Raw genomic sequence first — 55636 nt, forward strand, 5'->3', positions numbered from 1 at the left:
CGGGCATAAGCAAGCGGGCGATAAGGGTGGTATGGGCGACGCACGGCGAATGAGGACGGCCCAGACGCAGGCCGTGATCCGATTGTAGACGCTGCGCCGCGAGCAGGCCACGAAAACAACGATGCCTTCGTTGGGCGCGGATGCTGGTGCCGCTGCGCTTTTAATAAGCGCTGGTCTTTGGACGTCGTGCTTGACCAGTTCACGGATGGACCTGGCTTCCGCACCCTCACGTTTGGCGACGACTGCACGTGCGAATGCCTGACACTGATCGCGGACGCACATCGCGGTCGAGCACGCGGATTGTCTGCGATCTGGATGGGCTCTTGTTGCAGGGAGGGTACGACTAAGGATGATCGTCAGCGCCGATGGCAGCAAGTTCACCTCACGCGCCAACTTCGCTCCTCCCGATCAGAAATGCGTCGAGGAGCGTACCATCGTGCTCGGCAAGCCGATGCAGAATGGGTTCGGTCTGCTGCGCAACGAACTTCTCAAACTAGGCCTTGATCACCTCGCTTGGGACCACGTGGAAACCGACCTTTGGTGCGCCAACTTTGGCACCGACCGGCCGCATCCCCAGATCGCCCGTCAGACGCTGAACGAGTTTGCCGGCACCTTCACCCGCGATGGCGGCTCGCATTGCGCTATTCCAGAACTTCCATGCAGGCGCACGCAGCTTCACCCACCCAGCAGGACAAGACCTATGACGGGAAATTCTGCAAATCTGGAAAGAACCCCGGGGAAACGTCATTCGCAGGGGATGTATGAGCGTTCGTCCTGGATGGCCGGCCAAGACCTCTCATACTTGGCCGTCTCTTGCGGACGCTCTCAGCGACCGGAGCGGTGTCTTACCGGTACACCAGATGGAATCGCGGTCGCTGTGGCGGCCAGTTGCCCTTACCGAGGGGCTTGACCATTTGTCGAATCGCTGCCGCGTGTTGTCACACCCGGGGTGAAGCATGCCCATACTGGAAAGAGGCATGGCGTTTTCGAAGCTCAGCTTAAACGCCATCACCCCACAGTGGGGCACATGAGGCTCGTATGCAGAGAGCCGGGACGACACGGCTCCCCAGGGTCGATTACATGCCGATCGAACGGATCGACGGTAGCAGGGTCAGTTCGGCAGGCTCGCATTGCACGTCTGCATCGCGCCGACCTTCACCCGCTGTTCCCAATGGGGCCCGAGAATATCGCGCGCCGGTACGGCATTCTTGTACCCGGGCTCGCCCTTGCGGAACATGCGTATCGAGAATGTCGTGTCGTAGGTGCCGGTATAGATGGTCGTTCCAGGATAGTAGGTGGACTGGGCTGTGTTGCCATACAGGCTGGTCTGGACCGTGCCCCCGGTCTGATAGGTCGAGATGTTGTTCTGCGAACCGGCGCCGTCGATGATGTAACCGTCGAAGCCGGCTTTCAGTGTTTCGATAGCGGCGTTCATTTCCGCGACACGCGCAGATCCGATCGAACCGCATTCCGGGGCCGCAGCCGTGCGGATCAGCATGCTGTTCGCAGAAGTCCGAGTCGCGCCGGACTGAACGCAGCCGGACAGAGAAAGACAAGACAAGGCAATCACAAGAAGTTGGCGCATCACGAATCCATAAGCGTTTGACGCCTGCAGGTTCCGCGCGGGAGCGCGTCGTGTCCATAAACCTAGGGTTGGAGGGGTGAATGTTCGTGGAAAGCGCCCGGGTCGCGGTGGCCCTCCCATCTGGTCCGGTCTTGTGGACGGCGGGGTGGCCGTTGTTACCGTGACCGAGACAAGCGGGAAAAGCGGACAGCCCGATGGGGCATCAGCTTCCATACTAGTCGCCGGCCCGTTATGAAGGGTGAACGGCCGCTGTGCCGGCGCGTCCTTTCAGGGGAGGTCACCTGTGCGACAGACTTGGCGTTGGTTCGGTCCGAAAGATCTGACCTCCATCGACGATATGAAGCAGGCCGGTGTGGAGGGCGTCGTCAGTGCGCTCCATCAGGAAGCCACCGGAGCGGTCTGGACGCGGGAGGCGATCGCCCAGCGTCAGGCCGAGATCGGGCTCTGCAAGGATGGCAGTCCGTCCGGCCTTGCCTGGGAGGTGGTGGAAAGCCTACCCGTTTCCGAAGACATCAAGAAGCAGCGCGGCGACTGGCGCGCGCATATCGAGAACTACAAGGTCAGCCTCGCCAATCTGAAGGCGCAGGGGCTCGAGACCATCTGCTACAATTTCATGCCCGTCCTGGATTGGACGCGAACAGACCTTACCTTTCGCCTGGGCCATGGCGGCACCTGCATGCGCTTCGATATCGTGGACTTCGCCGCCTTCGATATCCACATTCTGGAGCGTCCCGGCGCAGCGGAGTCCTTCGGACCGGAGCTTGCCGAGGCCGCAGGTGAGCGTTACGCCACAATGAGCGATGCGCGCCGGCGCGAACTTTCCGACAATGTCACGGCCGGTCTGCCGGGCGCCACGGAGCATATGTCGAGGGAGGATGTCCGCCGGCATCTTGCCGAGTACGATGCGATCGACCCGGAAGGGCTGCGCCGCCATTACATCGCCTTTCTGGAGGAGGTGGCGCCCGTTGCCGAAAAGCTCGGCATGCGGCTCTGCTGCCATCCCGACGATCCGCCTTTCCCGCTGCTCGGCCTGCCGCGCATCATGTCGACGGCCGACGATTACGCGTCGATCCTGTCGGCGGTGGACAGCCCCGCCAACGGCATGACCCTGTGCTCGGGTTCGCTCGGGGCACGGCCGGACAACGATCTTCCCGCAATCATGCGACGGTTCGGCCCCCGGGTGCATTTCCTGCATTTGCGCAACGTCACGCTGGAGACGCCCGGCATCCCGGCCTCCTTCCACGAGGCCGAGCACCTGCGTGGCAATACCGACATGGTGGCGCTCATCGCGGAGATCGTGGCGGAAGAAGCGCGGCGCAAGGCGGAAGGCCGGGCCGACCATCAGATCCCCATGCGGCCGGATCACGGGCAGGACATCATCGACGATCTGAAGCGGCGCGGCCAGCCCGGCTACCCGACGATCGGGCGGTTGAAAGGCCTGGCCGAGCTGCGGGGCATCATGACGGCTCTGACCCATCCACGCTATGGCCTGGCGGGGCAGGGGGTGGCTTCCGCCTAGTGCGCGGTGGGAGCTGTCAGGCCTCCTGTTCCCACCGGCGCAGGGAGGTCAGAAGATGGGCGGCGAGTTCGCCGGAGGCACGCAGGCTGTCGCGGGAGCGCAGCGCCTCGACGATGCGGGCATGCTCGTCATAGGCGGCGCGCCAACCCTGGTGACTGTCGAAATGTTCGCGAAACTGGGCGGAGAGGGGGCTGAAGCGGGCTTCGAACAGTTCCCCGACCAGCCGCGTCATGACGGCATTCCCCGACAGGCCGGTGATTTCCATATGGAACAGGCGATCATTGTCCAGCGGGCTGCGCCCTTCGGCGATATCGCGGCTCATGGCGGCCAGGATCGCGTCCAGCCGGGCGATGCCCGCGCTGTCCGAGCGGGCACAGGCGAGCGGAATGGCCGCGGTCTCGATGGCGATCCGCGCTTCCATGATTTCGATCGGCGAGTCCCCATGCGGGCGCGTGCGCGATGCAGCGGCGCCGAGGTAATAGATGCCCGACCCCATCCGGATTTCGACCGTGCCTTCGATCTCGAGCGCGATCAAGGCTTCCCGAAGGGAGGGGCGGGAGACGCCGAGCTGCTGGGCCAAGTCCCGCTCCGGTGGCAGGCGGCCGCCCGTTTCGAGCGCCCGCTCCGCGATCAGGTCGCGGATCTGATCGGCGATCTGCTGGTAAAGGCGCCGCGGTTCGGCGGCCGGACTGTGGATCGACATAAGGCCTCGCTCGGGCGAACCATGGGGTTCGCTGGATGAATGCCGGATCGGCTCTGCGCTGTCCAATGCATTCGGGCATCGCGCGTGGCAACCGCGTTGCCTATGATCCAAAGTTGAGTCGATAGACAGCTTCGTTTATCAGACCTTGATCATCGGACAGTTTCCGGAGCGCGTTTCATGAGGGCAGAGAAGATCGCGGGGCTGCTCAGCGCCTTCGTCGAGACGCGCGATCTGCGGAACCTGACGCAGGAGGAAACGGACGAACTGGGCGGGATGTTCGTCGCGCTCCTGGACGCACGCGTCGAATGCAACGCGGATGCCGAGACGCTTCTGGCCTGGCAGTCGGACCTGTTGCAGGCCCTGGTCATGGCCGTCGAATCCGGGCGGCTCAGCATCGAGCCGCTGGATGTCCTGCGCTACTCCGTCGAGTTGGCCGAGAATGTCATTGCCTTCCTGGGCCGCGGCCCCCTTGCCCTGGAGCATCGCGGCTGATCCTGGAACAGCGTGGAAGCGCCCGTTACGTACGGTCGGGCCAGGCGGCGAAGGGATCGCGCAGGCTGCGCCATGCGGCAGGCGTGAAACTCTCGGCCGGAAGCAGGCAGGCATCGAGATCGCGTCGGATGGCGGCCTCATTCATCGGCTGTGTGCCGATGAAGACGATCTCCTGGCGCCGGTCGCCCCATTCGGGATGCATGATGCCCTCCATCATGCGGCGCCATTCCGGAAAGTCGGGCCGTGCCGCTGCCGGGACGCTGGCCCACCAGCGCCCCAGGCGTGTCGTGCGGACCTGGGCGCCGGCCTGGCTGATCTCTCCCACATGGTCGGGCCGGGTCGCCAGCCAGAATAGTCCCTTGGCCCGCACGACCCCCGGCCAGGACCGGCCGATAAAGTCCTGGAAGGCTGCCGGGTCGAAGGGCCGCCGGGCGCGGTAGACGAAGGAGCCGATGCCGTATTCCTCCGTTTCGGGAACATGATCCCCAAACCCGTTCAACTCCTTGTACCAGAGGGGATGCTCCTGCGCGCGCTCGAGGTCGAAACGGCCGGTTCCGAGCACCTCCTGCAGCGCCACGTTCGCAAAGTCCGTCTCCAGGATGCGGGCGACAGGGTTCAGAGCCTTGACGATCTGCCGCGCAGCGGACAGGTCCGCCGGAGAGGCGTCGCTGACCTTGTTCAGAATGATGACATCGGCGAACTCGATCTGTTCGACGATCAGGTCGATGAGGGTCCGGTCGTCGCCGGCACCGAGGGATTCGCCCCTGTCGCGCAGAAGATCGGCGGAGCCGTAGTCCGACAGGAGGCGCGCGGCATCGACGACGGTTACCATCGTGTCGAGCCGCGCCAGATCGGACAGGCTGGCCCCGTTCTCGTCGCGGAAGTCGAAGGTGGCGGCGACGGGCAGAGGCTCGGCGATGCCTGTCGACTCGATGATCAGGTAGTCGAAGCGGCCTTCCTCCGCCAGCTTGCGCACTTCGATCAAAAGATCGTCCCGCAGGGTGCAGCAGATGCAGCCATTCGTCATTTCGACGAGGCGCTCGTCGGTGCGTGACAGCTCGGCCCCGCCGTCGCGGATCAGTGTGGCATCGATGTTGACTTCGCTCATATCGTTGACGATCACCGCGACACGCATGCCCTCGCGATTGGCGAGAATATGGTTGAGAAGCGTCGTTTTGCCGGATCCGAGAAAGCCGGACAGGACAGTGACGGGAAGACGGGACATGAGCGAACTCCTGCTGATGCAAATTTTGTTACGTTATAACGTTACAAATAAGGCATCGCAAGGCGCTGATCTGTCAGCGGCGGGGACTGAGACTGGCAAGCCCGGCGCCCCCGACGATCAGAAGCGCCGCAAGGCCGATGGCAAGGCTGGCCGGCGCCAGCCCGGTCAGGACCAGAAGAAGCGTCGAGGCGAGCGGCGCCAGATAGGACAGGGCGCCGAGAAGCGGCAGGTTGCCGTGCTTGGTCGCATGATCCCAGGCCAGGAAGGCCAGGCCCACCGGCCCGATGCCCAGAAGGACGATCGCACCCCACTGCAAGGCGTCGGGCCGGACGCTGTCCTCCAGGGCGAAATGCAGGAGCCCGCCGGCCAGCGCGACAGCGCCGCAGACACCGACGAGCATCTCGCTCGGCACCTGTGAGAAACGCCGATTGGCGACGGAATAGCCGGACCAGATGAGGGCGCAGGCGCCCGCCGCCGCGTAGCCCGACAGGCTGCCGGCATCCTGGATCGGGGCGCTTCCATCGGCGAAGATGAGGGCGGTTCCCAGAAGCCCCATGGCGGCGCCCGCCAGGTGCCGGGCGCGCAAAGACTGGCCGCCGGGCAGCCACGCCGCCATCAGGACGATGAGGAGCGGCCACAGATAGGCGATCAAGCTTGCCCGCGCCGGGGGGATGGTGGCCAGCGCATAGAAATACAGCGCATGATACAAGAACAGCGCGCAGAAGGCGGTCAACCAGGGCGCAAGCGGCTGGCGCAGCCGCTCCAGCGCCGCCCGTCCACGCAGGGCCAGGACCAGCATGCCGGCCAGAAAGGCCACGCCGAAGCTCAAGGCCAGGACCTGCAACGGCGGTATGCCCCGGGTGGCCACGGTCAGGAGGGCCAGGACAGCCCAGAAGCCTATGGCGGTAACGCCGACCATCGTTGCTCCGACCATGACCGGCCCTTTTCTGTACTGCATTCGACTGCGAGCCTGTCTGCCCCATCAGGGGGTGCCTGTCTTGGCATATCCTGCCACGTTGCCGGCAGATCCTTCAGGATCGCATCGCTCTGCGTATTGCCGCAGGCGTGGTGCTGCGCGCGCGCCGGAAGATGCGCGTGGCGCTGCTCTGATCACCCAGGCCGCACCGGGCGGCGATCTCGGCGATGGAAAGGGCAGGGTCCCGCAGAAGCGCCTCCGCCTTGTCCAGCCGAAGGGCGGTCAGGGCCTCGTGCGGGGTCGTATCGCGGCGGCTGCGGAATGCCGCATGAAGCCGCGTGACGCTGAGACCAGCGGCACGGGCAATGTCGGTGCTGCGGATCGGCTCACCCAGCCGCTGCGCCATGAAGTGCAGCGCGCGCCGGAGGGCCAGCTCCACCCTGTCCGGGGCTCCGGCGGGCAGGCAGGCCGCCTCCAGCACCAGGGTCGCGAAAGCGTCGATGCCATCGCGCGTCCTGAACGGTGCAGCCCCCGCCGCCCGGTGGCGCATTGCGGCCAACTGCATGAGGGCGCGCAGGTCCGGGCCGATGGGAAAGAAGGGGGGCGCATCTGCTTGCAGCCGGTCGGCGGGCAGGTCCAGCACCAGGAAGGCATTGGCACCGGGCGCGGCGAAGGCATGCTGCGCACCGGCCGGCACGAAGGCGGCCAGATCGCCCGCCACCGCGCCGCCCCGCCGCTCGGTCTCGATCTCCAGGCGGCCGCGCAGCGGCAGGATGATGTGATGATAGGCGTGCCGGTGATGCGCCACCTCGCCGGCATAGCTGCGGATTTCCACCACCGTGCCCATGGATCAGACCTTCCACGCCGCGTTTCCGTGCAGCCGATTAGCACGCCGCCCGCAGGGCCGACAGAAGGATCCGCCGGCCGGACGGTCAGGCCTGACCTTCCAGGGCGGCCTCACGCGTCTTAGACGGAAAGTTGCCGGCGGATGATATCGCTGCGATGGCGAAAGACGCTGTCACGCGTCAGATGGGCGGCCGACGCGCCGGCGGCGCGGATCAGTGCGGCGAGCTGCTGACGGTCGCCCGCCAATGTCTCGACAGCCTGGCCAAGAGCCTGCGTGTCCCCGCGCGGGATCAGCACGCCGGCGCCTTGTTCATTTACCAGTTCGGCGGAATAGGGATCACGGTAGCCGACCAGGGGCGTGGCGGAATGCAGGCTTTCGATCAGATTGCGGGGCGATTCATCGCTGAGGTGGCAGAACAGGAGGAGATGCGCTTGGCGATAGGCTTCGCGCACGCGGGCCGGATCGGTGACGAAACCCTCGAAGACGATGTCGCGCCCGCTTAGCCCCGCCGCCGCCGCAGCCGATTGCATGGCACCGAGCATCTCGCCATCGCCGAGCCAGCGCGCCTCGAAGGCGATACCACGCCCTTTGAGCCAGGCCAGCGTGGCGACCCAGTCGAGCGGACCCTTCATGGGGGCGGCGCGTCCGCAGTAGACGATGCGCAGCGATTCGGTCAGCGCGCCAGCGGCCTTGGCCTGCGTGCCGGCGGCATCGAGGCGGTCTTCCTGCGTGAAATGAATGTCTTCGACCTGATGCGGATTGCGGGCCACCGGCTTGAAATGGCGGTAGACCGTGGCCCCATGCAGAAGGCTGAGTTCGGCGCCGCGCACCGCCCGCTTCTCGTTGCGGGCCATGACCGTGGCGCGGATGGCGGCCTTGAGACGTGTGGAGACGGAATTGCCGACTTCAGCCCGCACCACCTGGGATTCGACACGGTCGAACCAGACCGCGTGGGCGATGCCGTGGCGGCGCGCGACCGATGCTGCGATCTCTCCCGGATCGCCGATCCAGCCGCCATAGGGGAAGGTGTGATACTGCGTGTCGCGCATCAGGGCGAGCAGCCTGTCCGCCACGGCCTTTCGCTCGCGCAGATAGACCTTCAGATCATAGGTGTTGGGCAGGGGAACCAGCGTGATGCCCGGCGCCTCAATGCCATGGGCCCCGGCATCCTCCCACCCCTGCGGCGGCGGTCCGTCATGGCAGATGGAAAAGGCGGCGAGGCGGGCGAAATTCTCTTTCCAGGCGAGGAGCCCCGATATGGTCTGCCGCTCCACGAACAGGCGACCGGCCTGCCGGTACATGGGCGCGCTGAACCCCAGAAGAAGAGAATTGTCGGACATGGCGCAGCAAACATTCCCGAACGAAGGGTTGAGCCCGCGCAGACGGGCGCGGTCGCCGGGCGGGGTGCCCGTGATCCACCAAGGATAGGGGGCGCTCTTGCCGGTGCACAGGCCGTGGCATGCGCAATGGGGATAGGGTCGGCGTGCCAATTGTGGGGGTGGGGATCATCCGACCGGCTCAAGCGGGGCTTGCCACAGATGATCGGCGCGCCCCCATCGACGCGGGCCCGCCCCCGCGCTAGCTCCCGCAATGCCAGGGGCAGACGGAGGCGATCGGCGGCGGTGAAGATCGCGAGCTTCAACATCAACGGAATCAATGGCCGCCTGCCGGTGCTGTTGCGCTGGCTGGAGGAGGCCCGGCCCGACGCCGTCTGCCTGCAGGAGTTGAAAGCGGCGGACGAGCGCTTCCCACACGCTGCCATCGAGGCGGCGGGCTACGGTGCAGTGTGGCATGGCCAGAAGAGCTGGAACGGTGTTGCGATCCTGGCGCGCGATGGCGAGCCGGTGGAAACGCAGCGCGGGCTGGACGATCCGCCGGAGCCTGCCCAGAGCCGCTATATCGAGGCGGCGGTGAACGGCATTCTGATCGGCTGTCTCTATGCGCCCAACGGCAATCCCGCGCCTGGACCCAGATACGATCTGAAGCGGGCCTGGTTCCGGCGCCTGGCAAAGCGCGCAAAGGCCCTGCGCAGCCTGGACGTGCCGGTCGTGCTGGCCGGCGACTACAATGTCATTCCGACCGAGCTGGATGTCTACAAGCCGGAGCGGTGGACCGACGACGCGCTCTTCCGGCCAGAGGTCCGAAAAGCCTATCACGACCTTCTGAAGGCAGGCTGGATCGACGCCTTGCGCAGCCAGCATCCGGACGAGCGGCTCTATACGTTCTGGGATTACCTGCGCAATGCCTGGCCGCGCGACGCCGGGCTGCGGCTCGACCATATGCTCCTGTCACCCGGGCTGGCGCCAAGGCTTTCGGGGAGCGGGGTCGACCGGCATGTGCGCGGCTGGGACAGGACCAGCGATCACGCCCCGGTCTGGATCGCGCTGAACGACTGAGCCGCCACGACCGCGCCGGCGGCCGGGGCTGGGACGGGCGCCGGGAACAGGCAACGCGCCGTCCTGTCCCGCAACCGCTGAGACAACCTGCAATCACCTGCCTTCCGGCGCTCACACATAGGGCAGGCTGCTACGAACCGTGCATATCCCCTGACACGCCGAACGCCACGCTGCCCAAGCCTTGATCGCTCTGCCTGCAAATGGGGCGGATCGGTAAAAATCCTGCGGCGACAAGGGCGGGTTCGCCTGCATCCGCAATCTGGCACGCGGCTTGCTGACCCTTCGGTGCGATGGCTGCAGGTCGCGGCCTCGAACGATTGGAGATGGGGATGAGTTCAGCCTTGGGATGGGCGCGCGGTGCGCTCGGAGCGATGGTGATGTCGGCCTTGGCCGTGACGGGCGTGCAGGCACAGGACGCCGCCGCGCCCTCCGGCGAGCCGATCAAGGTCGGCGTCCTGCATTCGCTGTCCGGGACGATGGCGATTTCGGAGACGACGCTGAAAGACGCGATGCTGATGCTGATCGACGAGCAGAACAAGAAGGGGGGTCTGCTCGGCCGGCCGCTCGAGGCGGTCGTCGTCGATCCGGCGTCGGACTGGCCGCGCTTTGCCGAATTGTCGCGCCAGCTTCTGACGCAGGACAAGGTGGCGGCGGTGTTCGGCGCCTGGACGTCGGTGTCGCGCAAGTCCGCCCTGCCGGTCTTCGAGGAGTTGAACGGTCTTCTCTTCTATCCGGTGCAGTATGAGGGCGAGGAATCGTCCCGCAATATCTTCTATACCGGCGCCGCGCCCAATCAGCAGGCGATCCCCGCTGTCGATTATCTGGCGCAGGAAGAGGGCGTGGAGCGCTGGGTGCTGGCCGGAACGGACTATGTCTATCCGCGCACGACCAACCGCATCCTGGAAACCTACCTGAAGGATCAGCTCGGCGTCGCGCCCGAGGATATCATGATCAACTACACGCCCTTCGGCCAGTCCGACTGGCAGTCGATCGTGTCGGAGATCAAGGCCTTCGGCAGCGCCGGCAAGCGCACCGCGGTGGTGTCGACCATCAACGGCGACGCCAACGTTCCCTTCTATCGCGAGCTCGCCAACCAGGGCGTGAAGGCCGAGGACATCCCGGTCGTCGCCTTCTCGGTCGGCGAGGAAGAGCTGGCCGGCATCGACACCGCGCCGCTCGTCGGCCATCTGGCGGCCTGGAACTACTTCATGAGCGTCGATACGCCGGAAAACGAGCAGTTCATCAAGGACTGGCACGCCTATATCGGCAATGAGGACCGCGTGACCAACGATCCGATGGAGGCCCATTACATCGGCTTCAACATGTGGGTCAAAGCCGTTGAGAAGGCCGGCACGACCGATCCGGACGCCGTGATCGACGCGATGATCGGTGTGAGCGTTCCGAACCTGTCGGGCGGCTATTCCTCCATGATGCCGAACCATCACATCACCAAACCGGTGCTGATCGGCGAGATCCAGGACGACGGCCAGTTCCAGACCGTCTACGAGACGCCCGGCCTCGTCGTGGCGCAGGAGTGGTCTCCGTATCTGGAAGGCTCCAAGGACCTGATCGCCGACTGGCGCAAGCCGATGTCCTGCGGAAACTTCAACGTCGTGACCGGCAAGTGCGGCGGACAGGGCGAAACCGCCACCGGGCAGTAAGCCCGACCCGGCAAGTGTGAGACGAGCGGCGCGCTGCCTTGTCCGGCAGCGCGCCGCCGGCGGGACGGACCATATCCATGCTGTGCAGAACCATCAGCCTCATCCTGTTCTGGCTGGCCTGCCTGTGCTTGTCCGCGCAGGTCCAGGCGCAGGAACAACCCGATCTGGCGAGCCTCGTGCGTGCGCTCGGAGAGGGCAGCTACGGCCAGACCGAAAGCGCCATCGAGGCGCTGGCCGCAAGCGGTAGGCCAGAGGCCGCCTACGTGCTCGAGCAACTGGCCGAGGGGAACCTCGTGAGCCGCAAGGCGGACGGCGCCGTCTTCGTCGGCCGGCGCGACGGGAGCAGCTATGTGCTGGCCGATCCGCTGACCGGCGCAGATGCCGGGCAAGCGCCCCGCGCTGGGGTGGAGGCCATCCGCGTGAACAACCGGATCCGGCGTGCCATTCGGGCAGCCATGGGCTCGCTGACGCTGCAGAGCGAGGATGCCGGGCAGCGCCGCGCTGCCGCCGCAGCCATCTTCACCGCGCGGGACCCGGAGGCGATCGAGGCGCTCGACACCGCCATCGCCGCCGAGCGTGACCCCGCCATCGCCGCGCTGATGCGCCAGGCGCGTGCTGCCTCCGTCCTGAACTCCGACCGTGCGGAGGCGGAGAAGATCGCCGCGCTCGATGTCATCGCCGCCCGCGGCGACCGGGACGCCGCCGTCGTCCTTGCGCCGCTTGCCGAAGGCGAGGGCCCGCTGGCCACCGCGGCCGGCGCGGCGCTGGAGCGCGTGCAGGCGCGGCTCGCCTGGATCGATCTGGCGCAGAACGTCTTTTTCGGCCTGTCGCTTGGCTCCGTCCTCCTGCTGGCCGCCATCGGCCTTGCCGTGACCTTCGGCGTCATGGGCGTCATCAACATGGCGCATGGCGAAATGGTGATGATCGGCGCCTATACGACCTTCATGGTCCAGCAACTGCTGCGCAGCTACGCGCCGGGCCTGTCCGAATATGCGCTTCTCTTCGCCCTGCCGGCAGCCTTCCTTCTGGCCGGGCTGGTGGGCGTCCTCATCGAGCGCGGGGTGATCCGCTTCCTCTACGGGCGGCCGCTGGAAACGCTGCTCGCTACATGGGGCGTGTCCCTGATCCTGCAGCAGGGGGTGCGCAGCCTGTTCGGCGCGTCCAACAAGGAAGTCTCCGCACCGTCCTGGCTGTCGGGAACGGTGGATGTGATGGGCGCCAGCCTGACCGTCAATCGCCTCGCCATCGTGGCCTTCTCCATGGCGGTGCTGGCCGGGCTGATGCTGCTCCTGAAGGCGACGCGCTTCGGCCTGTCCATCCGGGCCGTGACGCAGAACCGGCGCATGGCCGCGTCGATGGGCATCCGCACGCCCTTCATCGACGCCATGACCTTCGGCCTCGGCTCCGGCATTGCCGGCATTGCCGGTGTCGCGCTCAGCCAGATCGACAATGTGAGCCCCAATCTGGGCCAGAGCTACATCATCGATTCCTTCCTGGTGGTCGTGTTCGGTGGCGTCGGCTCGCTCTGGGGCACGCTGACGGCGGCCATGTCGCTGGGCATCGTCAACAAGTTCCTGGAGCCCTATGCGGGCGCCGTCCTCGCCAAGATCGTCATCCTGGTCCTGGTGATCCTGTTCATCCAGAAGCGGCCACGCGGTCTCTTCGCGCAGAAGGGAAGGGCGGTGGAAGCATGATCGCCAAACGCTTGGTCGGCGGCATGGGCGGCGCTGTCTTCCTGTCCGTCCTCATCGCCGTCGCCATCTACGTGCCCCTGGCCAACCTTCTTCTCGGGCCGGACTCCCCGGCCTCACTGCCCACGACATGGGTCGTGCTGCTCGGCCGCTGGCTCGCCTTCGCCATGCTGGCGCTCGCGCTCGACCTCGTCTGGGGCTATTGCGGCATCCTCTCGCTCGGCCACGGCGCCTTCTTCGCCCTGGGCGGCTATGCGATGGGCATGTATCTGATGCGCCAGATCGGGGCCCGCGGCGTCTATGGCAATCCGGAACTGCCGGATTTCATGGTATTCCTGAACTGGAACGAACTGCCCTGGTACTGGTGGGGCATGGACAATTTCGGCTTCGCCATGCTGATGGTGCTCCTGGTGCCCGGGCTCCTGGCCTTCGGCTTCGGCTGGCTCGCCTTCCGGTCCCGGGTTACCGGGGTCTACCTGTCCATCATCACCCAGGCGCTGACCTATGCGCTGATGCTGGCCTTCTTCCGCAACGAAATGGGCTTTGGCGGCAATAACGGCCTGACCGACTTCCGCGATATCCTGGGCTTCGACCTGCGGGCGCGGGAGACGCGCGTGATCCTGTTCTCCATCACGGCGCTGTCGCTGGCGGGGGCCTTCCTGGTGGCGCGCGCCATCGTCACGTCGAAGCTCGGCCTCGTCCTCGTCGCCATCCGCGATGCGGAAAGCCGCAGCCGCTTCCTCGGATACCGGGTCGAGCGCTTCAAGCTCTTCGTCTTCACCGTATCGGCCGTCATGGCCGGCATGGCGGGCGCGCTCTACGTGCCACAGACCGGCATCATCAACCCGAGCGAGTTCGCCCCCGCCAACTCGATCGAGGCCGTCATCTGGGTGGCGGTCGGTGGGCGCGGAACCCTGTGGGGCGCCGCGCTGGGGGGATTGATCGTCAACGCGGCCAAGAGCTGGCTGACGAGCATGGCGCCGGGGCTCTGGCTCTTTGCGCTCGGCGCGATCTTCATCGCCGTCACCATCCTCCTGCCGCGGGGCATCGTGGGGACGGCCCAGCACGGCTGGAAGGCGCTGGGCGAACGGCGCCGCGCGATCCGCGCAGAAAAGGGTGTCATGCCAGAGGGGGCGGCGGAGTAGGACCCATGTCGACACATGTGATCGGGACACCGCCGCAACCCGACAAGGGCGGATCGCTCCTCTATCTGGACAATGTCTCTAAGAGCTTCGACGGGTTCAAGGCGATCAACGCCCTCTCGCTCGTCGTGGGCAAGGGGGAGATGCGCGCCATCATCGGCCCGAATGGCGCGGGCAAGACGACCATGATGGACATCGTCACCGGCAAGACGCGGCCCGATACGGGCGAGGTCTTCTTCCGGGGCGCCATCGACCTGACGCGGCACGACGAGGCGGAGATCGCCAATCTGGGCATCGGCCGCAAGTTCCAGAAGCCGACCGTCTTCGAGAACCTGTCGGTGGCCGACAATCTCAGCCTGGCCATGGCCGGCACGCGGGGCGTGTTCGGAACGCTGTTCTTCCGGGCCTATGCGTCGCAGGCCCAGCGCATCGCGGCAATCCTGGACCTGACGCGGCTGTCGGCCCGCAGGGACGCAATGGCCGCAGACCTGTCGCACGGGCAGAAGCAGTGGCTGGAGATCGGCATGCTCCTGGCCCAGGATCCGGAACTCCTGCTCGTCGACGAGCCGGTGGCTGGCATGACCGATGCCGAAACGGAAGAGACGGCGCGTCTCCTGCGCGATATCGCGCAGACGCGCTCCGTCATCGTGGTGGAGCACGACATGCATTTCGTGCGCGAGCTCGGCGTTAAGGTGACCTGCCTGCATGAGGGGCACGTCCTGGCCGAGGGCTCGCTCGACAGCGTCTCGGCCGATCCACGCGTGATCGAAGTCTATCTCGGGCGGTGACGGCATGTTGAAGGTAACCCACCTCGATCTGTACTACGGGGCCGCGCAGGCGCTGAAGAGCGTTTCCATGGAGGCCGGGCCGGGGCAGATCACCTGCGTGCTCGGGCGCAACGGCGTGGGCAAAACCAGCCTGATGCGCGCCATCGTGGGGCAGCAATCCATCCGCTCGGGCCAGATCGCGCTGGACGGAACCGATATCGGCACGGAGGCGCCCTATCGCAGGGCGCGGCGGGGCATCGGCTTCGTCCCGCAGGGGCGGGAAATCTTTCCGCTCCTGAGCGTGCGGGAAAACCTGATGACGGGCTATGCGCCCTTGCGGCGCGCCGACATGTCCATTCCCGATCACGTCTTCGATCTCTTCCCGGTGCTGCGCACCATGCTCGGGCGGCGGGGCGGCGATCTGTCGGGCGGACAGCAGCAGCAACTGGCCATCGGCCGGGCGCTCGTCGCGCGCCCGCGCCTTCTGGTGCTGGACGAGCCGACGGAGGGCATCCAGCCGTCGATCATCAAGGATATCGGCCGCGCCATCCGCTACCTGAAGGAGGAGGCAGGCCTCGCGATACTCCTGGTGGAACAGTATCTGGATTTCTGCCGCGAGCTCGCGGACCGCGTCTACATCATGGACCGCGGCCGCATCGTCTTTTCCGGCGTCGGCGCCGATCTGGACGATCCGGCCGTGCAGAAATTCCTGACCGTTTAGGCGGCGAGGGCCAGCGGCGGCACGCCGTAGCGTGCGGCGGTCGCCTGCAGGGCGGCGATGACCGCCGGGGACAGGGGGATGCCTTCCTGAGTCCGGCGCTCGGCCGCCAGCGCCTCCAACTCGCCCGGCAGGCGGATCTGCGCACCCGGGACGGGCTCGAGCGCATGGACCCTGTCGGCCACTGCCGCGACGTCCCGCGCGAAAGACTGCGCACCCCCGATTGCCGCCGGCTCCAAAGCCAGCAGGAGATGGCCGGTCCGCGATGGGCCGCCAAGATCGGTGATGTTGCGCACCGCGCCGGTCAGCGCCGTTGCAGACAGGACGCCGGTCAATATGTCGATTACCAGCGACAGGCCGGCGCCCTTGGGCCCGCCCATCGGAGCGACATGGCCATCCAGCGCTGCCTTTGCATCCGTCGTCGGCACCCCGTCCGCATCGACCGCCCAGCCGAGCGGAATGGCATCGCCATTCATGGCTGCCAGCCGGATCTTGCCCCGGGCGACGAGCGAGGTCGACATGTCGAGGACGATTGGCCGCTGCGCCCCGGCGGGGATGCCGAAGGCGATGGGATTGGTCCCGATAAGGGCCGTGCGGGCATTGTAGGGCGCCATGGCCGGCGATGCGTTGGTCAAGGCGATGCCCACCAGGCCCGCACGGGCGGCGCGCTCGACGAAATAGGCCGCGACGCCGAAATGGTTGCTATTGCGCACGCTGACCGCACTGATGCCATGCCGGCGCGCCATAGCGGCGGCGGCATCCATGGCCGTACAGGCAGCGATCTGTCCGAAGCCGTTCTGTGCATCGAGGAGGCGGAAGGCGTCGAAGGAACCGTCGACCGTCATGTCCGGGTCGAGTTCCATGGCCCCCGCCGCCACGCGGTCGAGATAGGAGGGCAGGCGCGCAAGCCCATGCGAGGAGACCCCGCGAAGCTCGGCATAGACCAGCGTGTCGGAAACGATTTGCGCATGGGGTTCCCGCATGCCGGCGGCCACCAGGATGTTGCGGGCAAAGCCCGTCAGTGTATCGGCGGCGATCGTGTCGTTCGTCATGGTGCTGCGTCGTCTCCCATCAGATATCGTCAGTCGATGTCGGCGGACAGGCTCCGCGCGGCGGCGCGCAGTTCCTTCAGCCCGGCTGCCACCTTGTCGTCGGTCAGCCGCGAGCGCAGGGCCGACACGGTGAGGGCCCCGAGGAACTGGCCGCCACGGCCGAAGATCGGAACCGCCACGGCGGCAACGTCCGGGTCACGCTCGCCCAGCGAAACGTAGACCCTCTCCTTGCGGATCGTTTCGTAGGGCTCTCCCTCAGCGCCGGTGAAGGCCAGGAGAACGCGGCCCGAAGCGCCCAGTTCGAGCGGCAGCAGGATGCCTTCGTCCAGGTGATGGCGGATCGGCAGGCGCGAGTTCTCGCGGTAGAGGCAGACGCGCTGCTGCCCGCTGCGCACGTAGAACGCCGCCGTTTCGCCGGTTGCCTCCACGAGCGCCCGCAGGCGCGGGCGTATCGCGTCTTCCAGCCCGAAGGACTGGTTGTAGGCCTGCGCCAGTGCCCAGATGGCCGGGCCGAGGCGGTAAGTCCCGTCCGAGCCGCGCGCCACATAGCCGAAGCGTTCCAGCGAGGCGATGAGCCGGAGGATCGTGCTCTTGTAAAGATGCGTCTTGGCCGCCAACGCCGCCAGCGTCATGCCGCGCGCGCCGGGCTCGAAGGCATTCAGGAGCGTCAGCGCGCGTTCGACGGATTCGACCCTCTGTTCCTCGATGGCCATGCTCAATCTCCAAACGTTCTACCTGATAGAACGGTGTCTTCTTATATCGCAACGTGATTGACTCGTCACCATTCATTCTGTTCAATACAACAACCGTTCCATCCAGAAGAACGGTATTGTGGGAGGAAATCGCGACTGATGGCATGCCTGCTCGACGGGATCCGTGTGCTCGACCTGACGAATGTCCTGGCGGGCCCATTCTGCTGCTACCAGCTTGCCCAGATCGGCGCCGAGGTGGTCAAGATCGAGCAGCCGGGCAAGGGCGATCTCGCCCGCCAGCTCGGTGGCGACCCGGCGATGAACGCGCAGCTCATGGGAACGTCGTTTCTGGCGCAGAATGCGGGCAAGCGGTCCATCACGGTCAACCTGAAATCCCCCGAAGGGCGGGCAGTCTTCGAAAGGCTCGTCGAGACGGCGGATGTCGTGGTGGAGAATTTCCGGCCCGGCGTGATGGAGCGCCTTGGCCTTTCCTACGATGCCCTGCGCGCGATCCATCCGGGTATCGTCTATTGCGCCATTTCAGGTTACGGCAAGAGCGGGCCGATGGCGGGCAATCCCGCCTACGACCAGATCATCCAGGGCCTGTCGGGCGTCATGAGCGTCACAGGAGACGCGGCCAACGCGCCGCTCCGGGTCGGCTATCCGGTCTGTGATACGATCGGCGGTCTGTCGGCTGCCTTCGCCATCGCCGCGGCGCTGTACCGCAAGCGGGTGACGGGCGCGGGCGAGATGATCGACGTCTCCATGCTGGAGGCGACGCTCGGCACGATGGGGTGGACGGTATCCAACTGGCTGATGGCCGGGCACGCGCCACGCCCGATGGGCAACCAGAACATGACCGCCGCGCCATCCGGAACCTTCGCCACGGGCGATGGACTGTTGAACATCGCCGCCAACAAGCAGGACCAGTTCGAACGCCTGTGCGCGCTGATCGAACGGCCGGACCTTGTGTCCGACCCGCGCTTCCAAGAGCGCGAGGCGCGCAAGCGCAACCGGGATGCCTTGACCCTGTCGATCGAGGACGCGCTGTCGACTCGCCGCGCCGCCGACTGGGCGGCGCTTTTCAACGCCGAGGGCATACCGGCCGGGGAGGTGCTCACCGTGCCGCAGATCCTGGCGCATGAGCAGATCGAGGGGCGGAACTTCGTCCACAATTTTGACGATCCGCGCCTTCCCACCGGCAGGGTGGGCGTGGTGCGCGCCGGTTTCCGCCTGGCATCCGGCGATCCGAGGCCATCCTCGCCGCCGCCGGAACTGGGTGCCGATACGGAGGCGCTGCTGGACGAACTCGGCTACGGCGCGGCGGCACGAACCGAATTGCGCGCGGCCGGCGCGGTCTGACGAGGGAGCGGAGATATCAACGCATGAGCATCAGCACCCGGAATACAGGACAGGACTGGTGGTCCACGGCGATCGTCGACATGGCGCCCGGCACCATCCGCTTCCGCGGCTATGCCATCGAGGAGCTGATAGGCACGGTCGATTTCCCCGGCATGATCTGGCTGATGCTGCGTGGCGAACTGCCGAAGGCGGCGGAGGCCGAGCTTCTGGGGACCGCCCTGATGGCCGGTGTCGATCACGGTCCGCAGGCGCCATCCATCGCCATCGCGCGCATGGCATCCACCTGCGGCATCGGCATCAACAACGCCATGGCCTCGGCGACCAACGTCCTGGGCGATGTCCATGGCGGCGCCGGGGAACAGTGCGTCGCGCTGTTCGAGGCAATCGCCGCGCGGCTGGAGGGCGGGGAGGCGCTGTGCGATGCGGTCCCGACTGCGCTGGACCTGCTCGCTGAGGCGGGCATGCGCTATGTTCCGGGCTATGGGCATCGCTTCCATCCCGTGGACCCTCGGGCACCGGCGCTGATGGCGATACTGCGCCGCCACGAGGTTTCCGGCACCGTTCGCGCGCGCTTCGCCGACATTGCCGAAGCGGTGGGGGCCGAGATATCCCGGCGCAAGGGCCGGACGATTCCCTTGAACATCGACGGGGCCACGGGCGCCATCTACGCGGCGCTCGGCTTCCCGGCGCCCCTGTGCCGCGGGCTCTTCGTCCTGTCCCGTTCGGTCGGGGCCATGGCCCATGCCTGGGAAGAGATGCAGCAGCCGCACCGCAACAAGGGTCCGCTGCCCAGACACTGGATTCCCGCCTATACCGGCGTGCCGCCCCGGCCCGTGCCCGGCAACCGGCAGGCTGGATCATGAGCCATGTCCGTTCCCACCACGGCCCGGCTTCCGCCGGCTCAGGTCGGAACGGGCGGCCGGGAATTTCATGTCAGGCGCTGCCAATGGCGGCGTCGTCATTCTGGCGGGGGCGGCAGGACGCATCCTGGCCCCGCACCCTGCATGCGCCGAACGGGAGATGGGCGAGTGCAACGGGAAGGCGGCGGGACGGCTGGCGACAAGGCCTGTTCGCGGCCTGTCGCGCGACAAAAGTGCTCCGTTCGAACGGGGCCGGACAATCATGGGAGGAAAGACAATGTTTGCACAGCGGACCCTGATGGCCGCCATGGCGGTTTTAAGCATCGGGCTGGCCGTGCCCGCGACGGCGCAGGCTTTTCCGGATGGGGATATCCAGTTCGTCGTCCCCTTCTCGCCCGGCGGCGGCACGGATATAGCCTCGCGCGTTCTCACCGAGCGCATCGCGGCGCAGAAGGGGTGGAACTTCGTTATCGAGAACCGGCCGGGGGCCGGCGGCAATATCGGCATTGCGCAGGTGGCACGCGCCAATGCGAAGGGTCAGGTCCTCGGCATGGGTCAGACGTCGAACCTCGCCATCAACCCGACGCTGTACGACGATATTCCCTATGATGCGCTGAAGGATTTCACGCCCATCGCCCTCGTCTCTTCGCAGCCCATGGTGATCGCTGTCGCAGCGGGCGCGCCCTATGAGAGTTTCGGCGACCTGGTCGAGGCGGCCCGGGCGAACCCGGCCACCATCACCATGTCGACGCCCGGCGCGGGCACGGTCAGCCATCTGGCCATGGAGCAATTCTCGCAGATGGCGGATGTGGAGTTCGTGCACATTCCCTATCCGGGCGCGACGCAGGCCATCACCGACGCCATCGGCGGCCATATCGACTTTGCGGCATCGAGCCTGCCGAGCGCCCTGTCGCATATCCGCTCCGGTTCCCTGCGGGCGCTGGCCGTCACGTCGGCGGAGCGCAACTTCGCCCTGCCGGATGTGCCGACCATCGCCGAAGCGGGCTATGCGGGTTTCGACGCGGGCGATTGGAAAGCCGTCGTCGGGCCAGCGGGATTGCCGCAGGCCGTCGTGGCCAGCGTGAACGCAGCCGTCAACGACGCGCTGACCGACGCTCGACTGCAGGACGCCTTCGCCGCCGAAGGAAGCACGACGGGTGGCGGCACGCCGGAGGACCTCGCCGCGCTGATGGAAGCGGAGTTCAACCGCTGGGCGCAGATCGTCTCCGCCTCCGGCGCGACGACCGAGTGATCGCCGCACCGGCGTCTTCATAAACAGCATTGAAGGGCGTCCGGTCAGCGGCCGGACGTGGCAGGGAGGTTGCCACATGGCAAACAAGGATTTCGCGGATGTCTGCTCCGGCGTCGTGGTGTGCCTGTTCGGCGTCGCCGTGGCGCTCTACGCCTATGCGAACTACAATCTGGGGACGCTGCAGCGAATGGGGCCCGGCATGTTCCCCTTCGCCATGGGCGGCGTGGTGTTCATTCTGGGCGCCTTTCTCTGCGTGGATGCGTTTCTGCGTGAGGCGGTGCCGCTTCCCGATGTCAACTGGCGCGCCGCGGCGGCGATCCTGGCGGGAATGCTGGTCTTTTCCTTCACCATCCAGTCGCTCGGCCTGATCCCGGCCATCGTCGCCATCGTGTTCCTGTCGGCCTTGGCCGAGAGCCCGTTCCGGCCCGTCCGCACCATTCTCTTGTCGGCGGCCCTGTGCTTCATCGCCATCGCCCTGTTCCGGTGGGGCCTCGGCATGAGCTTCAACCTCTACAGGTGGCCGTTCCGATGAACATCTTTCAGAACATTTCGCTGGGGTTGGAAACGGCGCTGTCGCTCAACAACCTCTTCTACTGTTTCGTGGGCGTCTTCCTCGGCACGTTCCTGGGCGTCATTCCCGGTATCGGCGTGCTCGCCGCCATCTCCATGCTCTTCCCGCTCACCTTCCATCTGGATCCGACGGCCGCGCTGATCATGCTGGCGGGGATCTGGTACGGCACCTCCTATGGCGGCAATACGGCGTCGATCCTCCTGAATGTGCCGGGAACGCCGGCAAACGCGATCACCTGCCTCGACGGCTATCCCATGACCAAGCAGGGCCGCGGCGGCGTCGCTTTGTTCATGACCACCATCGCGTCCTTCGTGGGCGGCTCCATCGGCATCCTGCTCCTTATGCTCTTCGCCCCGGTGATCGCCCGCTATGCGCTCAGCTTCGGCTCGGCCGAGTATTTCTCGCTCATGGTGCTCGGGCTGGTCGCCGCATCGACCGTGTCCAACGGGTCGGCTCTGAAGGGCCTCATCATGGTGGCGGTCGGCATTCTGGCAGGCACGGTGGGGGCCGACATATACACCGGGACGCCGCGTTTCACCTTCGGCTATCTGGAGCTCATGGACGGGATCAGCCTGGTCGCCCTGGCCATGGGCATCTTCGGCGTGGCGGAGGTCATCTCCAGCATCGGCAAGGTGGATCTGAAGGATCTCGACCAGAAGTCCATCAGCTTTGCCGCCATGAAGCCGACACGCGACGATGTCCGGCGCTCCTGGTTCCCCATGCTGCGCGGCTCGTCCATCGGCGCCTTCTTCGGCACGCTGCCGGGCACCGGGCCCTCGCTCGCGGCCTTCATGGCCTATGCGGTGGAGAAGCGCGCGGCGCGCGAGCCGCAGCGCTTCGGCAAGGGGGCGATCGAAGGGATCATGGCTCCGGAATCGGCCAACAACTCGGCCGACCAGACATCCTTCATCCCCACTCTGGCGCTCGGCATTCCCGGCAGCCCGACCATGGCGCTCATGCTGGGCGCACTGATGATCCACGGGATCGCGCCGGGGCCGGGCCTGATGACCGAACAGCCGAGCCTGTTCTGGGGCCTTGTGATGAGCTTCTGGATCGGCAACGTCCTGCTCGTCATCCTGAACATTCCGCTGATCGGCGTATGGGTGCGCCTCCTGGCGGTGCCCTATCCGATCCTCTTCCCCTCGGTGCTGATGTTCATCGCCATCGGGACCTATTCGGTCAACTACAACGCGTTCGACGTGCTCCTGGTCGCCCTGTTCGGCGCGCTTGGCTATGCTATGCGGGTCATGGCCTTCCCCGCAGCGCCCCTTCTGCTCGGCTTCGTGCTCGGACCCATGATGGAGGAGCATTTCCGCCGCGCCATGCTGCTGTCGCGCGGGGATTTCATGACCTTCCTCAACCGTCCGATCAGCGCCACCGTGCTGGCCATGGCCGCAGCGCTCATCGCGTGGGGGCTCTATGCAGGGCTGCGCGCCCGCCGTGCCGAGCGGGAAGCGATGGAGGTCGGCTGACATGCCTGATCCCGTGGTCGCGCCGCCCGTTTGGATGGTGGCGCGGCCGTGGCGCTTTATTCTCTACCGCAAATCCGTGTAGGTGTTCGCAAGTGACTACGTCGCGTTGCGATTCAAGGCCTCCGGAGCTCATCACATGCCCGACAGTGCAGCCGCAGACAAGATCGTTCCCATCATCATGGTCGGCGGTGCGGGCACGCGGCTTTGGCCCATCTCACGAGAGACGATGCCCAAGCAGTTCATCCCGATCATGGATGACGGCTTCTCGACCTTCCAGGCCACCTTGCAGCGCGTGACGGGCCCGGGCTTTGCCGCGCCCATCGTCGTGACCGCCAACGACTTCCGCTTCGTCGTCGCCGAGCAGATGCAGGAGTTGGGCCTGGAGGGGGAGATCGTCCTCGAACCGGAGCGTCGGGATTCTGCGGCCGCAGTGGCTGTCGGCACGCTGATCGCCCATGCAAGGGACGAGCAGGCCCTCTGCCTGATCCTGGCTGGCGACCATGTCGTCGAGGATGCGCAGGCTTTCGTCAGCGATTGCCAGGCGGCTGCCCGGCAGGCACGCCACGGCTTCATCATGACGCTCGGCATCGTGCCGACCTTTCCGGCATCCGGTTATGGCTATCTCGCCGTCGGCGAAGCCTTACAGGAAACCGGCGCCTTCGCCCTCGACCGCTTCGTGGAAAAGCCCGATACGCAGACGGCCGCCGCTTACGTTGCCGAAGGTCTCTTGTGGAACAGCGGCAACTTCCTGTTCGAAGCGCGGACCATGCTGGACGAGTTGCGGGCGCAATGCCCGGATGTCCTGTCCGCGGCCGACCAGGCGGTGCGCAAAGGCGTGCGTGACCTGGACTTCCTGCGGTTGGATGCGCAGGCCTTTTCGGCCGCACCGCGCATTTCCATCGACTATGCCGTGATGGAAACGACGCGGCGCGCCGGTGTCGTGCGGGCGAGTTTCGGCTGGTCGGACATCGGCTCCTGGGATTCGGTCTACGACGTCAAGCGGCAGGACGCCAAGGGCAATGTCGTCGAGGGTCCGGTATCCCTGATCGACACGACCGGCAGCCTCCTACGGTCGGACGGCCTGTTGACCACGGTGATCGGGCTCGACAACATCGTCGTGGTGACCACGCGCGACGCGGTCCTCGTGGCGTCGAAGGAGCATGTCGCCAAGGTGAAGGACCTTGTCCTGCAGCTGCGCGCCGAAGGCTACGGCGAAGCCACCGATCATCTGAAGATCCACCGCCCCTGGGGTTGGTACCAGCGGATCGATATCGGCGACCGGTTCCAGGTCAAGCATATCTGCGTCAAGCCGGGCGGGACCTTGTCCCTGCAAAGGCACTACCACCGCGCCGAACACTGGGTGGTCGTCAAGGGCACGGCGGAGGTCACGATCGACGACCAGATCCGCCATTACCACGAGAACGAGGCGGCCTACCTGCCCATCGGATGCGTTCACCGCATGCACAATCCAGGCAAGATCGACCTGAAAATCATCGAGGTGCAGGTCGGCAGCTATACGGGCGAGGACGATATCGTCCGTATCGAAGACATCTACGCCAGGAACTAGGGTCCGCCATGTCCAGCCTGAAATTCGGAACGAGCGGTCTGCGCGGCCTCGTCACGGACCTCGCCGGCCAGCCCGCACGCCGCTGGACAGCGGCTTTCCTTGCCGTCGCCGGACAGGCTGAACGGGGCGGGGTCAAGACGGTCCTGATCGGCCGTGACCTGCGGTCCAGCAGCCCCACCATCGCGCAGGACTGCGCGGCGGCGGCTGCGGCGCTGGGCTGGAAGGCCATAGATTGCGGTGCATTGCCGACGCCCGCCCTCGCGCTCGCCGCGATGGAGCGCGGCGTGCCGGCCGTCATGGTGACGGGAAGCCATATTCCGGACGATCGCAACGGGCTGAAGTTCTATCTTGCGTCCGGGGAGATCACCAAGGAGGACGAGGCCGCGATCCGCGCGGCGCTCGATGCACAGCCTGCCGACATTCCCGATGCGCCCCCGGCCGACACGGAGGGCCGGGCGCTCGATGCCTATGTCGCCAGATATCTCGACTTCTTTCCGGGCGATCTCCTGGCCGGACTGCATGTCGGCGTCTACCAGCAAAGCGCGGTTGCCCGGGATTGCCTGGTCGAGATCCTGCAAGGCCTCGGAGCCCGCGTCACACCGCTCGGGCGCAGCACCCACTTCGTTCCGATCGACACCGAAGCACACCACCCGCGCGATCTTGCGCTCTTTGCGCGCTGGGCGGAGCCCGGCGCCTTCGACGCCATCGTTTCGACGGACGGTGATGCGGATCGCCCTCTCGTGACCGATGCTGCCGGTATCGTCGTCCGGGGGGATCTTCTCGGCCTGCTTGCGGCAGCGCATCTCAAGCTTCGATCGATCGCGACGCCGGTCACGTCGAGCGCCGCGGTGGAGCGGTCCGGTGTCGCCACCACCGTCAGGCGCACGCGCGTGGGTTCGCCCTATGTCATCGAGGGCATGGCGGCGATTCTCGATGCGGGTGAGGGGGACGTTATCGGCTTCGAACCGAATGGCGGCGTGCTCCTGGGCTCGCAGGTGTCGCGCGGCGGCCGCCACCTTGCGGCATTGCCGACGCGCGATGCGGTTCTGCCCATCCTGACGGCACTGGCCAGTGCGAAAGCCGCCGCAGGGGGTCTTCGCGCAGCAGCCGAACGGCTGGGCGCAGGGCACGCGCTGGCAGACCGTCTGCCGGATGTGCCGGCGGAGGCCTCGTCATCCTTTCTGGAAAGACTGTCGAAGAATGCCGACTTTGCGGCGGTGCTTCTGCGCCCGGCCGGACGGATCGTGTCCTCCGACCGTATGGATGGGGTGCGGCTGGTGCTGGAAGATGGGGCGATCCTGCATTTCCGTGCGTCGGGCAACGCACCGGAGATGCGCTGCTACGTGGAGGCCGACACGGCGGAGCGGGCGCAGGAACTGCTGCGTTTCGGCCTCGATACGGCACGGACCGTGATCCAGGAAAACCTCTGACGACGCGATCCTGACCGGTCTTTCCGCAACTGCCGTGTGAAGTCCGGGGTCAGCCGCCGCAAGTTCGCGGCTCGCTGCACGTCTGCGGCGGCAGAAAGCTTATCCCGGCAAGAAGCTCCTGCGCATGGCGCAGCGCCGCGCCGGCCGATATGACCATGGTGGGCAGCACCATCCATTCCAGCGTCCAGGCGGCGCCCGAGCGCTCGTTCTCGTGCACCATGGCCTGCTGCAGCGTTCCGGCGCTGCCGGCATTGGCGCGTGCGATCGCCACCAGGACCTCGGCCGCCACCGGGTTGCGCTTGTGCGCCATGGCGGAAGATGCGCCCGCCGCGCCAAGGTGGACGGCCCGACGGTCGCTCTGTGCCAGAAGCGCGATGTCCTGGCCGATCTTGCCGAGCGTGCCCGTCAGAAGCGCCAGCGCATGAGCGATGTCGAGGATCGGCGTGCGGTCGCTGTGCCAGGGCTCCCGCGCCGCAAGGCCGAGAATATCGGACATGACCTCCCGCAGCCGGGGCGCTTCGCCCTGGAAGGCGGAGCCGGTGCCGACCGGCCCGCCAAGCTGCAGCGGAAGCTGGGCTTGCAGGCGCATCAGGCGCTGCGCATGATCGTCGAGCGGGGCGCGCCAGGTGGCGAGCTTGTCCGCCACGCATATGGGCAGGGCGGCCTGCATCCTGGTCTGCGCCATCAACTCGGTCTGGCCCTCTGCGCGGGCCAAGGTGTCGATCTGTGACACGCTCGCCGCCAGGCGTTCGGCCAGAATGCCGAGCGCCACCTTGAGGCGCAGCATTAGGCCGGTGTCGACTGCATCCTGGCTCGTCGCGCCGCGATGGACGGCCGCAGCGTCGAGCAGGCCGACGGCCGCGCGAAGCTGCCGCACAAGCGCCGGAACCGGAACGCCGTCGCGCACGAGGCCGGCGACAATATCCTGCATGTCCGGCCGGAACCGGGCAATGCCCGCGCGGATACGGCCAGCCGCGCCGGGCGCCAGCAAACCAACAGCTTCCTGCGCCCGGGCCAGGGCGGATTGGAACGTCAGGATCGCATCCACTTCCGCCTGTGGCGAAAAGAGTGCGGCAAGCTCGGTATCGCCGGTCAGGCTGTTCAGAAGCGGGGTGCCTTCCTGTCTCGACATGGTCTGTCCTGTTCGTCCGAATGCTACACTTCCCAGATGCGCCAGGGTGGGACAAGCCCATCGTCCGCCACCAGCCGTGCCGCTCTGTCAGCAGCGACCAAGGCGCGCCCATAATTCGAGCAGATGCACCGAAAGACGACACGCGGTGTCGCCCGGACGATAGCGGATACGGGTGGTTGCGACCGGGTTTCATGTCCTGAGTGAATTGGCCTGCGGTTTGCTTGTGATTGTTGCGGGGAACCTGCCTCCGCCGGTCGCGGGGCACAACATGGGGTTGTACATTGATCAGAATGTCGCTTCTCGCAGCCTGCGCCGCCGTCGGTCTGACGGCGCAGCATGCCGATGCCCAGTCCATCAGCTGGCTCAGCCAGTCGCAGCAGCTCAGCGCGCAGTATCCGTCCGAGATCGCCGCAATCGAGGCGATCAATGGCGACGGCTTTTCAGTCCAGCGGCAGGAGTTCCAGATCCTTGGCATAAACCTTGCCGACGCGCTGCGCACGGCCAGCCAGGGCAGCTTCAACGTCGTCTCGGCGCAGATCGGCAGCGTGGCGAAGGACGATGCCTTTCTGGAGGGCATCGACCTGATCGGCGTTGCGACGGATCTTCCCGCGCTTCAGACGGCCGTCAACGCCTATCGCGAAGCTTTCAACGCTCGCCTGAGCGAGCGCTTCGGCGTCAAGGCCGTCGCCATCTGGCCCTTCGGGCCGCAGGTCTTCTTCTGCAACGAGGAGATCGGGGGCCTCGCCGACCTCGAGGGCAAGAAGGTGCGCTCCTTCACGGCCTCCATGTCGAAGCTTCTGACCGAACTCGGCGCCAGCCCGGTCACGCTCAGTTTCCCGGAAGTCTATCCGGCGCTCGAACGCGGCGTCGCCTCGTGCGGCGTGACCTCGCCGACCTCGGCCAATACCGGCAAGTGGCCGGAGGTGACGACGCATGTCCTGCCCATCTCCGTCTCCGGCTCGGTGCAGGCCCATCTCGTCAACCTGGACTGGTGGAACGGCCTGCCGGAAGACCAGCGGACCAAGCTCGAGACGCATTTCGCCAAGCTGGAAAGCGATCTCTGGTCGGTGGCCGGCACCACCAATACGGACGCGCTGGATTGCACCGTCGGCAAGGAATGCGTCGGCGGCATCTACACGCCCTACAAGCTGACGCTCGTCGATGTGTCGGATGCCGATCTTTCCCGCGTCAAGACCATCTCGACGCAGAGCATCCTGCGCGAATGGGCCGATCGTTGCGAGGCGACCTATGAAGGTTGCGCGGCTGCCTGGAACGACAGCATCGGCAAGGCGCTGAACGTTTCCATCCCGGCCAACTGACCGGCGCGTGGCCCGTACCGGAACGCGGTGCGGGCCCTGAGCCCGGAGGATACTTTCCATGGACGAGAAACCGGCCCTCGTCGGGCTCGACAATCCGCTCGCGCGCGCCTTCGCGCACCCCATCCGCTGGATGCAGATCCTGATGGGCTGGTGCCTGCTCGCCCTGTGCATCGCCACGACGGTGGAGGTGCTGGGGCGCAAGTTCTTCGGCTACTCCCTTCAGGGCGTCAACGAGATCGGCGCCTACATGCTCGCCGTCTCCAGCACCTGGGGTTTCTCGATGGCGCTGCTGCAACGGGCCCATTCCCGTGTCGACTTTCTGTTCCCGCGCTTTCCGCGCGGCATGCGGACCGTGTTGAACCTCTCCGCCGCGGTGATCCTTGCCGCCATTGCCGTCTTTGCCGCCATCCAGGGCTGGCATGTGCTTCAGGATACGCTGCGCTGGCAGGCGCATGCCAACACCCCGCTCCAGACGCCCATGTGGATCCCGCAGGGGCTGTGGCTCGTCGGGCTCGTCGTCTTTGCGGCGACGAGCGCCGCCTTCGGCGTCCATGCCGTGATCCTGGCCTTCACCGATCGTGACGCCCTGAACCGCTATTACGGACCGCCATCGCTGCAGGACCAGATCGACCTCGAAACGCAGGGCAACCTTCCGGCCATGCAGGAGCCCGCCCGATGATCAGCATCCTGACCGTCGCCATCGGCTTCGGGCTCATGCTCAGCCTGCTTTTCCTGGGGCTACACGTCGCTTCCGCGCTGTTCGTCACGGCCTTCGTGGCCATCGTCGTGTTCTTCGACGGCGTGCACCTGCGCGTCTTCGGAAGCCAGCTCTGGAGCTCGATGGAGGATTACATCCTGCTCGCCATCCCGCTCTATATCCTTTTGGGAGAGATCCTGGTGCGCAGCGGCATGACGGATCGCATGTATGCGGCCCTGTCACCCTGGCTGAACCGCCTGCCGGGCGGCCTTTTGCACACCAATATCGGCGCCTCGGCGATCTTCTCGGCCGTGTCGGGCTCGTCCGTATCGACGGCCGCGACCATCACCACCGTGGCGCTGCCCTCGTTCCGCAAGCGAGACTATGACGAGCGGCTGGTGCTCAGGTCCATCGCGGCCGGCGCCTCGCTCGGCAACCTCATCCCGCCGGGCATCGCCTTCATCGTCTATGCCTCGCTCACCAACACTTCGGTGGCGCAGCTCTACGCCGCAGCGCTCATTCCCAGCATCGCGCTCGCCTTCATGTTCATGCTGACGATCGCCATACTGTGCATCGCGCGGCCGGAACTTGCCCGCTCCAACGAACCCTATGTGCCCTGGAAGGAGCGCTTCCGCCTGATGGGCGGGCTGCTCGGTCCCACCGTCGTCTTCGTGATTATCATGGGTTCGGTCTATACCGGCTGGGCCACGGTGACGGAGTCGGCGGCGCTGGCGGTGGTCGCGACCATTCTCATCGCCGGTTTCCAAGGCAGGCTCAGCCTCCGGATGCTGCACGAATCCTTCGTGACGACGGCCAGCCTGACGGCCATTTCCATGCTGATCCTGGTCGTCGCCTTCTACCTCAACTACGCGCTCGCCCTCCTCAACGTCACGCAGACGCTCAGCACCTGGGTGGCCGGCCTCGGCGTCTATCCGCTCACGCTCAAATGGGCGCTGGCGATCTTCTACGTCCTGCTCGGCATCTTCTTCGAGACGCTGCCCATGATGGTCGGCACCGTCCCGGTGCTGCTGCCGGTCATCCTGGCGGCGGGGATCGATCCGATCTGGTTCGGCGTCTTCATCGTGCTCATGTGCGAGATGTCTCTTTTGACGCCGCCGGTCGGCATGACGCTCTACGTCATCCAGACGGTGCGCAAGGTCGGCAATATCGGCACCGTCTTTGCCGGCACCATACCCTTCATCGTCACCATGCTGGTGATGATGGTGCTGCTCATCCACCTCCCGCAGATCGCCACCTGGGCCGTTCCCGCCGCCAGATAGGATCATCATGTCAGACGCATCGCCGCAGACGCACTGCATCCGCCGTGCCGCCTGGATCATCGGATGGGACGCAGACAGGGGAGGCCATGTCTACCTGCGCGACGGTGACGTCGCCTGGCAGGGGGATCGCCTCATCCAGGTGGGCGGTTCCTATGACGGCACGGTCGATACAGAGATGGACGGGAGCCGACGGCTCGTCATGCCCGGCCTCATCAATATCCATTGCCATCCCACGCAGACGCCGATCTATCGCGGCTTCGTGGAGGAGTACGGAAACCCGCGCCTCTTCTTCAACGGGCGGCAGGATTTCCGCCAGAGCTTTATCCAGGACGAGGCGGCACTGCGGGCCTCCGCGCGCTATGCGCTGGCCGAGATGGCGACCAACGGCATCACCACCATCTTCGACCTCAGCCACGCCTATCCCGGCTGGCTCGATCTCCTGGACCAAAGCGGCCTGCGCGTCTGGGTGGCGCCGATGTTCCGTTCGGCGCGCTGGTGGGCCTCCGACGGGCAGGAGACGCTCTACGACTGGTCGCCGGACGAGGGCGCGGCGGCCTTTGCCGAGGCACAGGCCGTGATGGACGCCGCCGAGCGGCATGCGAGCGGACGTTTCAGCGCCGTCGTCGCGCCCGCGCAGATCGACACCTGTACGCAAGACCTTCTTCGAGACGCGATCGCCCTGTCACGCGATACGGGCCGTGTCCTTTTCACGCATGGGGCGCAGAGCTACCCCGAATTCAACCAACTCGCGCGGCTGCATGACAAGACGCCCATCGGTTACATGGACTCGATCGGGTTCCTCGGCGAGCGGACGGTCATCGGGCATGCGGTCTTCACCGATCGGCACCCGTGGTTGCTCTGGCCGACGCGCGACGACCTGTCGCTCCTGGCGGAGAGCGGAACGACGGTCGCCCATTGCCCGACCGTCTTCATCCGCGACGGGACGCTGCTGCACCATATCGGCGCCTATATGGATGCGGGCGTGAACGTGGCGATCGGCACCGACACGCACCCGCAGAACATGCTGGAGGAAATCCGCACGGCCGAGCTTCTGGCGCGGGCGGCTGCCGGTGCGCAGCATACGAGCACCACGGCGCGGCTGTTCCACGCCGCGACCGCCGGCGCTGCCAGGCTGCTCGGCCGCGACGATATCGGGCGGCTCGACGTCGGCGCCAAGGCCGACCTCGTCACCTTCGACCTCGATCATCCGCAGATGCACCCGCTGCGCGATCCGCTGCGCGCGATCATCCACCAGGCGGCGGAGCGCGCCATCGATGCCGTCTATGTCGATGGGCGGCGCATCGTGTCGGCCGGTCGCTGCGAAACGATCGACTGGGACGACGCGGCGCGCACGCTCGACCGCGAGCAGAAGCGGATCGCCGCCAAGGCGCCGCGCCTCGACGAGATCGTGCCCCTGATGCTGCCGATGGGGGCTTGAGCGGGAGATGATGGACAGGGCCCTGATCGGCGTTCTGACGCCGTCCTCGAACACCATCCTGGAGCCGGCCACATCCGCGCTGGTCGCCGGGCTGCCGCATGTCTCGGCGCATTTCTCGCGCTTCAACGTCACGCAGATCGCGCTCAGCGACAGCGCCAACGACCAGTTCCGGCTGGACCCCATGCTGGCGGCCAGCCGCCTTTTGGCCGATGCGCATGTGGGCGTGATCGCCTGGAGCGGCACGTCCGCCAGCTGGCTCGGAAACGCCTGGGACCGGCAACTCTGCGAGGCCATCGAGGGGCAGACCGGTATCCCCGCCTGCACGGCGGTGGGCGCGATCAACGATCTGATCGCCCTGCGCCCCGCCACGCGCATCGGCCTCATCTCGCCCTATACGCAGGATGTGCAGAGCCGCATCATCGCCAACTACGCCGCCGCCGGCATTCACACCGTCGCCGAAGCCCATACGGGCCTGTCGGAGAATTTCGCCTTCTCGCAGGTGCCGGACGACACCGTGGCAACCATGTGCCGAACGGTTGCCGCAGCCTCGCCGGAGGCCATCGTCATCATGTGCACGAACATGCGCGGCTGGAGCATCATGGCCGATCTGGAAGCCGAGCTCGGCATCCCGATCATCGATTCGACCGCGGCCGTCGTCTGGAAGGCGCTCGGCATGCTGGGGGTGGACATGGCGCCGCTGCATCAACGCGGATGGATGTTCAGGCAGGGTTTGTAAGGCGGGGCCGCCCCGCTTTACGACGCGGGAGCGTCCGGCAGCGCGCTGCGTGCGATGGCGCCATCCAGTTCTTCATAGGCGAAGTAGTCGAGGAGATCGTACAGATCGGCGCGCGTCAGCATGGACGCGCGCGCGGCGGTGGTCGCGCCGTCGGTCGCGAGCGATCGGTAAAGATCCCGCTGGGCGGCCGCGGCGACCCGCAGCGAGGATACTGGCCAGATCACCATCGCGTAGCCGAGCGCCTCGAAGGCATCGGCCGTCAGGTCCGGCGTGCGCCCGAACTCGGTCATATTGGCCAGGAGGGGGACGTCCGGCATTGCTTTCGCGAAGGCGCGCAGCATGTCGATGCTCGTCAGCGCCTCCGGAAAGATGGCGTCCGCTCCGGCGTCCACGTAGAGGCGCGCCCGCGCAACCGCCGCCTCCAGACCTTCGCTCGCGACAGCATCGGTCCGGGCGATGACCACGAGGTCCCGGCGGGCCCGTGCCGCCGCGGCGATCTTGGCGGCCATGTCCGATGGGCTCGCCAGCCGCTTGTCGGACAGGTGCCCACACTTCTTGGGAAGGATCTGGTCCTCGATGTGGACGGCGGCGGCGCCCTCGGCCTCGAAGCGCTGCACCATCGCCATGACGTTGAGCGCTTCGCCGTAGCCCGTATCGCCATCGACGATGACGGGCAGCTTCGATACCCGCGCAATCTGGCTCAGGAAGAAGCAGACATCCTCGATCGTGATGATGCCAAGATCCGGCAGCCCCATCGAGGCGCTCATGGCGGCGCCGGAGAGGTAAAGCCCCTCGAAGCCGCTTCGGGCCGCTTGAAGGGCGGCGAGGCCATTGTGCGCGCCCGGCAGGCGCAGGATCCGGCGATCCTTCAGCCTGGCGCGCAGACGGGCGCCGGGCGTGCCGACGGGCTGTGCGGAGAAGATCGTCATGGCCTGGCCTCCGGGGCATCCTTCGCCACCACGTCTTCGGGCGTGGGCAGCACGGGCTCGCCGCTCCGTCGCTTCAGGATCTGCGGGACGATCAGCATCAGGGCCGCGGCCGACCAGAGCACGATGGCGATCCAGCTCGACCAGAGGATGTCCACCTCGCCCGCGGAAAGGGACAGAGCGCGGCGCAGATTCTGCTCCAGAAGCTTGCCGAGGACGAAGCCCAGGATCAGCGGCGCCATTGGAACGGACAGCTTGCGCAGCCAGTAGGCGGCCACCCCGATGATGACCATCAGCACGAGGTCGAAGCCGGCGGACTTGCCCGAATAGACGCCGATCGCGCTGACCACGACGATGAACGGAACCAGCGTCCAGGCCGGCACGGACAGCATCCGGGCAAACACCCCGACAAGGGGAATGTTCATCGCCAGAAGCATGATGTTGCCGACGAAGAGCGAGGCGATGAGACCCCAGACGAGGGCTGGCTGGGCGTTGAACAAAACGGGGCCGGGGGTGATGTTGTAGAGGGTGAGCACGCCGAGCATGATCGCCGTCGTGCCGGAGCTCGGAATGCCGAGAGTCAGCATCGGGATGAAGTTGGAGTTCGAAGCGCTGTTGTTGGCGGCCTCGACGCTGGCGAGCCCGCGAAGATCACCGCGTCCGAAGCGGCTTCCGGCCGGATCGCGGCGTTCCACGATGCGCTTCTCCGTGGTGTAGGCGAGTGCCGAGCCGACCGTCCCGCCGGCGCCCGGCAAGAGGCCGATGGCAAAGCCGATGCCCGATCCGCGCAGCGTCGAGAAAAGCGTGCTGCGCATTTCGGCAAGGTTGAAGAGGCTGCGGCCCATGCGCTCGATGCGCACGGAGGCGCCGGAGCGGTGCCCCTCGTAGAGGAGGAGCAGCTCCGAGATCGCGAAGAGACCGATGACGATCGTCGCGAACTGGATCCCATCGATCAGATTCACCATCCCGAACGTGTAGCGATAGACGCCGGAGTTCGGATCGATCCCGACCGTGGAGAGCGCCAGGCCGATGCCGACCGCCAGCAGCGCCTTGATCGGCTTGTCGGCGAGAAGGCCGGTCAGGCAGGCGAAGGCAAAGACCATCAGGGCCACATATTCGACCGGCCCGAAGGCGAGCGCCCAGCGCGAGACGACAGGCGCGGCAATGATGATTCCGAGCGTCGCCAGAAGCGAGCCGAGAAAGGATGACCATGCCGACAGCGACAGGGCGATGCCGGCCTTGCCCTGCCGCGCCAGCGGGTAGCCCTCGATGGCCGTCATGACGGCGGAGGCCTCGCCCGGCACGTTGATCAGGATCGCGGAAATGCGGCCACCATATTCCGATCCGACATAGATCGCCGCCATCAGGATCAGCGAGGATTCCGGCGGAAGCCCGAGCGCGAACACCACCGGCACCAGCATGGCGACCGCGTTGACCGGGCCAAGCCCCGGAAGCACGCCGACCATGGTGCCGACCACGGCGCCGAGCGCGGCAAGACCGAGGTTCGACGGCGTGAGGGCGACGGAGAAGCCCATCATCAGATAGGAAAGCGTGTCCATCAGATCACTCCCGAAAGGAGGCCGGCCGGCAGCACGACGTCGAGGAGCCTGTCGAAAAGGAGGAAGGAGCCAACAGACAGAGCGACCCCCGTGAGCCCCGCCTGCATCCATGTCGCGCCGAAGATACGCGCCACGGCAACGCACATCAGCGCCGTCGACAGGACGAAACCGAGTGGCTGGAAAAAGAACGCATAGGCGAGCAGAACGGCGGAGATCGAAACGATGCCGACATTGACGCCCGGCGCGTTCGGCGCCTCGTCCGGGCCCGGGCGCAGGACGAGCATGAGCCCGCAAATGCCGATGAGGGCGGCGGTCAGGAGCGGGAAGGCGCGCGGGCCGACCGGCTCGTAGGCGAAGGGGGCGACAAGCCCCCAACCGAAGATCAGAAGGCCGAGACTTGCGAGCAACGCCAGCCCGCCGAGTGTCCTGTCGTTGCTCATGCAAATTCGCCCGCTTACTGCGCGACGAGTTCGAAGGAGCGGGCAAGCTCGCGATGCAGTTCGATCTGTTCGCCGACGAAGGTCTGGAGCTCTTCGCCGACAATCGGCAGCGGCAGAAGGTTGCGCGACGTCAGGAGTGCGTCGTAGGTCGGCGCGTTCATCGCGGTCTGGAAGGCGTCGGTCCACCAGGCGTAATCCGCGTCGGAGACGTCCGGCCCGACATAGAAGCCGCGCACGATCGGCCATTCGATATCGTAGCCCTGCTCCTTGGCGGTGGCGATATCGGCGAGCTTGCCGCCGAGGCGCTCGTCCGCGTAGACGGCCAGAAGCTTAAGCGGCGCGCCGCCGTCGATCGCCGCCTGGCTGTCCCCGACATCGTTCATGCAGGCCTGTACGTGGCCGCCCTGCAGCGCGGTGGCGCAATCGCCGCCACCCTCGAAGGCTACGAAGCGCATGGTCTTGTGGTCGATGCCGGCGGCGCGCGCCGTCAGGGCGGCCTTCATCCAGTCCTGGCTGCCGATGGTGCCGCCCGCGCCGAGGATCACCGAAGCCGGGTCGGCTTTGATCGCCTCCATCATTTCCGAAAGGGACGCCCAGGGCGCGTCCTCGGCAACGACGACGGCGCCGTAATCGGTGCCGACGGAGGCGACCCAGCGCACGTCCTTGGCCGCATAATCGCCGAACTTGCCCTGGGCGAGGTTCAGGAGCGAGCCGGCCGAGAAGGCGACGATCGTTCCCGGTTCGGCGCGGCGCTGGCCCACGATGGTGTTGAAGGCGACGGCGCCGATGCCGCCTGGCATGTAGGAAACGCGCAACGGGCTGGCGAGGACGTCGGCGTCCACGAGCGCCTGCTGCGCCAGCTTGCAGGTGATGTCGAAGCCGCCGCCCGGCTGCGCGGGTGCAATGCATTCGGGATTGGCCGGCTGCGCGGCGACCGGCGCGACGGCCGATCCCAGAAGTGCAAGGGCGGTTCCCGCGCCGAGCGCGGCACGGTGGATGATCGTCAAGGACATCGGTGCTTCTCCCACTAGAGCTATCGAGCCTCCCAGCTCTCACCCAGCCTTACGAAATCGAAGCTTTCATTCGCCTTTCATCGCGCGAAGGCCGGGATGGGCAGGTCGATCGTTGCCGCGGCGCCCGTCGGCTCCCGGTTGGCAAGGCGAAGGGAGCCGCCATGCGCCCGGGCGATCGCCTCTGCGATGGCAAGGCCGAGGCCCGAGCCGCCCGATGGCGAAGGGCCCCCAGGCTCGTGAAACCGCTCCCGGGGCAGGGCGATGTCCGCAACCTGAAAGCCCGGACCCTCGTCCAGGACCGTGAGCGCAATGCTGCGCGCGTCCGCAGCCGGCTCGGCCCTCAGGATCACGCGGCCGCCCGGCAGTGAGTGCCGGATCGCATTGTCGACGAGGTTGCTCAGTGCCTCGAAGAGAAGATCGCGCTGGCCCGGCATCGGGCGGTCCGGCCCCGCCATCTCCACCTCGATCGCGATGCGCCTTTGGCGGGCGCGCGAAAGGTGAAGCCGTGCGACGTCCGTCAGCAATGCTTCCGGAGAGGGCACGCCATCGGGCTGGTTCGTCAGCAGCCTTGCGTTCTTGGCGCGCGCCAGCGCCAGGAGCTGCGTCATCGTGCGGCCGGCCCGCTCGACCACCGTGCGCATGGACAGGAGCGCCTCGGTTCTGGCCTCCGGCGCCGTTTCGGCCAGGGCGTAATCGATCTGCGCCCGCAGGACGGCGATGGGCGTCTTCAATTGGTGCGATGCATCGTCGATGAAGCGCCGCTGCGCCTCGCCCTGCTCGCGATAGCGGTCGATAAGGCCGTTCAGCGCCGCGACCAGGGGCACGACCTCGCTTGGAAGGCGCGCCGGCGGCACCAGCCGGGTGCGATCCTGCGGATCCCGTCGCTCGAGCCGCTCCTGCAGGCTTGCCAGCGGACGGATGGCGACATGCGCCCCGAGGGCCAGGAACAGGATCGAGGCGAAGACGACGGCGGCGTCCCGCCACAGCGCACGGCGGAAGATTTCGTCGCGGAAAGCCTGTCGCGAGCCGGTCGTCTCGGCCACTTCGATAATGATGTTCTGGGCGGTCGGCGCGCCATAGAGCGGCGTTTGGAGCGGCCGCTTAAAGACGCCGATCCGCACCTCCCGTCCCAGATATCGGGCATCGGAAAAGACGTAGCTTCCCGGCGAGATGTCGTCCGGTGGTGGCGGAAGGAGCGCGTCGCCGATCTGTACGAGGTTGTCGTCCGTCGAGACGCGGAAAAAGACTTCGCCGTCGGCGGTCGTCTGGAAGCTTTCGAAGAGCGGATAGGGAAGCTCCACGCCGACTCCGCCGCTTTCGGTCGAGATGTTCAGATCGATTGCGCGGATCGCACCCGCCAGCGACCGGTCGTAGGCGCTGTCCGAAAGCTCCTTCATGTTCAGCATGGTCAGCCAGAGGCCGGCTCCCAGCAGAAAGGCGATGGCCGGTATGGTCCAGCTGGCGAGCTTCTGCCACAGCGGGCGGGGCCGCCGCAGGACGCCGGGATCAGCGCCCTGCATCCTGCGCCTCCAGAAGATAGCCGAGGCCTCGCAGGGTCACGATGTGGACGCCGGTCTCCGCCAGCTTGCGCCGCAGACGATGAACGATGACTTCGATCGCCTCGAGCGACAGGTCGGCGTCGGAGGCGACAAGATGATCCAGGAGATCCTGCTTTGCGACGGGTTCGCCGAGGCGGCGCACGAGAACGCGCAGCACGGCATGCTCGCGCGGTGTCAGTGCCAAGGGATGGTCCCCGACGGTGAAACGCTGGGCCCGCTCGTCGAAGGTGAGGGGACCGCAGGTGAAAAGGCCATTGGCGCGGCCGCGGCTGCGACGCACGAGCGCCACCAGCCGCGCCTCCAGCTCCTCGATCGCGAACGGCTTGCCGAGAAAGTCGTCGGCGCCGTCCCGGAGCAGACTGACCCGGTCGGCAAGACCGTCTCGGGCAGTCACGACGATCACCGGCGTCGGATCATCGGCCGATCTGCGCGCCCGCAACACGGCCTCGCCGCCGAGCGAGGGAAGCCCCAGATCGAGCACCACCGCATCGAAGGTGTCGATGCCCAGCCGACGCTTGGCCATATGGCCGTCCTCCTCCCATTCGACGAAGAAGCCGAGCTGTTCCAGGCTCTTCTTGAGCCATCGGGCGAGGTCGGGATCGTCTTCGACCAGAAGAATACGGTGACCGGGCATGATCGGATCGGTCCCTTCCGAGGGTGGGTGAACGTTGGCCGGCCGGCCTGGAACGGCCGTGAATGTGTTCCGGGTCGCAAACCTGCCAGCATGAACCTAACGCCGTGATGCATGGGACGCCACGCGTTCCATGGCGGCGGGGTCAGTCGCCGTCGGTCGCAAAGACGGTGCTGCGACGGTATGACAGGACCGGCGGGGCGCGTGCAGTGCACCAAAGATGACCGGGAAACTGACCAGATTCGCCCTTGTCGGGGCGAACCTAATCGTTTATGCAGTTGCATAATCGTTTAGGGCGCTTTGGGAAGCGTCGGTGCGGAAGGGGAGGTCTGCGCATGAAGAAATCGACGATGCGCGACATCAGCAACGCCACCGGCCTGTCTATGTTCACCGTCTCGCGTGCCCTCAGCGGCGCCGACGGCGTGTCGGACGAGAGCCGCATGCAGGTGCGACGGGTTGCCGATGAGCTCGGATACATCCCGAACCGGGCGGCGCAGGATCTGCGCAAGACGAGCCGCGACTCCGTGACCGTCATTACGGCCAGCACATCCAACAGCTACTATCTCGACCTCATGGCCGGCATTCAGAAGGCTCTGAGGCCTGCCGACTGGACGGTCGTCATGGCCGATGTCGCGGTGGAGGGGGTCTACGACGCCAACCTAGAGGCGCGCACGATCCGTCGCCTGATCGAGACGCGAACGGCCGGTGTCATCTCGACCCTGACGCTGAAGCCGGAAAGCGTGTCCCTGCTGTCGCGCTGGGACATTCCCATCGTCTTCGTCGATTCCGCCCCGCCGGAGGGGAAGGTCGCCTTTCCGAGCGTGACCACCGACAATTACGAAGCCAGCCGCGAGGTAGGGCGCCACCTGGCCGGCCATCACTATGCGGACTGGCTGTTTCTGGCCTATCCCACGCGCTGGTCGACACGCTTCGAGCGCGAGCGCGGCATCCGGGAGGCGGCCGACGCCCATGGCGTGCGCCTCGAGATCCTGGAAAGCGGCAACGATCCCGAATCCGCCTATGCCGTCATGGCCGAGCGCCTTGCAACGCGCCGTCCGCTGCCGCGCGCGCTGATCGCCGGCAACAACCCGCTGCTGCTCGGGGCGCTGCGGCTTCTGCGCGAGAAAGGGCTGCGCGTTCCGCACGACGTCGCGGTGGTCGCCTTCGACGAATTCGCCTGGTCCGGCCTGATCGATCCGCCGCTGACCGTTCTGAACGAGCGAAGCGAGGAGATCGGCCATCGCGCGGCATCGATGCTGGCGCGGATCATCGAAGCGCAGAGCGAGGCGGAGAAGCGCGGACTGCCGGCGCCCCCGGTCTACCGGGACGAGGACGTCCAGCGGGTCGAGCCGCAGCTCGTGATCCGCAAGTCCTGCGGCTGCTGAGGCGGGGAAGGCGGCCACACCGTCGTTCCGCGCACGGTGACATAAACGATTTGGATGCCGCGGAGCGGCATTCGAACACAGGCGGCGGGCCAGCCTCGCAGCCGTTCGGAGGATACGTCGGCGCTGACCGTCGGCGGCAACGGGAGGAGGTTCCCCAATGAAGATTCATGCCATTCTCGCATCCACCATCGCCCTGGCTGCGCTGGCCATGCCTGCCGCGGCGCAGACCGCCGCTCCGAAAAAGATCGAGTCGATTGGCCTGTTGGTGCAGGACATGTCGAACCCGTTCTTCTCGGCGATGGACAAGGGCGCCCAGAAGGCCGCGGCCGAGATCGGCGCTAGCGTGAACACGCAGGACGCGCAGCTCGATCTCGCCAACCAGAACAATCAGATCGACACGTTCATCCAGCAGGGCGTCAACCTGATCGTGGTGTCCGCAGTCAACGAGGTGGGCCTGGAGCCGGCCATCGAGCGCGCCAAGGAGGCCGGCATCATCGTGATCGCCGTCGATACGCCGGCCAAAGGCGCCGAGGCCGTGGTCATGACCAATGCGGTCCAGGCCGGTGAGCGCTCCTGCGAGTACCTCTTCACGCAGATGGGCGGCAAGGGCGAGGTCCTGCTCGTCGACGGCACGCCGATCCAGACCATCATCGACCGTATCCAGGGCTGCCGGAACGTTGCGGCCAAGTTCCCGGACATCAAGATCGTCGGTCAGCAGGCCTCCAAGAACGACCGCGCCTCCGGCCTTGCCGTCACCACGGACATGCTGACGGCCAACCCGGACGTGACGGGCATCTTCGGCATGAACGATCCCTCCGCGCTCGGCGCGGTGCTGGCGGTCGAGCAGGCCGGCAAGAGCGGGCAGATCAAGGTCACGGGCGTCGACGGCAGCCCCGAGGCGGTGGCCGAGCTGAAGCGCGAGGGCTCCCCCTTCATCGGTACGGCGACGCAGAACCCCGGCGGCATGGTTCAGGAGGCGATCCGCATTGCCCAGGAAATGGCGGCCGGCAATGCTCCGGCCGAGCGTACGGTGCTGATCGAAAGCGTTCTCGTCACCCGGGACAATGTCGGCGAATATGCCGGCTGGTAAGCCGCAACGCCCGTTCGACTGAACCCTTGAGACGGGGGAGGCGGCACACCCGCTTCCCCGCGTCCCTTCCAAAAGGCAGGCACAGCCATGAGCAGCATGACGGCGCCCCTCCTGCAGCTCGAGGGCGTAAGCAAGCGCTACGGCGCCACGCTGGCGCTGAACGACGTGCATCTGGACCTGCGCGCCGGCGAGGTCCACGCCCTGATGGGCGAGAACGGCGCCGGCAAATCGACCCTGATGAAGATCCTGGCCGGCAACGTAGAGCGTGACAGCGGCCGGATCCTGGTGGATGGCCGAGAGGTCGATATACGCTCCCCGCGCGATGCGCGGGCCCACGGGATCGCGATCATCCATCAGGAGCTCAACACCGTTCCGGCCATGACGGTGGCCGAAAACCTGTCGCTCGGCGCCGAACCGCGAACCCGGCTGGGCACGCTCGACCGCGCCCGCGTCCTGGCCGATGCGCGCGAGAAGCTGGCCCGTATCGGCGCGGCGATCGATCCGCGCCGTCCGCTCGGCTCCTTGAGCATCGGCATGCAGCAGATGGTGGAAATCGCACGCGCCGTCGCCGAAAACGCCCGGATCCTCGTCCTCGACGAGCCGACGGCGGCGCTGTCACGCGCCGAGGCCCAGGCGCTCTACGCGCTGATCGGGCAGATGCGCGCTGCCGGCGTCGGCATGGTCTATATTTCTCACCGGATGGAGGAGGTCTGGCAACTCGCCGACCGCGTGACGGTGTTCCGCGACGGCACCCATGTCGGCACCGGGACGATGCAGGAGCTGGCGCCCGGCGATGTGGTGCGCATGATGGTGGGCCGGCCGGTCGCCGATCTCTACCGGCATGATCCCCGCAGCCCCGGCAAGCCGGTCCTCGACGTGGAGAACCTGTCCGGGGAGGGTGTCGGCCCGGTAAGCTTCCGCGTCCATGCGGGCGAGGTCGTGTGCATGGCCGGCCTCATCGGATCGGGGCGCACGGAAGTGGCGCGCCTTCTGTTCGGTGCGGACCCGCGCAGCGGCGGCGACGTGCGCGTCTCTGCCCGGCCGAGCCGCCCGGCCGATCCGAACGCGGCCATCGCCGACGGCTTCGGATTCGTGCCAGAGGATCGCAAGGCGCAAGGGCTCTTCCTCGACCATTCCGTGGAGGCGAACATCGCCATCTCCACACTGCCCCGTTTTGCGCCGGGCGGTGTCGTGCGGGCCGGCACGGTCCGGGAGGCCGTCTTGAGCGAGATGCGGCGCTTGCGCCTGCGCCTCAACGCGCTCGGCCTGCCGGTGCGGGCACTGTCGGGCGGCAACCAGCAGAAGGCCGCGCTGGCGCGTTGGCTGCTGCGCGATTCCGCCATCCTGATCCTCGATGAGCCGACGCGCGGCGTCGATATCGGCGCCAAGCGCGAGATCTACGAAGTCATCGACGGGCTCGCCCGGGCCGGCAAGGCCGTTCTCGTCATCTCCTCCGACCTGCCCGAAGCCATCGGCATCAGCGACCGCCTTCTCGTAATGCGGGGCGGGCGGATCGTCCGGGACCTGCGTTCCGCCGACACCACCGAGGAAGAGGTCATGCTGTACGCCACGGGAGCGGCGCCGCACGCCGAACCAGCCATTCAAGGAGCAACGCCGTGATCGCCCCCAACACCCCGGAGCCGGGTCCGGCCACCGAAGCCCTCGCCGCGGAGCCCTTCGACTTCGCCAAATGGTGGGACCGCGTCGGGATTCTGGTCGTGCTCGTCGCCCTTGTCGTGCTGATGGCCGCCATTGCGCCGAACTTCGCGCGGGTCGACAACCTCCTCAACATCGCCCGCTCCATCTCGGTCAACGCGATACTCGCCGCGGGCCTTACCTTCGTTATCCTGACGGGCGGCATCGACCTGTCGGTCGGCTCCATCGTCGCCGTGTCCGGCGTCGTCTCCGTGCTCGCCGCGATGGCCGGCCTGCCGGCGCCCGCGGCGATCGCCGCCGGCATGGCGGCGGGCGGTCTCTGCGGCCTGATCAACGGCGCGCTGACGGCCTATCTGGGCCTGGCGCCCTTCATCGTCACGCTCGGCACGATGACCTTCCTGCGGGGGCTGTCCTACACGATGACGGCCGGCCAGCCGATCGTTGCGAGCGACCTGAGCTTCCGGGATCTCGGCAACGGCTATCTCCTCGGCCTGCCGGTCCCGGTGATCGTCATGGGCCTCGTCTTCGTCGTGGCCTGGTTCCTTCTGGAGCGCACGCTCTATGGACGGCACGTCTATGCCGTCGGCGGCAATCCGGAGGCGGCGCGGCTCGCGGGCGTGCGGGTGAACCGGATCGTCACATCGGTCTATGTGCTGGCCGGAATTGCGGCGGGCCTGGCCGGCGTGATCCTTGCCGCCCGCCTCATCTCGGCCCAGCCGACGGCCGGCACGGGCTACGAGCTCGACGCGATCGCCGCCGTGGTCCTGGGCGGGACGAGCCTTGCCGGCGGGCGCGGTCGCATCGTCGGCACGCTGATCGGTGCCGTGATCCTGGGTGTCCTGTCGACCGGCCTCATCCTGATGAACGTGCCCTTCTTCACCCAGCTCCTCATCAAGGGCGTGGTGATCATCCTGGCGGTCGCGATCGACAGCCTGAAGCAACGCTCCTTCCGCTTCGGCCGCCGCCCCGGCAAGGCCTGAGACGTCGCCCCTGCCGCATGCGCTTCGTGCGGGCCTGGCCGGCCCGCGCCTTCCGACCCCTTATCCCTTGCGAGCCGACATGACCCAGATCATCCGCATCTCCGATCCCCTTGCCGGCCAGCGCCGCAACGAGCCGATCACCTTCAGCGTCGACGCAGATCTCGACGCCCCCCTGTGGTGGGCCCGGACCGAAGCGGGGGAACGCGTCCTGTGCCAGCGCCTGAACGTGCAGGACGAACCCGGCAGGACGCGCTTCATCGCCTGCGTCAGCTTCGAGGGGAGCACGGCCCTGACGCTGGAAACCCCGGTCGAGGCGGAAGACGTCGCCACGCTGGCCGGCATCCGCGAGTTGAAGGGGCGAGAGCCGGACTGTTTCGTGCGGCTCGATACGCAGGCCTTCGATCTCGAAATGTGCTCTGGCACCGCCGGGGGGCTCGGCTCCTCCAAATGGGGCCTGCGCCACTTCCGCTCACTGGGCGACGGGTTCGAGCTTCTACCCTCGGGCAACAATGCCATCGGCGGGTTCTACGGCCCCTTCTTCACGCCGGAGAACGGTCTGATCAATCCGCCGGAGCATACGGTGGTCCGTATCGAGACGATCGAGCATGGCCCGGTCCTGCATCACTACCGCATGCACGGCACCATCCCCGATGGTCTCCTGGACGAGCTGAAGGGCAAGAGTTTCGCCATCGACTGGCGCTTCACCTACGGTACGCCCTTCTTCCAGCGGCGCTACGTGGTCGACGATTTCCAGACCGTCATCAATGGCCGGTCGGTCACCAACAAGATCACCGTGGGGGACGAGTTCGAGGGCGGCGTCGGCGAGCTCGTCTTCGACCGCTTCGCCGCCTATGGCGGCACGCGCTACCGCTCGGGCGATCCCTATGCCGGCGAACTCGTCGCGATGGTGGCCGATACGGTGGCCCATTCGCAGAACCAGAACCCCAAGTTCGACGAGTTCCGCACCCAGCTGTCCGACATCGAATCGGCGCATTGGGACCTGTACTGGCGCCTCTTCTGCGCCTGGGAAAAGGTGCTGGGCGAGGACGAGATCCGCGAACGGCTCGCGCGCGTACGTGCCGCCTCGCACGTTCTGGCCGATCTGCCGGACCAGCGGCCCTGGACACTGACGGACAAGCCCGTCGACGTGTCGGCGGTGCCGCACGAGACGATCTTTCCGGGGCCGGCCTCCAAGACGGTGGAGTACCACGAGGCGTCCGGCCGGGCGATGGTCTGGTGGACCTCCGCGCCCTCCGGCGCCTTCCAGATCGTCCAGCGCCGGCAGTCGGGCTGGGTGAACTGGGGCTCGAACGGCGAGAACGAATGCCCGGAGCTTCCCGTCGGCGTCGACATCAAGACGGCCTATGGCCGCTTCGCCGAGAGCTGGCAGGCGGTCGCCGACCAGTTGGAGACGCCGCCGACCGTCACGCTCGAAACGCGCCCGTGACCGTGCCGCCCTTGCCTCCGAAAGGGGCAGAGGGGGGCGGGAGCCTGGAGTCCGATGGGAGATTGAACAGGCGCGCGCCGGACCGTCAGCGGCGCAGGCGCCGCGACACCGCCCACATGCCGGCCGCCGCAACCAGCGCATAGGCGCCCATGGCGGCGAGCTGGAGGTCGTAATCCACCCCGGCGTCGATGAGGTAGCCGGTCAGGCCGGGGCCCGCCGCGCTGGCGAACACCATGGTCGCCACCACGACGGAGCGGATCGCACCCAGGTGCCGCGTGCCATAGAGCTCCGGCCACATCGCGCCCGACAGGGTGGACGAGAAGCCGTTGCTGACGCCCATCAATGCCATGAAGAAGAAGATTGCAAAGGGCGCGGTCACGAAGGCGGCAATCAGGCTTGCCGCCGCAAGCGGCAGCAGGAACAGGGGCAGGACCCGCAGGGCGGACAGACGATCGATCAGCCATCCCGCAAACAGTGTGAAGGTGACGTTGGCCACCGACATGACGGCAAAGCCGGCTGCGAAAAGCGTCAGCGGCCAGCCGCGCAGCTCCGTCAGATACACCTGATGGAAGAAGATCGTGGTCGCCACGAAGGGCGGCGCCAGCACGCCAGCCGAGATCAGGTAGAAGTTCGGATCACGCAGCACCTGCGCAAGCGTCCAGTCCCGCCCGGCCTCTTGCGCATGCGCGACGGGACGGGTCAGCGGCACGCGATCGCGCCGCAGGAGAATGAGGACGGCGGGGAGCGCGACGAGAAGCAAAACCGCCGTCCCGGTGAACCAGGACTGCCGCCAGCCGATCGCCCCCGCCACCAGCACGAAGAGGAACGGGAACGCTGCTTCCCCCGCCTGCTGCCCTAGATTGACGAGCGATACGGCGCGCCCCCGATTGGCCACGAACCAGCGTCCTGTGGCCGTCAGCGCAGTCTGGGTCATCATGCCCTGACCGAACAGGCGCAGGAGATAGAGCGACAGGACGAGGAAGGGCAGGGATGTCGACAGGCCCATGGCCACCGTCGCGGCCGCCAGCATGAGGATCGTCCCGGCTGCCACGCTCACCGTCGGGTATCGGTCCATGACGCGGCCGAGAAAGGGCAGCGTCAACGCGCTTCCGAGGGTCGCCAGCATATAGAGCCCGCCGAAAGCACCATGCGTCAGGCCATAAGCTTCGCGGATGCCCGGGTTCGACAGCGAGATGAAGAAGGTCTGCCCGAAGGACGAGAACAGCGTGAGCAGGAAGCCGCCCGCCAGCCACCGAGCGTTATCGGCGATGAACCGCCCCATGCGATGTGTTCCGTTCGTTCAATAACCTGGCGTGTGGGTCGATATCGGATATCGACGACTCCCAAACGCGTAACTTGAAAATGACAGCAATTCAACTAATCTGATAGCACTGATGTCACTCTACAGACGGTGCTATCACATGCCTGCCGTAACCATTCGCAACTTGTCCGAAGAGACACACCGAGCCCTCAAGTTGCGCGCGGCACATCATGGCCGCAGCGCCGAGGCGGAAATGCGAGATATTCTGGACGCGGCGGTTCGCCCCGCCAACCGCATACGCATCGGTTCCGCCCTGTCGGCCCTGAGCCGCGATGCCGGCCTGACCAATGCCGATTTCGAGTCGTTGGAACAGGCCCGCGACCGCACGCCCACCAAGCCTATGAGCTTCGAATGATCGTCCTCGACACCAATGTCGTTTCCGAGGCGATGAAACCGGAGCCGGCTCCGGCCGTGCATGACTGGCTGGACGAGCAGGCCGCAGAGACCCTGTATCTTTCCAGCGTGACTGTTGCCGAACTTATGTTCGGCATCGGCGCGCTGCCTGATGGGCAGCGAAGAGAAAAACTCGCCGCCGCACTCGACGGAATGCTCGACCTGTTCGACGGCCGCATCCTCCCCTTCGATACCGAAGCCGCCCGTCATTACGCAGCCTTGGCCGTCACGGCGCGCAAGGCCGGCAAGGGATTACCCACGCCGGACGGCTATATCGCTGCGATCGCCGCCGCGAACGGTTTTGCCGTCGCGACGCGGGACACCATTGCCTTCGAGGCAGCGGGTGTCCCCGTTATCGACCCGTGGGCGAAGGGACACTCGGCTTCGGCATGAACCCGTCCGCTAGGTACGCTCAAAACGCACGGACGCGTCCACACCTACTGGCAGAATGATCTTGCGCTTGCCTTAGCCTGTTCTGCGCCCCAGACCTGAGAGGTCTTTCTCCGATGACACGCTTTCCAGCTGAAAACTGGAGAGATGGATGGCTGCTTTTTAGTAATCGACAGTGTCTGGCGGGCTATGCGGGACCCGGATGAGAACTATACCTACTCCATAGCCCTCCAAGGCCCTCTATAGAACGACAAAAGGCTGATCATCGGGTCCTTAGCTACAGTCGATCCGGGAGACATCATCCTGTTATTGCGCCGCTGCTGGCTCCTGATGATCGTTACTTCGGCTCCGGCGTCAGCTGAGATGATCAGCTCATCTTCGGACCTCTGGCGCGGTATGCAGAGACTGCTTCCGACTCATTGAGCAGAATGGCCATCATACCGAGGTGTCGATAACCATCATCGCGGCAAGCCGGTCTCGTCGTCATAGAGAAAATCCTGGCTGCGGGCGGCTGAGAGACCCGCCGACGCCTTCGCTGCACCGGACTTTCGAAGCGCATCGAGAAGAACCCGGCAATCTTTGACGGATGGAACAGTGTGAACCGGCACGAGCCGCACGGCGGCATGACCATGGCGGGTCAGCACCACGTCCTCGCCAGCTTCGGCACGGCGCACCAGTTCTGCCAGTTGGGCCCTTGCTTTCGTAATAGATACCCTCATGGAGCTTCCTTTCGGATGACCCAATAGACCATCTTCATGCGACACGCGTCCGTATCAATCGCGAACGTGTCGCCGCTTCCCTTCGGCAAGGATACCTGCATCCATCCGCGAGATCGACTTCGGCTTTCCCCCTGTAAGGCAGCGCGCCGAAGACATCTTCCGGCCGCGTTGCAGCAAAGGTCGGCGCGAATTTCTGCACGGCGTCGTCAGCCGTCGCCCCACCTGTCAACGTCATGCCGGGCTTCTGCTCGGTATTGATCATCAGCCCTCCTTCGCGATGCGAGCCAAGCATGGATAACCCAACGCGGGTGATGCTCAAAGGCTGCTACGGGAGCGCGTGGTGGGCATCGGCGAAAGTCCACGCATCCGCCGGAAGAAAGCGGCTTCGGTACATGCTTGCCTTTGGGAAGGGATCGGCGGCTTGCGAAAACCCGTCAATAACACGGTAAATCAGTATATTAGTCGCATTCTGTTGTTTCCATTTCCGGCCGCTCCAGCGATACGCTGCGGATGTCAAAACCTCCGCGTAAATCCCGATCCACCTCGCCCACGAACTCCAACCCTGCAGTCTCCAGCTCCAAGCGCCGCCCGAAACACGACGTGTCCACCTGGATCGTCACGGACGACTGGCCCGATGAGGTGCCGATCACCGAAGCTGAGATCGAGGTGTTCGAGCGCTACTTCGGCGATGTCTTCGATGAGATGTTCGGTTCCATCGATCCGATCGACCGGTCAAAGCCGTGACCGGCGTAGGGAGCAGCGCGGCCCAGCGGGTTGCGCTTTACCTGCGCGTCTCCACGACGCGGCAGGCACAGCACGACGTCTCTATCCCCGATCAGCGTCAGCAAGGCGAAGCCTGGTGCGCCGCGCATAGGCATCAGCTTGTCGACACCTTGGTCGATGCCGGGGTCTCCGCCACCAGCGATCGCCGACCCGAGTTCCAGCGTCTGATCGAAGCGGCAAGCGGACGGCCTGCGCCGTTCGACGTCATCCTCGTCCATTCTTTCAGTCGGTTCTTCCGCGACCATTTCGAGCTGGAGTTTTATATCCGCAAGCTGGCTCGCAATGGGGTGAAGCTGATCTCGATCACCCAGGCGGTAGGCGATGATCCGATGCATGTCATGATGCGCCGGGTGATGACCCTGTTCGACGAATATCAGTCACGCGAGAACGGCAAGCATACGCTCAGGGCCATGAAGGAGAACGCCCGGCAGGGTTTTTGGAACGGAGCGCTGCCGCCGATCGGATACCGCATCGTCGAAGCCGAAAAGCGCGGCGCCAAGGTCAAGAAGACATTGGCCATCGATCCCATGCACGCCGACACAGTGCGTATGATCTACCGGCTGGCGCTGTCGGGTGATGGAACCACCGGGCCAATGGGCGTCAAGGCGATCGTCGGATATCTCAACGACCGGCGAATCTTCACCCGCGACGGAGGACGCTGGGGCGTCGGCCAGATCCACGCGATACTGACCCGAACGACCTATGTGGGCGAGCATCGGTTCAACAGACGCGGTAAGGACAGGGTGCGCAATGCGGATGATGAGGTCATCACCGTCGCTGTGCCGACGTTGATCGATCAGGCAACGTTCGACGCCGTTCAGACGCTGTTGCGCGACCGTAACCCGAAGACACTTGTGCCGCATCTCATCAGCAGCCCGAACATGCTGACCGGCCTGCTGCACTGCGCGCAATGCAGCGGTCTCATGACCATGCGGACCGGTAAGGCCGGGCGCTATCGCTATTATGCCTGTCAGAAGGCGGCGCGCACGGACACCGCCCGGTGCACCGGCATCGCGATCCCGATCGATGCGCTCGACACGCTGGTCGCCCAGCACATGATAGGCCGGCTGCTGGAACGGAAGCGTATCGAGGCTATTTTGACGATGATCCTCCAACGTCGGCAGGCGCAAATAGCGCGGGACGGAGCTGGCCGGCTCGACGAACTGAACCGATGTGCCGAGGAGGCGATGCTTCGCCTACAACGGTTGCGCAAAGCGATTGAAATCGGTGCGCTCGACCTCGAAGACCCATCGTTGCAGGAGCGCTTGGCCTCCCTACGGTCATTACGAGCCCGAACGGCGGAGGAAATCGCGAGCCTTCAGGCCGAGCTCGACCGATCGGGCGCCGTGACGGTGTCAGCATCGATGCTGAGCGCGGTCATCGAGACGGCAGGTCAGCGCCTGCTGGAGCGAGGGGACGGCTTTCGCCGCGGATATGCCTCCGCCTTTGCCGGGCGGATCGTTGCCGAGGCGGACAAGGTGCGGGTTACGTGCACGCAGTCATGAAGGTTCCGCACTTCAGGCAGGTAACGGTAGTTCTGCGCTGGAATCCAATCTCCTGCTGGTGGCACTGAACGCCTGAAAGTCGACTCCCGCTTTGGCTCAATCAGAATGTCCGCAATGTCGGGCGAAATGCTCTTTTCTTTCAACCCATTGTGGCTAAAATAGCTCTAACTCTGGAGGGGCACATGCAGCACATGTCGGCGCGCGACGCTAAGAATGGCTTTGGTCGGCTGATTGATCTGGCTCGGGCAGCCCCTGTCTCCATAGACAAATACGGCAGACCTGTCGTGGTCGTGCTGTCGGTGGAGGAATATGAACGGCTTTCGGGCCAGGCCGAAAAGAACGGAACCAATGCCTGATGGCCACTCATACCAACCTTGCCAACCTGATCTGGGACATCGCCAATTTGCTGCGCGGCCCCTACCGACCGCCGCAGTATGAGCGAGTCATGTTGCCGTTGGTCGTCCTTCGCCGCTTCGATTGCGTCCTAGCGGATACGAAGGCAGCGGTCGTTGCCGAGGCCAAGCGCCGCGAAGGCAGCAAGATTAAAGGCGATGCGCTCGACAGCAAGTTAAACCAAGTGGCTGGCCATCGCTTTCATAATCGCTCAGAGCTCGATTTCAGAAGGCTTCTCGGGGACCCAGACAACCTCAATCGCCATTTGCAGACCTACATCGACAGTTTTTCCGCCAACGTCCGGAAGATCTTCGAGTATTTCGAATTCACGGCAGAGATTGAGCGGATGCACGAGGCAGGCATTCTGTTCCTGATCGTCAAGGAGTTCGCTGCGGTCGACCTCCACCCCAACGCAGTCAAGAATGAGCAGATGGGGCTGCTTTTCGAAAACCTGATCCGGCGCTTCAACGAATTGGCGAATGAAACGGCGGGCGACCATTTTACCCCGCGCGAAGTCATCACGCTGATGGTCGATCTGCTGTTCTACGATGATGACGACCTGTTCGTGAAGGAAGGGGCGGTCCGCACCATCCTTGATCCGGCGTGCGGCACGGGCGGAATGCTGGCCGAAGCGCAGGCCTATATGCGGCGGCACAACTCGCCGGCGAAGCTGTATGTCTATGGCCAGGATTACAACAAGCGCGCCTTCGCTACTGCCGCATCAGACATGCTGATGAAGCAGGTCGATCACAACGGGCACGGTGAAAACGTTCAGTTCGGCGATACGTTCACCGAAGACAAGTTCGCGGAAGAGGGAAAGAACCGTTTCGACTACTTCATCGCCAATCCGCCCTTTGGCGTGGACTGGAAAAAGCAGCAGAAGGAAATCGTGGCCGAGCATGAGCGCGGCAAGTCCGGCCGGTTCCATGCCGGCCTGCCGCGCGTGAACGATGGGTCATTGCTGTTCCTACAGCACATGATTTCGAAGTTCGAAGACTATACGCCAGCCAAGCAGAAGTACGGCTCCCGCGCAGCCATTGTCTTCAGTGGTTCGCCCCTGTTCACCGGCGGCGCCGGGGGCGGGGAAAGCAACATCCGCAAATGGATCATCGAAGCGGATATGCTGGAGGCGATCATCGCCCTGCCGGAACAGATGTTCTACAACACCGGCATTGGCACTTACATCTGGATCGTCACAAACCGGAAGGCGAAGGCTCGCAAAGGCAAGATCCAGCTTGTCGACGCGCGCGACACCTGGATCCCCATGCGCCGCAGTCAGGGCGACAAGAGGCGCAAGATCGGCGAAGGCCCAGCACTCCCCGGCGATGATCGTCCAGACGAACCGGACCAGATTGCCGACATCGTCCGCCGCTATGGCCAGTTTGCCCAAGGCGAGCAGTCCAAGATCTTCGACAACAATGATTTCGGCTATACCCGCGTCACGGTCGAGCGCCCCTTGCGGCTGAGTTATCAGATGACGGTGGAGGACAAGGCGCGCTTCCTCGATGCCGCGCCGCACCTGCTCGACGATATCCAGGCGATCGACAAGGAGCTTGGCCGCGAACCGCTGCTGGACTGGAATGCCGTGTCAAAGGTCATTGAGCGGATTCTGAAGCAGCTTGGATCGAAGTGGCGTGCGGCGGACCAAAAGCTGTTTCGCAGTGTGTTCACCACCAAGGACGCAAGCGCGGAAAAGGTGCGCAAGGGCAAAGGATTCGAACCCGATCCTGATCTGCGCGATTTCGAGAATGTTCCGCTCAAGGTCGATGTCGAAGCCTTCTTCGAACGCGAAGTACTGCCCCATGTGCCCGATGCCTGGATGGACCGGACAAAGGATAAGGTGGGCTATGAAATCAACTTCAACCGCCACTTCTACAAGTTCACCCCGCCTCGGTCGCTGGCGGTGATCGATGCTGAGCTGAAGGAGGCGGAAGAGGAAATCCTGCGCCTGCTTCGGGAGGTGACGGAGTGAGCGCGGTACAAACTCGCTTGAAGTACGTTACCCGCTTCGCATACGGTGAGGCCCTGCCAACTGACGAGGTGCAGGACGGTCCAATCCCAGTTTACGGATCTAATGGTAGATTCGCGAAATTTTCTCGCGCGAATACCGGGAGTCCGGCGATAATTGTTGGGCGGAAAGGCTCTTACGGCAAAGTTAACTGGAGTAATGAGGCTTGTTTCGCCTCGGACACCACCTTTGTTGTGGACGAGCGAACCACTTCGCACCACCTTCGCTGGCTCTACTGGCTGCTTCAGGCGCTCGATTTGGACAAGGGGTCTGACGAAGCTGCGGTGCCCGGTCTGAACCGAGACGACGCCTACGAGCGTGAAGTGCTGCTACCGGATTGTGAGACCCAGGAAGCGGTGGCTTCATTTCTGGACTTCGAAGTTCAAGCCGTCGACTCCCTGATTGAAGCCAAACAGAAGCTGCTGGACCTGCTGACCGAAAAGCGGCGGATGCTGGCGGCAGAGGCGGTCATGCGCGGGCTGGACCGCTCCGCGCCCTTGCGCTCTTCCGGAATCGACTGGCTCGGCGACATTCCGGCACGTTGGGAAATCGAGCGCTCCCGCTGGCTGTTTACCGAGCGCGATGAGCGTTCGGAAACCGGCGAAGAGGAAATGCTGACCGTCTCCCACATAACCGGCGTCACGCCCCGGTCCGAAAAAGACGTCAACATGTTCGAGGCGGAGACAACAGCGGGGTACAAGCTGTGTTTCACCGGCGATCTCGTCATAAACACGCTCTGGGCCTGGATGGGCGCGATGGGCACGGCCTCAGTCGATGGCATCGTCAGCCCGGCCTATAACGTCTACACTCCTTGCCCGCGCCTGCTACCCTCCTACGTCGATGCACTGGTCCGTATCCCTGTCTTCGCGCAGGAAGTGACGCGATATTCCAAGGGCGTCTGGTCATCCCGTCTGCGCCTGTACCCGGAAGGCTTCTTCGAAACTTTCTGGCCAGTGCCGCCGCTTGATGAACAAGAAGAGATCGTCGCCCACATCGCCGAGGAGCGCACCAAAATCGACAAGCTGGCAACCGCCACCGAGCGTTCCATCACCTTGCTGAAAGAACGCCGCAGCGCCCTGATCGCCGCCACCGTCACCGGCCAGATTGACATTCCGGAGGCCGCATGAAGCTTACGGGTCTGGCGCTATTCAACCTGCGGTCGTTCGAATTCGCAGAGTTCAAATTCAACCCTCAGTTCAACCTGATCGCCGGCATTAACGGTGCGGGCAAGAGCACCGTGCTAGACGCAATCCGTACTTGTGCGTCGCACATCCTTCCTGCGCTCAGAAAAGGCCCGTCGCGGCCATTCGGGTTCACGGTCGACGATATTCACGACGACTCACCCATCGCCGACGCTACTTTGCACTTCACGATCGATAACGAGCCTTGTCGCTTTTCTTTGCGCGAATGGCGGGAGCCGAGGGCATTCGACAATGCCGAGAACCTGGAAAAGCTTCGGCGAGAAATCCTGGAATCCGAACGCTTAGGCGATCGGCCTCGAAATCTGATTCGTGATCTGACGGAGACGCTGGATACACCCAGTCCAACGGTCTTCTATCCACCTGAGCAGCAGCTTCAGCGCTTGGCTGCATTGAGCGTTAGTGCTCCCCTCGTAATATATTTCTCTACGGCCCGCACCCAGTTGAGTGGCCGAAAAGAGAGCAGTTCGGCGGCAGCCCAGGGCTCCGGTGCGGCCTACGTGCGCGCATTGGGTGTCCGCGACCTAAGTGTCGTGCAACTCGCGGACTGGCTACGCGCGCAGCAGGCCTTGGCGGTTGAGCGGGACGTATCGCGGCGACTGGTGGCTGTTGTCGAAGAAGCCGTTCGCCGATTTCTGCCCGGCTTTGCGAATTTACGCCCAAGCAAGGTGGGGCCGTCCCAGTTGCTAATCGATCACGAAGGAACGACCCTCCATCTGAGGCAATTGTCCGACGGCGAGCGTAGCGTTCTGGTGCTGATGTTAGACATCGCCAAGCGATTGACACAGGCAAATCCGCGGCTGACCGACCCTCTCCCTGAAGCGGAAGCTGTAATTCTCATCGACGAGATCGATCTCCACCTGCACCCGGAATGGCAGCGGAAGATCGTTGGTGACCTCATGCGGACATTCCCCAACTGCCAGTTCATCGCCACAACGCATTCGCCGCAAGTGATTGGCGAAGTGCCCCACGAGCAAATTCAGATGATCGATGGCGATAACGTGTTCGTGCCGCCGCACTCTTTTGGCGTCGACTCCAGCAGGGTTCTTGAAGAGCTGATGGGCACGAAGCCAAGGAATGCCGGGGTTGATGACAAGCTGGCAACGATTGCCAAGCTCATTGGCGAGGAGAAGAAAGCGGAAGCGCGCAATGTCATCGACGCACTGGCAAAGGAGATTGGCGAGAGCGATCCCGAAATCATCCGCGCGCGCCTCCTGCTCGATTTCCTTGATGAGGGCAGCGAATGAGGGCAATCACGAAGGGCAATGAGCCCGCCTGCCTGACTCAGCATCGTGCAACAGCACACAGTTCTTATCAAAACTATGCGGGCAAAGATGCGCTGCGTGTTTCCCTTGTCACTGATCAGCGCGGCCTGTGCTGCTATTGTATGTCACGCATAGTAGCCGACCGCCAGAAGATGAAAATTGAGCATTGGCAAAGTCAATCGGACCCGGCGACCCAGCATTTGCAATTGACGTTCAGCAATCTGCTTGGTGCCTGCAAAGGCGGTGAGGGAGGAAGCTCTGACCAACAGCATTGCGATACGCGGAAGGGTAACCAATCCCTGATGTGGAACCCTGCGACACCGGCTCATGCTATAGAAGCGCGTATTCGATATCAGAACAACGGCGAAATCCGTTCTGATGACCCGCAGTTCGATAATGAATTGGACACCGTACTTGGTCTCAACATTTCAGTCCTCAAGAACAGTCGAAAG

Annotated in this window: 53 protein-coding genes (1 of these 53 cut by a window edge); 35 read left to right on the forward strand and 18 right to left on the reverse strand. The window is 65.4% G+C overall.

The genetic code is table 11. From position 1 onward, the window contains the following. Positions 1-349: 349 nt before the first annotated feature. Positions 350-910: an integrase core domain-containing protein gene (locus tag AUL30_RS19775; protein ID WP_157070170.1), complete on the forward strand. Its 561-nt coding sequence runs from the start codon at positions 350-352 to the stop codon at positions 908-910. A 201-nt stretch (positions 911-1111) separates the two neighbouring features. Here the strand turns inward: AUL30_RS19775 and AUL30_RS14095 are convergent, their stop codons facing one another. After that, entirely contained in the window at positions 1112-1435 is a 324-nt protein-coding gene (locus AUL30_RS14095) for a hypothetical protein (protein WP_244490841.1), read from the reverse strand. Between the two features lie 433 nt (positions 1436-1868). On the opposite strand from AUL30_RS14095, the gene uxuA reads away from it, so the two are divergent. Then, the gene (uxuA, locus tag AUL30_RS14100) at positions 1869-3104 is read left to right on the forward strand and encodes a mannonate dehydratase (RefSeq protein ID WP_062228547.1); all 1236 of its coding nucleotides are present in this window, start codon (positions 1869-1871) and stop codon (positions 3102-3104) included. A 16-nt stretch (positions 3105-3120) separates the two neighbouring features. Here uxuA and AUL30_RS14105 read toward each other — a convergent pair whose 3' ends face one another. Continuing rightward, positions 3121-3807, reverse strand: coding sequence for a FadR/GntR family transcriptional regulator (locus AUL30_RS14105; RefSeq protein ID WP_062228548.1), 687 nt, complete (start codon positions 3805-3807; stop codon positions 3121-3123). A 177-nt stretch (positions 3808-3984) separates the two neighbouring features. On the opposite strand from AUL30_RS14105, the gene AUL30_RS14110 reads away from it, so the two are divergent. After that, positions 3985-4299 (forward strand): hypothetical protein, encoded by a 315-nt coding sequence (locus tag AUL30_RS14110; protein ID WP_062228549.1) that lies wholly within the window; start codon positions 3985-3987, stop codon positions 4297-4299. Between the two features lie 25 nt (positions 4300-4324). Here the strand turns inward: AUL30_RS14110 and AUL30_RS14115 are convergent, their stop codons facing one another. The 4 genes from AUL30_RS14115 to AUL30_RS14130 form a co-directional block, all read right to left on the reverse strand. After that, a complete protein-coding gene (locus AUL30_RS14115) occupies positions 4325-5524 on the reverse strand; it encodes a GTP-binding protein (protein ID WP_062228550.1) in 1200 nt (399 codons plus the stop codon). A 73-nt stretch (positions 5525-5597) separates the two neighbouring features. Beyond that, a complete protein-coding gene (locus AUL30_RS14120; protein ID WP_062228551.1) occupies positions 5598-6482 on the reverse strand; it encodes a DMT family transporter in 885 nt (294 codons plus the stop codon). Between the two features lie 73 nt (positions 6483-6555). Then, a complete protein-coding gene (locus AUL30_RS14125; protein WP_062228552.1) occupies positions 6556-7287 on the reverse strand; it encodes a helix-turn-helix domain-containing protein in 732 nt (243 codons plus the stop codon). A gap of 119 nt (positions 7288-7406) precedes the next feature. Next, positions 7407-8627 carry a glycosyltransferase gene (locus AUL30_RS14130; RefSeq protein WP_083507944.1) on the reverse strand — a complete coding sequence of 407 codons (1221 nt, stop codon included), beginning with the start codon at positions 8625-8627 and terminating at the stop codon, positions 7407-7409. 282 nt (positions 8628-8909) lie between these two features. Here AUL30_RS14130 and xth point away from each other — a divergent pair, with 282 nt between their 5' ends. The 6 genes from xth (at position 8910) to urtE (ending at position 15665) form a co-directional block, all read left to right on the forward strand. Further along, positions 8910-9683, forward strand: coding sequence for an exodeoxyribonuclease III (gene xth / locus AUL30_RS14135; protein ID WP_062228553.1), 774 nt, complete (start codon positions 8910-8912; stop codon positions 9681-9683). Between the two features lie 329 nt (positions 9684-10012). Then, positions 10013-11344: an urea ABC transporter substrate-binding protein gene (urtA, locus tag AUL30_RS14140; RefSeq protein WP_244490842.1), complete on the forward strand. Its 1332-nt coding sequence runs from the start codon at positions 10013-10015 to the stop codon at positions 11342-11344. Between the two features lie 77 nt (positions 11345-11421). Further along, positions 11422-13038, forward strand: coding sequence for an urea ABC transporter permease subunit UrtB (gene urtB / locus AUL30_RS20000; protein WP_062228554.1), 1617 nt, complete (start codon positions 11422-11424; stop codon positions 13036-13038). Beyond that, positions 13035-14180 carry an urea ABC transporter permease subunit UrtC gene (gene urtC, locus AUL30_RS14150; protein WP_062228555.1) on the forward strand — a complete coding sequence of 382 codons (1146 nt, stop codon included), beginning with the start codon at positions 13035-13037 and terminating at the stop codon, positions 14178-14180. The genes urtB and urtC overlap by 4 nt, the downstream gene beginning before the upstream one ends. A 5-nt stretch (positions 14181-14185) precedes the next feature. Beyond that, positions 14186-14965: an urea ABC transporter ATP-binding protein UrtD gene (gene urtD / locus AUL30_RS14155; RefSeq protein ID WP_062228556.1), complete on the forward strand. Its 780-nt coding sequence runs from the start codon at positions 14186-14188 to the stop codon at positions 14963-14965. A 4-nt stretch (positions 14966-14969) separates the two neighbouring features. Then, entirely contained in the window at positions 14970-15665 is a 696-nt protein-coding gene (gene urtE / locus AUL30_RS14160) for an urea ABC transporter ATP-binding subunit UrtE (RefSeq protein ID WP_062228557.1), read from the forward strand. Here urtE and AUL30_RS14165 read toward each other — a convergent pair. Together AUL30_RS14165 and AUL30_RS14170 are read right to left on the reverse strand one after the other, a co-directional pair. After that, a complete protein-coding gene (locus AUL30_RS14165) occupies positions 15662-16714 on the reverse strand; it encodes an Ldh family oxidoreductase (RefSeq protein ID WP_062228558.1) in 1053 nt (350 codons plus the stop codon). The two genes, urtE and AUL30_RS14165, sit on opposite strands and share 4 nt — an antisense overlap. Positions 16715-16743: 29 nt before the next feature. Then, on the reverse strand, positions 16744-17427 hold the full coding sequence (locus AUL30_RS14170; protein ID WP_062228559.1) for an IclR family transcriptional regulator: 684 nt from the start codon (positions 17425-17427) through the stop codon (positions 16744-16746). Between the two features lie 138 nt (positions 17428-17565). Between AUL30_RS14170 and AUL30_RS14175 the strand changes: the two genes are divergently transcribed. From AUL30_RS14175 to AUL30_RS14205, 7 genes are all read left to right on the forward strand, one after another. Beyond that, complete coding sequence (locus AUL30_RS14175) at positions 17566-18768, forward strand: CaiB/BaiF CoA transferase family protein (RefSeq protein WP_062228560.1); 1203 nt, start codon at positions 17566-17568, stop codon at positions 18766-18768. 23 nt (positions 18769-18791) lie between these two features. Further along, a complete protein-coding gene (locus AUL30_RS14180) occupies positions 18792-19631 on the forward strand; it encodes a citryl-CoA lyase (protein ID WP_062228561.1) in 840 nt (279 codons plus the stop codon). Between the two features lie 274 nt (positions 19632-19905). Beyond that, positions 19906-20880, forward strand: a complete 975-nt coding sequence (locus AUL30_RS14185) for a Bug family tripartite tricarboxylate transporter substrate binding protein (RefSeq protein ID WP_062228562.1) — start codon at positions 19906-19908, stop codon at positions 20878-20880. Positions 20881-20956: 76 nt separating this feature from the next. After that, positions 20957-21412, forward strand: coding sequence for a tripartite tricarboxylate transporter TctB family protein (locus tag AUL30_RS14190; protein ID WP_062228563.1), 456 nt, complete (start codon positions 20957-20959; stop codon positions 21410-21412). After that, on the forward strand, positions 21409-22923 hold the full coding sequence (locus tag AUL30_RS14195) for a tripartite tricarboxylate transporter permease (RefSeq protein ID WP_062228564.1): 1515 nt from the start codon (positions 21409-21411) through the stop codon (positions 22921-22923). Before AUL30_RS14190 ends, AUL30_RS14195 begins: the two co-directional genes overlap by 4 nt. Before the next feature lie 136 nt (positions 22924-23059). Further along, the gene (locus AUL30_RS14200) at positions 23060-24490 is read left to right on the forward strand and encodes a mannose-1-phosphate guanylyltransferase/mannose-6-phosphate isomerase (protein WP_062228565.1); all 1431 of its coding nucleotides are present in this window, start codon (positions 23060-23062) and stop codon (positions 24488-24490) included. Positions 24491-24498: 8 nt separating this feature from the next. Then, complete coding sequence (locus tag AUL30_RS14205) at positions 24499-25920, forward strand: phosphohexomutase domain-containing protein (protein ID WP_062228566.1); 1422 nt, start codon at positions 24499-24501, stop codon at positions 25918-25920. Positions 25921-25969: 49 nt separating this feature from the next. Here AUL30_RS14205 and AUL30_RS14210 read toward each other — a convergent pair whose 3' ends face one another. Next, on the reverse strand, positions 25970-27052 hold the full coding sequence (locus tag AUL30_RS14210; protein ID WP_062228567.1) for a 3-carboxy-cis,cis-muconate cycloisomerase: 1083 nt from the start codon (positions 27050-27052) through the stop codon (positions 25970-25972). Positions 27053-27342: 290 nt separating this feature from the next. On the opposite strand from AUL30_RS14210, the gene AUL30_RS14215 reads away from it, so the two are divergent. Genes AUL30_RS14215 through AUL30_RS14235 form a run of 5 tightly spaced genes read left to right on the forward strand, consistent with a single transcriptional unit; the run spans position 27343 to position 32522 of the window. Further along, positions 27343-28371, forward strand: a complete 1029-nt coding sequence (locus AUL30_RS14215) for a TRAP transporter substrate-binding protein (RefSeq protein ID WP_062228568.1) — start codon at positions 27343-27345, stop codon at positions 28369-28371. A 58-nt stretch (positions 28372-28429) separates the two neighbouring features. Continuing rightward, positions 28430-29050 carry a TRAP transporter small permease subunit gene (locus tag AUL30_RS14220; protein WP_062228569.1) on the forward strand — a complete coding sequence of 207 codons (621 nt, stop codon included), beginning with the start codon at positions 28430-28432 and terminating at the stop codon, positions 29048-29050. Beyond that, entirely contained in the window at positions 29047-30348 is a 1302-nt protein-coding gene (locus tag AUL30_RS14225; protein ID WP_062228570.1) for a TRAP transporter large permease, read from the forward strand. Before AUL30_RS14220 ends, AUL30_RS14225 begins: the two co-directional genes overlap by 4 nt. Positions 30349-30355: 7 nt before the next feature. Next, positions 30356-31786: an amidohydrolase family protein gene (locus AUL30_RS14230; RefSeq protein ID WP_062228571.1), complete on the forward strand. Its 1431-nt coding sequence runs from the start codon at positions 30356-30358 to the stop codon at positions 31784-31786. A 7-nt stretch (positions 31787-31793) separates the two neighbouring features. After that, complete coding sequence (locus AUL30_RS14235) at positions 31794-32522, forward strand: maleate cis-trans isomerase family protein (protein ID WP_062228572.1); 729 nt, start codon at positions 31794-31796, stop codon at positions 32520-32522. Positions 32523-32539: 17 nt separating this feature from the next. On the opposite strand, the gene prpB is transcribed toward AUL30_RS14235, so the two are convergent. The 6 genes from prpB to AUL30_RS14265 form a co-directional block, all read right to left on the reverse strand. Then, positions 32540-33451 carry a methylisocitrate lyase gene (gene prpB, locus AUL30_RS14240; RefSeq protein WP_062228573.1) on the reverse strand — a complete coding sequence of 304 codons (912 nt, stop codon included), beginning with the start codon at positions 33449-33451 and terminating at the stop codon, positions 32540-32542. Beyond that, a complete protein-coding gene (locus tag AUL30_RS14245; protein ID WP_083507947.1) occupies positions 33448-35007 on the reverse strand; it encodes a tripartite tricarboxylate transporter permease in 1560 nt (519 codons plus the stop codon). Before AUL30_RS14245 ends, prpB begins: the two co-directional genes overlap by 4 nt. Next, positions 35007-35447: a tripartite tricarboxylate transporter TctB family protein gene (locus AUL30_RS14250; protein ID WP_062228574.1), complete on the reverse strand. Its 441-nt coding sequence runs from the start codon at positions 35445-35447 to the stop codon at positions 35007-35009. Before AUL30_RS14250 ends, AUL30_RS14245 begins: the two co-directional genes overlap by 1 nt. 14 nt (positions 35448-35461) lie before the next feature. Next, positions 35462-36460: a tripartite tricarboxylate transporter substrate binding protein gene (locus AUL30_RS14255; RefSeq protein ID WP_062228575.1), complete on the reverse strand. Its 999-nt coding sequence runs from the start codon at positions 36458-36460 to the stop codon at positions 35462-35464. A gap of 77 nt (positions 36461-36537) precedes the next feature. Beyond that, entirely contained in the window at positions 36538-37980 is a 1443-nt protein-coding gene (locus AUL30_RS14260; RefSeq protein ID WP_062228576.1) for a sensor histidine kinase, read from the reverse strand. After that, positions 37967-38653, reverse strand: coding sequence for a response regulator (locus AUL30_RS14265; RefSeq protein WP_062228577.1), 687 nt, complete (start codon positions 38651-38653; stop codon positions 37967-37969). The genes AUL30_RS14260 and AUL30_RS14265 overlap by 14 nt, the downstream gene beginning before the upstream one ends. A gap of 332 nt (positions 38654-38985) precedes the next feature. Between AUL30_RS14265 and AUL30_RS14270 the strand changes: the two genes are divergently transcribed. From AUL30_RS14270 to AUL30_RS14290, 5 genes are all read left to right on the forward strand, one after another. Then, positions 38986-40035, forward strand: coding sequence for a LacI family DNA-binding transcriptional regulator (locus tag AUL30_RS14270; protein ID WP_062228578.1), 1050 nt, complete (start codon positions 38986-38988; stop codon positions 40033-40035). 157 nt (positions 40036-40192) lie between these two features. Beyond that, positions 40193-41125: an ABC transporter substrate-binding protein gene (locus tag AUL30_RS14275; protein WP_083507948.1), complete on the forward strand. Its 933-nt coding sequence runs from the start codon at positions 40193-40195 to the stop codon at positions 41123-41125. A gap of 87 nt (positions 41126-41212) precedes the next feature. After that, positions 41213-42745 carry a sugar ABC transporter ATP-binding protein gene (locus AUL30_RS14280; RefSeq protein WP_062228579.1) on the forward strand — a complete coding sequence of 511 codons (1533 nt, stop codon included), beginning with the start codon at positions 41213-41215 and terminating at the stop codon, positions 42743-42745. Further along, positions 42742-43761, forward strand: coding sequence for an ABC transporter permease subunit (locus AUL30_RS14285; protein WP_322787514.1), 1020 nt, complete (start codon positions 42742-42744; stop codon positions 43759-43761). Before AUL30_RS14280 ends, AUL30_RS14285 begins: the two co-directional genes overlap by 4 nt. Before the next feature lie 79 nt (positions 43762-43840). Further along, a complete protein-coding gene (locus AUL30_RS14290; protein ID WP_062228580.1) occupies positions 43841-45208 on the forward strand; it encodes a hypothetical protein in 1368 nt (455 codons plus the stop codon). An 85-nt stretch (positions 45209-45293) separates the two neighbouring features. Here AUL30_RS14290 and AUL30_RS14295 read toward each other — a convergent pair whose 3' ends face one another. Beyond that, the gene (locus tag AUL30_RS14295) at positions 45294-46490 is read right to left on the reverse strand and encodes an MFS transporter (protein WP_062228581.1); all 1197 of its coding nucleotides are present in this window, start codon (positions 46488-46490) and stop codon (positions 45294-45296) included. Between the two features lie 139 nt (positions 46491-46629). Between AUL30_RS14295 and AUL30_RS14300 the strand changes: the two genes are divergently transcribed. Together AUL30_RS14300 and AUL30_RS14305 are read left to right on the forward strand one after the other, a co-directional pair. Continuing rightward, a complete protein-coding gene (locus AUL30_RS14300; protein ID WP_062228582.1) occupies positions 46630-46884 on the forward strand; it encodes a FitA-like ribbon-helix-helix domain-containing protein in 255 nt (84 codons plus the stop codon). Next, positions 46881-47315 (forward strand): type II toxin-antitoxin system VapC family toxin, encoded by a 435-nt coding sequence (locus AUL30_RS14305; RefSeq protein ID WP_062228583.1) that lies wholly within the window; start codon positions 46881-46883, stop codon positions 47313-47315. Before AUL30_RS14300 ends, AUL30_RS14305 begins: the two co-directional genes overlap by 4 nt. A 455-nt stretch (positions 47316-47770) precedes the next feature. Here the strand turns inward: AUL30_RS14305 and AUL30_RS19455 are convergent, their stop codons facing one another. Beyond that, positions 47771-48031, reverse strand: coding sequence for a type II toxin-antitoxin system Phd/YefM family antitoxin (locus AUL30_RS19455; protein ID WP_083507949.1), 261 nt, complete (start codon positions 48029-48031; stop codon positions 47771-47773). A gap of 34 nt (positions 48032-48065) precedes the next feature. After that, entirely contained in the window at positions 48066-48293 is a 228-nt protein-coding gene (locus tag AUL30_RS19780; RefSeq protein ID WP_157070173.1) for a hypothetical protein, read from the reverse strand. A 338-nt stretch (positions 48294-48631) separates the two neighbouring features. Here AUL30_RS19780 and AUL30_RS19785 point away from each other — a divergent pair, with 338 nt between their 5' ends. The 7 genes from AUL30_RS19785 to AUL30_RS19460 all read left to right on the forward strand — a co-directional run. Beyond that, positions 48632-48775: a hypothetical protein gene (locus AUL30_RS19785; RefSeq protein WP_157070175.1), complete on the forward strand. Its 144-nt coding sequence runs from the start codon at positions 48632-48634 to the stop codon at positions 48773-48775. Further along, the gene (locus AUL30_RS14310; protein WP_062228584.1) at positions 48772-50319 is read left to right on the forward strand and encodes a recombinase family protein; all 1548 of its coding nucleotides are present in this window, start codon (positions 48772-48774) and stop codon (positions 50317-50319) included. Before AUL30_RS19785 ends, AUL30_RS14310 begins: the two co-directional genes overlap by 4 nt. A gap of 182 nt (positions 50320-50501) precedes the next feature. Then, positions 50502-50675 (forward strand): type II toxin-antitoxin system prevent-host-death family antitoxin, encoded by a 174-nt coding sequence (locus AUL30_RS14315; protein ID WP_062228585.1) that lies wholly within the window; start codon positions 50502-50504, stop codon positions 50673-50675. Next, the gene (locus tag AUL30_RS14320) at positions 50675-52684 is read left to right on the forward strand and encodes a type I restriction-modification system subunit M (RefSeq protein WP_062228586.1); all 2010 of its coding nucleotides are present in this window, start codon (positions 50675-50677) and stop codon (positions 52682-52684) included. The genes AUL30_RS14315 and AUL30_RS14320 overlap by 1 nt, the downstream gene beginning before the upstream one ends. A gap of 230 nt (positions 52685-52914) precedes the next feature. After that, positions 52915-53847, forward strand: a complete 933-nt coding sequence (locus AUL30_RS14325) for a restriction endonuclease subunit S domain-containing protein (protein ID WP_202814513.1) — start codon at positions 52915-52917, stop codon at positions 53845-53847. Beyond that, entirely contained in the window at positions 53844-55166 is a 1323-nt protein-coding gene (locus AUL30_RS14330; RefSeq protein ID WP_062228588.1) for an AAA family ATPase, read from the forward strand. The genes AUL30_RS14325 and AUL30_RS14330 overlap by 4 nt, the downstream gene beginning before the upstream one ends. Further along, a protein-coding gene (locus tag AUL30_RS19460; RefSeq protein WP_083507950.1) for an HNH endonuclease family protein crosses the window boundary here: on the forward strand, positions 55163-55636 show its 5' portion. 147 nt of this gene lie beyond the right edge of the window; 474 of the gene's 621 nt are visible here — the first part of the coding sequence; its start codon is at positions 55163-55165; its stop codon lies beyond the right edge, outside the window. The genes AUL30_RS14330 and AUL30_RS19460 overlap by 4 nt, the downstream gene beginning before the upstream one ends.

The organism is Aureimonas frigidaquae, from assembly GCF_001463905.1.
Taxonomy (GTDB): domain Bacteria; phylum Pseudomonadota; class Alphaproteobacteria; order Rhizobiales; family Rhizobiaceae; genus Aureimonas; species Aureimonas frigidaquae.

What these genes read in the sequence shown, in the direction of transcription:
- AUL30_RS14305 (WP_062228583.1), top strand. Translation starts at nt 46,881, where the DNA reads ATGATCGTCCTCGACACCAATGTCGTTTCCGAGGCGATGAAACCGGAG.
- AUL30_RS14290 (WP_062228580.1), top strand. Translation starts at nt 43,841, where the DNA reads ATGACCCAGATCATCCGCATCTCCGATCCCCTTGCCGGCCAGCGCCGC.
- prpB (WP_062228573.1), bottom strand. Translation starts at nt 33,451, where the DNA reads ATGACGATCTTCTCCGCACAGCCCGTCGGCACGCCCGGCGCCCGTCTG.
- AUL30_RS19455 (WP_083507949.1), bottom strand. Translation starts at nt 48,031, where the DNA reads ATGAGGGTATCTATTACGAAAGCAAGGGCCCAACTGGCAGAACTGGTG.
- AUL30_RS14220 (WP_062228569.1), top strand. Translation starts at nt 28,430, where the DNA reads ATGGACGAGAAACCGGCCCTCGTCGGGCTCGACAATCCGCTCGCGCGC.
- AUL30_RS19780 (WP_157070173.1), bottom strand. Translation starts at nt 48,293, where the DNA reads ATGATCAATACCGAGCAGAAGCCCGGCATGACGTTGACAGGTGGGGCG.
- AUL30_RS14245 (WP_083507947.1), bottom strand. Translation starts at nt 35,007, where the DNA reads ATGGACACGCTTTCCTATCTGATGATGGGCTTCTCCGTCGCCCTCACG.
- AUL30_RS14205 (WP_062228566.1), top strand. Translation starts at nt 24,499, where the DNA reads ATGTCCAGCCTGAAATTCGGAACGAGCGGTCTGCGCGGCCTCGTCACG.
- AUL30_RS14095 (WP_244490841.1), bottom strand. Translation starts at nt 1,435, where the DNA reads ATGAACGCCGCTATCGAAACACTGAAAGCCGGCTTCGACGGTTACATC.
- AUL30_RS14170 (WP_062228559.1), bottom strand. Translation starts at nt 17,427, where the DNA reads ATGGCCATCGAGGAACAGAGGGTCGAATCCGTCGAACGCGCGCTGACG.
- urtA (WP_244490842.1), top strand. Translation starts at nt 10,013, where the DNA reads ATGAGTTCAGCCTTGGGATGGGCGCGCGGTGCGCTCGGAGCGATGGTG.
- AUL30_RS14190 (WP_062228563.1), top strand. Translation starts at nt 20,957, where the DNA reads ATGGCAAACAAGGATTTCGCGGATGTCTGCTCCGGCGTCGTGGTGTGC.
- AUL30_RS14115 (WP_062228550.1), bottom strand. Translation starts at nt 5,524, where the DNA reads ATGTCCCGTCTTCCCGTCACTGTCCTGTCCGGCTTTCTCGGATCCGGC.
- urtE (WP_062228557.1), top strand. Translation starts at nt 14,970, where the DNA reads ATGTTGAAGGTAACCCACCTCGATCTGTACTACGGGGCCGCGCAGGCG.
- AUL30_RS14175 (WP_062228560.1), top strand. Translation starts at nt 17,566, where the DNA reads ATGGCATGCCTGCTCGACGGGATCCGTGTGCTCGACCTGACGAATGTC.
- urtD (WP_062228556.1), top strand. Translation starts at nt 14,186, where the DNA reads ATGTCGACACATGTGATCGGGACACCGCCGCAACCCGACAAGGGCGGA.
- AUL30_RS14195 (WP_062228564.1), top strand. Translation starts at nt 21,409, where the DNA reads ATGAACATCTTTCAGAACATTTCGCTGGGGTTGGAAACGGCGCTGTCG.
- AUL30_RS14210 (WP_062228567.1), bottom strand. Translation starts at nt 27,052, where the DNA reads ATGTCGAGACAGGAAGGCACCCCGCTTCTGAACAGCCTGACCGGCGAT.
- AUL30_RS14250 (WP_062228574.1), bottom strand. Translation starts at nt 35,447, where the DNA reads ATGAGCAACGACAGGACACTCGGCGGGCTGGCGTTGCTCGCAAGTCTC.
- AUL30_RS19775 (WP_157070170.1), top strand. Translation starts at nt 350, where the DNA reads ATGATCGTCAGCGCCGATGGCAGCAAGTTCACCTCACGCGCCAACTTC.
- AUL30_RS14260 (WP_062228576.1), bottom strand. Translation starts at nt 37,980, where the DNA reads ATGCAGGGCGCTGATCCCGGCGTCCTGCGGCGGCCCCGCCCGCTGTGG.
- urtC (WP_062228555.1), top strand. Translation starts at nt 13,035, where the DNA reads ATGATCGCCAAACGCTTGGTCGGCGGCATGGGCGGCGCTGTCTTCCTG.
- AUL30_RS14320 (WP_062228586.1), top strand. Translation starts at nt 50,675, where the DNA reads ATGGCCACTCATACCAACCTTGCCAACCTGATCTGGGACATCGCCAAT.
- urtB (WP_062228554.1), top strand. Translation starts at nt 11,422, where the DNA reads ATGCTGTGCAGAACCATCAGCCTCATCCTGTTCTGGCTGGCCTGCCTG.
- AUL30_RS14265 (WP_062228577.1), bottom strand. Translation starts at nt 38,653, where the DNA reads ATGCCCGGTCACCGTATTCTTCTGGTCGAAGACGATCCCGACCTCGCC.
- AUL30_RS14235 (WP_062228572.1), top strand. Translation starts at nt 31,794, where the DNA reads ATGATGGACAGGGCCCTGATCGGCGTTCTGACGCCGTCCTCGAACACC.
- AUL30_RS14120 (WP_062228551.1), bottom strand. Translation starts at nt 6,482, where the DNA reads ATGCAGTACAGAAAAGGGCCGGTCATGGTCGGAGCAACGATGGTCGGC.
- AUL30_RS14130 (WP_083507944.1), bottom strand. Translation starts at nt 8,627, where the DNA reads ATGTCCGACAATTCTCTTCTTCTGGGGTTCAGCGCGCCCATGTACCGG.
- AUL30_RS14270 (WP_062228578.1), top strand. Translation starts at nt 38,986, where the DNA reads ATGAAGAAATCGACGATGCGCGACATCAGCAACGCCACCGGCCTGTCT.
- AUL30_RS14180 (WP_062228561.1), top strand. Translation starts at nt 18,792, where the DNA reads ATGAGCATCAGCACCCGGAATACAGGACAGGACTGGTGGTCCACGGCG.
- AUL30_RS14315 (WP_062228585.1), top strand. Translation starts at nt 50,502, where the DNA reads ATGCAGCACATGTCGGCGCGCGACGCTAAGAATGGCTTTGGTCGGCTG.
- AUL30_RS14295 (WP_062228581.1), bottom strand. Translation starts at nt 46,490, where the DNA reads ATGGGGCGGTTCATCGCCGATAACGCTCGGTGGCTGGCGGGCGGCTTC.
- AUL30_RS14300 (WP_062228582.1), top strand. Translation starts at nt 46,630, where the DNA reads ATGCCTGCCGTAACCATTCGCAACTTGTCCGAAGAGACACACCGAGCC.
- AUL30_RS14255 (WP_062228575.1), bottom strand. Translation starts at nt 36,460, where the DNA reads ATGTCCTTGACGATCATCCACCGTGCCGCGCTCGGCGCGGGAACCGCC.
- AUL30_RS14110 (WP_062228549.1), top strand. Translation starts at nt 3,985, where the DNA reads ATGAGGGCAGAGAAGATCGCGGGGCTGCTCAGCGCCTTCGTCGAGACG.
- AUL30_RS14105 (WP_062228548.1), bottom strand. Translation starts at nt 3,807, where the DNA reads ATGTCGATCCACAGTCCGGCCGCCGAACCGCGGCGCCTTTACCAGCAG.
- AUL30_RS14185 (WP_062228562.1), top strand. Translation starts at nt 19,906, where the DNA reads ATGTTTGCACAGCGGACCCTGATGGCCGCCATGGCGGTTTTAAGCATC.
- AUL30_RS14330 (WP_062228588.1), top strand. Translation starts at nt 53,844, where the DNA reads ATGAAGCTTACGGGTCTGGCGCTATTCAACCTGCGGTCGTTCGAATTC.
- AUL30_RS14215 (WP_062228568.1), top strand. Translation starts at nt 27,343, where the DNA reads ATGTCGCTTCTCGCAGCCTGCGCCGCCGTCGGTCTGACGGCGCAGCAT.
- AUL30_RS14280 (WP_062228579.1), top strand. Translation starts at nt 41,213, where the DNA reads ATGAGCAGCATGACGGCGCCCCTCCTGCAGCTCGAGGGCGTAAGCAAG.
- AUL30_RS14275 (WP_083507948.1), top strand. Translation starts at nt 40,193, where the DNA reads ATGAAGATTCATGCCATTCTCGCATCCACCATCGCCCTGGCTGCGCTG.
- AUL30_RS14125 (WP_062228552.1), bottom strand. Translation starts at nt 7,287, where the DNA reads ATGGGCACGGTGGTGGAAATCCGCAGCTATGCCGGCGAGGTGGCGCAT.
- AUL30_RS14165 (WP_062228558.1), bottom strand. Translation starts at nt 16,714, where the DNA reads ATGACGAACGACACGATCGCCGCCGATACACTGACGGGCTTTGCCCGC.
- AUL30_RS14230 (WP_062228571.1), top strand. Translation starts at nt 30,356, where the DNA reads ATGTCAGACGCATCGCCGCAGACGCACTGCATCCGCCGTGCCGCCTGG.
- AUL30_RS14225 (WP_062228570.1), top strand. Translation starts at nt 29,047, where the DNA reads ATGATCAGCATCCTGACCGTCGCCATCGGCTTCGGGCTCATGCTCAGC.
- AUL30_RS14200 (WP_062228565.1), top strand. Translation starts at nt 23,060, where the DNA reads ATGCCCGACAGTGCAGCCGCAGACAAGATCGTTCCCATCATCATGGTC.